Raw genomic sequence first — 53464 nt, 5'->3', positions numbered from 1 at the left:
GTGGAGGCTGATGACCTCGTCGAGGTCGGTGAGGTCCCCGGCGTGGTCGAAGCGCTGGATGAGCAGGTCACACAACTGCCCGACAGCCGCGGCCCCCCTCCGAGACCGGCGAGGGGCGACGGCCCGGGCGCTACGGCACCTATCGCCGCGGCGAGAACGTCACCACGTCCCCCGCCCGCTCACCGCCGGAGAGCTGCCCGTTGCGGTCGGTGCGGATGTACACCCGGTGCAGCCAGCGGTCCTTGCCGTCCCACCGCGGGACGAACGGCGTCCGGGCGTGCGTGGTGCGGAAGTTGTCGATGATCAGCACATCGCCCGGGGTGAGCTTCACGCCCACCGTCACGTCGTCGAGCGCCTTGGACAGCACCGCGACGGCCTCCTTGTCCGCCGGCTCCTCGGGCGCCAGCAGCTCCCGGTCGTACCCCAGGTACGGGTCCTGCGCGTTCCCGTACAGCGGTTTGACCTCGGCGATGGCACCGGGGTCCTCCACCCCGCCGCGGAAGGCCACGTCCACGCAGCAGGGCAGCTTGCGGTCGAACAGCCGCTCCCGCGTCTCCTCGTCGAGCAGCGGCAGCGCCTTGCGGATTGACCCCACGAGGGTCTCGGCCCGGCGCTCGTGGTCCGCGCGGGAGCAGGCGAGCATCACGTAGTTCGGCTGGAGGACGTGGTACGCCATCTCCGTGTGGAACTCCAGCAGGGTCTCCGAGGTCTCCGAGGAGAGGTGGTGCGCCCCCGGCGAGGGATACACGTCGTGGTAGACGGTGCCCGAGCGCAGCTCCCGGTACCCCGTGTGCAGCCCGAGCCGCCGCCCGGTCAGCGCCAGCATCGCCTCCATCACCAGCAGCCGGCGATCCACCGGGGCCGGCGTGGAGGTGGGCGTCGAGGGCAGTTCGTCCTCGTCGACGGGCAGGCCGCGCAGCAGCAGATAGCCGTCCTCGCTGCCGTCGGCGTCGAACGTGTCGAGGGCGTCGGCCAGTTGCTCCGGCAGCCGCTCGGAGAGTTCCTTCGCCTGCTGGAGGAAGCCGTACAGGTCCGCGCGGGGCACGTCCGGCAGTTCGGCGACGAGCGCGAGCAACTGCTCGCGGTACGGGGTGCAGTCAACGATCGGCGAAGCCATGACGCGAGGTCTCCTTCACATCTGGGATTGGTGGGCGCGGGCGTACTGGTAGAGCAGTTCCGCTCCGATCTCGGTGGCCAGGACCGAGGTGATCCCGCCGTGGTCGTAGAGGGGCGACACCTCCATCACGTCGAAGCCGACCGGCTTGAGGTCCCCGACGCAGCGCAGCAGGGCGAGGACCTCGCGCGAGCTGAGCCCACCGGGGGCGGGCGTGCCGGTGCCGGGGGCGAACGCGGGATCGACCACGTCGATGTCGACCGACACGTACACCGGCCGGCGGTCGATCCGCTCCCGGATGAGGTCGGCGGTTCCGCGGACGCCCAGTTCGCCGAACTCGTCGGCGGTCACCACCCGCACGCCGTGGCCGCGGGCGTAGTCGAGCGAGTCGGGCTTGGGGTTGTGGCCGCGGATGCCGATCTGGACCATGGCCGCGGGGTCGATGAGTTTCTCGTCGATCCCGTGCCTGAACGGCGTGCCGTGGTGGTAGCGGCCGCCGTAGAACGCCGGGTTGGTGTCCGAGTGCGCGTCCAGGTGCACCACGGCGACCGGGCCGTGCTGCTCCGCCACCGCGCGCAGGGCCGCCACGGTCAGCGAGTGGTCGCCGCCGAGCATCAGGAAGGCGGCGTTGGCCTTCAGCAGCCCGGACAGGTGCCGTTGCGCCGTCTCGATCGCGATGTTCATGTCGAACGGGGTGAGATCGATGTCCCCGGCGTCGACACAGTTGATCAGGTCGAAGGCGCCGGGACCGCGGTCGATGCCGACCCCGTGGATGAGGCCCGACTCGTTGCGGATCTCGCGCGGTCCGAACCGCGCGCCGGGCCGGTAGCTGGTGCCACCGTCGTACGGGGCCCCGATGACCACCACGTCGTAGCCGCGGGGATCCCGGTCGTGGGGCAGGCGCATGAACGTGGGGATCTGTGCGTAGCGGGGCGACACGTGCGAGTCGATGCGTTCCACGGTCTCAGCTCCCCTCCTGTAGGCCGGTGGGTTCGGCGAGTTCGGTGACGGCCGGGCGCGGGCCCCGGCGGGCGCGGACGGTCATGCCGCACCCCGTTGGAACCGGTCGGCCACGGACCGCACCACCTCCGCGGTGCTCACCCGCGCGGGATGCCGGCCGCCCGCCACGGTCAGGCCGAACAGCTCACGCATCACCCGCTGTTTGGCCTTGCCGAGCGCGTGCTCCTCGACCCCGTGCTCGATGAGCAGCCGGGAGAACGACGAGGTGGTGCCGGAGCCCTCGTGGACGCCGAGCTTGGGCCGCGCCACGGTCTCCTCGGGCAGCACGTCCGCCAGCGCGGCCCGCAGCACCCACTTGTCCCGGCCGTGCCGGCGCTTGAGCCCGGCCTCCAGCGGCACCAGCAGGTCGAGCACGTCCCGGTCCCAGTAGGGGTGGGTCGTCCAGTGGCCGACGAGAGTCGACAGGACCGGTGTCATCTCGTTCAGGCCGTCGAAGGTCGCCATGTCGTGGGCCACGGCGGTGTCCAGGTCCGGCAGCCGGTCCTCGCGGTGCATGCCCGCGAGCGGGATGTCCGCGCCGTACCCGGTGAGGATCCGGCGCGGCGGGCCGTCCAGCGCGCGGTAGAGCGCCACCAGCGGCAGCAGGTACTCGATGATGTCCGGGTCCACCGACTCCGACGCCCACACGGCGTACGGCAGCTGGGCCAGCAGGTCGGCGGTGGGCACCGTGATCTCCCGGTGCCGGCTGCGCAGATGGTCGGCGACCACCCGGGCCTGGGCGAACTCGTCGGAGACGTCGGTGCCCATCGACACCGTCTCCAGACCGCCCGCGGCCCGGTGCGCGCAGGCCGCGACACCGGAGGAGTCGATGCCGCCGGACAGCACCACCAGCGGTGTGGCGTCCGGTGCCACGCGGGCCGTGACCGCCCGCTCCAGGGCCGCGCGGACGGCCGCCACCGCCTCGCCCTCCGGCATGATCCGCCGGGCCAGTGGAGGGGTCCAGGTGCGGTGGGCCTCGGCGGTGCCGGACTCCAGGGCGATGTCCAGCACCGCGCCGGCCGGCACCTGGTAGACACCGGTCAGGCCCGGCACCCGGCGTGCGTCCGCGAGCGGGAAGCCCCGCGGGGCCTGGTCCCCGGCGAGCGCCTTGGCCTCGGTGGACGCCCTGACCTCGCCCGGGGTCATCCGGACGTACAGCGGTACCGAACCGGCGTGGTCGGTGGCCAGCAGTACCCGCGCCCCGGTGCCGACCACGGCCGCGAAGCGACCGTTGACCAGCCGGAAGGCGTGCGGGCCGTAGCGGTTCAGCAGCCGCAGCAGCAGCTCCGCGTCACTGTCCGCCGGGGTGTTCGCGGCCAGGACGGAGCGCAGTTCCCCGCGGTTGTAGAACTCGCCGGCGAGGACCACCGTCGTGTCGCCGTCCCGTGCCCGCGCGGCGTCGGGGTCGGCCTCGGGGGCGTGCACCAGGGTCGCGGCCAGGTGCTGGTGGCGACCGGACGCCTCGATGTCGGTGCGGCTGCCGCGGGCCGCGAAGACCGCTGCGGGGATCCCGCCCCCGTCCGTGCGGACGGAGGCCAGGAACCCGAAGGCAGCCGGGAGGTGAGCTGCCTCCATGATCAGATGCTCAGGGCGCCGAAGCCGCCCGGCTGGAAGTCGTAGCTGACGGGCACCTCGATCAGGAAGGGACGGCCGAGTTCGGCACCCTTGCGCAGCGCGGCCAGCAGTTCATGCCGGTCGGTCGCCCGGGTCGCGTCGACCCCGTTGGCCTCGGCGAGGGCGACGAAGTCGACGCCGGTGAACTTCACCGCGGGGTCGTGGCTGCGGTGGTGGCCGATGTTCTGGTACAGCTCGATCAGGCCGTTGGTGTCGTTGTTGACGACGACGGTGACGATCGGCAGGTTCAGCCGGGCGATGGTCTCCAGGTCGGCGCTGTTGGAGTGGAAGCCGCCGTCACCGGCGATCAGGAAGGTGGGCTGTCCGGGCCGGGCGAGCTGGGCGCCCATCGCGGCCGGGATGCCGTAGCCGAAGCTGGAGCAGCCGGCCGAGGTGAGGAAGCCGAACGGCTGGTCGGCGCGGGCGAACAGCACCCCGTAGTGCCGGAAGAAACCGATGTCGGAGACGATCGTGCCCTCGCCGCTGCCGGCCGTCTCCGCCATGACCGTGTTCATCGAGTCGATGACCTGGTGCACCCGCATGCCGTCCTCGTAGGCCTCCGGGTCGGCGAGGAACTCCGCGACGCGTGCGCGCAGCGGGGTGATGTCGTGCCGGTCCTTGGCCGCGAGGGAGGCGGTGGCCGCGTCCAGGTGCTCGACGAAGGCGAGCACGTCGGTGACGACGTCGACGGTGGGCCGGTACACCCGCGGGACCGGGTTCGGGGTCGGCGAGACGCGCACGGTCTGCTTGTCGGCACCCTTCTGCCACATGGACGGACGCAGGTCCTCGGCGTAGTCGTAGCCGAGGGTGAGCACCAGGTCCACGGGGGCGAACAGGGTGTCGAGCGCGGGGAAGCCGAGGATGCCGTCCATGTAGCCGGTGACGGCGCCGTAGTTCAGCTCGTGGCCGTGCGGCAGGACGCCCTTGGCGATGTACGTGGTGATGACCGGGATGTTCAGCCGCTCGGCCAGCGCGCGGATGGCGGGCACCGCTCCCGAGCGGATCGCGGCGGCACCGACCACCAGAACGGGGTGTTCGGCGCGGGCGAGCAGCTCCGAGGCCCGGTCCGCGGCGACCTGCCAGCCGTCGGCGACCGCACCGGTCGGCCTGGCCGGGGTGTGGGCCGGCGGGTTCGGCACCGAGGTGTCGATGCCCTCGCAGGAGCCGAGCAGGTCGACCGGCAGGGAGATGAAGGAGGGCCCCACGGGCTCCGTCATGGCCGCGCTCACGGCGGAGTCCACGAGGTCCGTGATCTCGTGGGGGCGCTGGAGCTCCACGGCGTACTTGGCCATCGGCGCGATGATCGACACCGAGTCCAGGCACTGGTGGGTGTCGTTGGGGAAGATGTCGTGGGACTCGGACTGCGCGGCCAGCGCGATGACCGGCGAGCGGTCCAGCATGGATGTGGCGATGCCCGTGGAGAGGTTGGTCATGCCGGGGCCGAGGGTGGCCCAGCAGGCCTGGGGGCGACCGCTGATGCGGGCGAGGACGTCGGCGGCGACGCCGGCGGTGAACTCGTGGCGGGTGAGGACGAAGTCGATTCCCTCGACCTCGTCGAAGAGGATCGACGCGGCTTCTCGGCCGACCACGCCGAACACCTTCTCCACACCGTGGTCGCGCAGCCGGGCCAACAGCGCGTGGGCGGCGGTGGGTTTGTTGCTGGGGCCGGTGGATACACGGGACATGGGTGTCTCCTGACTCGGGCAGCGTGGGACGTTTCCCGGCCACAGTGGCCGCACCCGCTCTTCGCTCCCTCTCCCGGGCATATCGGGGGACCGGGCGAAGAGCGAGCGGAGAGAGACGGCGGCCGAACCGCGTCTTTCACGCCAATGGCCCAAGCCTTCGAATCGGCAGGATCAAGCCAGTTAATTCGAAAGGGCTAAGCATGCCGGAACTCTTGACTCCATTGGTCTATGCCGCCTTGTTCACGGTGAGTGACGGATCTTGACGTTCCCGATGGCGCGTTTCCGAGGGGAAGGCTGCATTCCTCTTTCTTTGCTCCTGCTTTACCTATGAATCGGGGTGGTTCGCTCCGCTTGTCCGTTGAAGCGCTTCTTTCAGCACGGGCGCGTGTCCGGAATGTCACGGGTGAGGAGTGAGGAGAGAGGAGTCGCACATAACCTGTGGCTCATGACGCACTCCCTCAGCCATGGCGGGTATCCGCCGCCCCGCCGTCGCCGCTCCCGCGGTCGGACCGTCGTCGCGACGTGCGCGGTAGTGGCTGTGGTCGCGGGAGCGGGGTACTGGGGCTACACCAGTCTGGTCGGTGGTTCGGAGTCGGAAGATCCCCAGGTGGCGGGCGCCACCAAGGGGCTTGAGGACTTCTTCGCGGCCTGGAAGGCGGGTGACGCCGCGCGGGCCGGCCGGTTGACGGACACCCCGGACAACGCCGAGTCGCTGATCGGTTCCGTCATGACGAACCTGAAGCCCTCCAGGACCGAGATCACGGCCGGTGAGGGCAGCAAGAAGGCGGAAGGGAAAGTGGCGATCCCCTTCACCGTGAAGATGGCCCTCCCGGGCGCGGGCGAATACTCGTGGGACTCGAAGGCGACGGTCCTCGAGAAGTCGGGTAAGTGGAAGGTTGAATTCCACACCGAAATGATTCACCCGGATATGGTGCCGGGCCAGGCGCTCGCACTCGATTCCCGCGACCGGGCCGCAATCCTCGACGCGAACGGCGACGATCTCGAGTCGGCCTCCATCGTGGGCATGGTGGACGAGAAGACCGGCAAGGGTATGTCGGGCCTCCAGGCGCGCTACGACAAGCAGTTGACCGGCGGCTCGGGTGCACCGAAGTCCGTCGTGGTCCTGGACCGGGAGTCCGGTCAGGTGGTGAAGAAACTCACCGGCACCGAGGCCGCCAAGGGCAAGCCGGTGCGCACGACCATCGACCCCGAGGTCCAGCAGGCCGCCGCCGCGGCCCTGAAGGGCGTCAAGAAGAACGCGGCGATCGTCGCCGTCGATCCCACCAACGGCCACGTGCTGGCCGCCGCCAACATGCCCTCGGGCATGAACCGCGCACTGGAGGGCCGTTACCCGCCCGGCTCGACCTTCAAGGTGGTGACCGCGGCGGCCCTGCTGAAGCAGGGGATGTCACCCTCGGACCCCGCGAAGTGTCCGAAATTCGCCAAGGTGAACGGCCAGAGCTTCGAGAACCAGAACCAGTTCGTGCTCCCCGCCGGATCCACGTTCCGCGACAACTTCGCCCACTCCTGCAACACCTTCTTCGTCAACTCCCGCGGCAAGCTGACGGAATCCACCCTGCACGACACCGCGGGGGCCTTCGGTATCGGCGGCAACTGGGACGTGGGCGCGGTGACGTACGACGGCAGCGTCCCGGTCGCCGGCAGCGACAACGAGAAGGCCGCCTCGACCATCGGACAGGCCAAGGTGCAGGCGTCCCCGCTGGTGATGGCCTCGCTGGCGGCGACGGTGAAGGCGGGTTCCTTCAAGCAGCCCGTGCTGGTGCCGGCCGCGGTGAAGAAGAAGCACCAGGCCACCGCCACCCTGGACTCCAAGGTCTGGGAGTCCCTGCGCGGCATGATGCGCGCGACCGTCACCGACGGCGCCGGCCGGGCCCTGAAGGACGTCCCCGGCAATCCGCACGCCAAGACGGGCACCGCCGAGTTCGGCACCGAGACCCCGCCGCGCACCCACGCCTGGATGATCGGCTACCAGGAGGACCGCGACCTCGCGTGGTCGGTCCTGCTGGAGGACGGCGGATCGGGCGGTTCGGACGCCGGCCCCGTGGCGGCGAAGTTCCTGAAGAACCTGGCGGGGTGAGACCTGACGCACCCATACATCCTGGACTGATCAGTGCTATCGGGGGATCGCGGTAAGGACGGCGGACGGGCCGACGCGGCCAGGTGCCCGCCCCTTGCAGGCGGTGCCGGATCGTGGCCACAAGCCGACGACGGCGTTTCCCCCTCGCACGACGACACAGCCCTCGCACGACGACAGAGCCACAGCTGCCGTCCATCCGACTCCCTGACGAAGAGCCCGGCGCCGTCTCCTGGGCTCTCGGCGTGAAGTGACAGGCGCCACCGTGCACCGACAGTTGCCACCACGACCGCGCCCGAGCCGTCCACTCCTGCGGCGAAGCGCGGTCGGAGGACAAGGGGGATTCCGCCATGAGCACCTGGTACGACGTGACGATCCGGCTTCTCGGTCCATTGGCCCTGGTGAGAGGGGCCGAGGCGATACCCGTGCCCGGACAGCGGCAGAGACGTTTCTTCGCCTCCCTGGCCCTGCACGCGGGACAGGTCGTCTCCAAGGAGAGGATCAGCGAGGACTCCTGGGACGACGAGCCGCCACTGACGGTCTCGGGCCAGCTGCAGACCTCGGCCTGGATGATCCGCAGGGTCCTGGAACGGGCGGGACTTCCCCGCGAGACCCTCGGGTCGCACGAGAGCGGTTACGAGCTCCGGGCGCCGCAGGACGCCGTGGACCTGTTCGTCTTCCGGGACGCCGTACGGCAGGCAAGGAGCGATTACGCGCTGGGCCGGCACCGGGAGGCTTCCGAGCGGCTCAACACCGCGCTGGGTCTGTGGAAGGGGTCCGCCTTCCCCGACGTCACCTCCACCCGGCTGCGGCAGAAGGCCGAGATGCTGGAGGAGGAGCGCAAGGCCGCCTTCGAGCTGCGCGCCCTGATCGACATCGACCTCGGGCACTACGCCGAGGCGATCACCCGGCTCTCGGAGCTGGTCGACCACGACCCCTTCCGTGAGGACCTCTACGCCGGCCTCATGAGGGCCTACTACGCCGAGGGCCGCCAGGCCGACGCGATCCAGGTCTACCACCAGGCGAAGAAGATGCTGCGGGAGCACATCGGCATCAACCCCGGTACCCGGATGATGAACGTGATGCAGGCGATCCTGCGCCAGGACGAACGCCTGCTCCAGGTGGGCAACCCCGAGATGCGATGAGCGTGCGCGGCGGGGCGGGAGCTGCTCACGGCTGACTCGAAAGCACCGCCCGCCTCGTCGCCTACCGTAGTGTGCCCCTCGCTCAAAGTAGTCGTGACGAGGGTGAGCGGGTGGAACATTGACCGGGCGACGAACGGTCCTCAAGGGAGTCCTGGCAGCGTCGGGCGCCGCGGTCGAACCGGGGGTGATCGCCGCGAGACCGGCGCCGGGGCGCGGCAGCCCGTACACCACCCCCGTAGAGCTTCGCTGGCTCGGCGTCGCGGGCTGGGAGATCGTCATCGACGGCGGCCGCAGCATCCTGTTCGACCCGTACCTGAGCCGCATGCCGTGCCTGGACCGGACCGGGCGGCTCGACCCGCGGCTTCCGCTGCGGCCGGACCGGGACCTGGTGGAGCGCGTGGCGGCGGACCGGCTCGCAGGCCCTCCGGAGCTGGTGCTGCTCAGCCACGGCCACTTCGACCACGTGGCGGACGTACCGCAGCTCGTGGCCCGCCCCGCCTGGCAGAAGGCCCGGATCCGGACCGTGTGCGACGAGACGGTCCGCCATCTGCTCACGGCCATGGGAACACCGCCGACGCGTCTGGACGACGTCATCCAGGTCAAGGGCGGCGAGTACCTGCAGTTCGACGGGTACACCGTGGAGGTCTTCCGCAGCCTGCACAGCCAGCTGACCGGCCACGGCTGTTTCGCGCCGGGCCGGCGGCTCGCGGCGCCCCCTCGGCCGGCCGTGCTCGGTGACCTCGTCGAGGGCGACACCCTCGCCTACCAGGTGTCCGTCGAGGGCGGGCCGTCCGTTCTGCTGATGGGCGCGAGCAATTTCGTGGAACGCGAGCTGGCGGGGATCCGGCCGGACGTCGCGCTCGTGCCGATGAGTTCGCACTCGGCCCTGCACCGCTACGTCGAGCGGCTGCTGAGGGCCGTGGGGGACCCGCCGCTGCTCATCCCCACCCACCACGACGACATGGCCACCTCGCTCCTCGCGAGCCCAGCCCGCCTAACGGCCTCGGTCGAGCCCTCGGCGGCCGAGGAACTGTCCAGGGTGGCCGCGCCCGGCTCACACGTGCTCCGCCCCCGGCCGCTGCGGCCGGTGGCCCTCACCACGCAACTGTCCTGACGGGCCGTCATCCCGCGCCGGGGTGCAGAGCGTTCCGAGACACCCCGAAGAGCGCCGCCGATGAGCATGGGTGCGTCCTGAGACGACCGAAGGAGAGGGGTGTACCGGATGGCGAGGGTATGGCGTTCCGTGTTCGCGCTGGCGGTGGCCGGCGCGGCGGTGCTGGGCACGGCGGTCGGTGCGGGGGCGGCCGAGCAGTTCAGCTTCACGGCCGAGAAGTACAGCGCGGTCCCGTTCGGCACGTCGAGGGCCGAGGTCCGCGAGATGCTCGACGTCGGGCTGACCAAGCCCGGGTCGGCGGCTGGATGGTGCGAGGAGGACGCCGACGTCCACATCTTCTGTTTCACCGAGTCGGACGACTACGCGCCGTCCGGCAGCTTCACGTTCAATGCGGAAGACAAGCTGATCGGCAAACAGCAGGAGTTGCTGTTCACGCCGAAGACGCCCTCCATGACGCTGGCGAAGTACAACCAGGTGAAGCTGGGCATGACCGACACGCAGCTCTGGTCGATCGTGTCCCCGGACTCCTGTGTCCAGGCCGGTGAGCGCTACCTCAGCTGGCCCGCGGCGACCGGCCACCAGCTGAACTACTACTGCACCGCCACGACCGGCCTGTTCTCGCCGAACGGTCGCTTCTACCTGGTCGACGGCAAGGTGACGGAGAAGTACCAGCGGGCACTGACCTGAGGCACGGGGCGTGTTCTGCCCCTCTCTCCCCACGCGGGCCCGGCAGTCTGTGCCGGGCCCGCTTCGTCCGTCCAGGTCCCGACCGTTGACAGCGGGCGCGTGCGGTCGGAGACTCATGCCGCAAGGTGTGTGAAACAAATTTCACCACACGAACAGGGAGGCTGGTCGATGCGCACCACCGTCGGCATCATCGGAGCCGGCCCGGCCGGTCTCCTCCTGGCCCGGCTGCTCCACGACGCGGGCATCGACTCGGTCGTCCTGGAGAGCCGCGACCGCGCCTATGTCGAACACCGGCAGCGGGCCGGGATCCTGGAACAGGGCACGGTCGACGTGCTGCGCCAGGTCGGCGCCGGGGCGCGCATGGACCGCGAGGGCCTGCCCCACGACGGCATCGAACTGCGGTTCGCCACACAGCGCCACCGGGTCGACTTCCCCGCCCTCACCGGCGGCCGGTCCGTGATGGTCTACGCCCAGACCGAGGTCTGCAAGGACCTCATCGCCCTCCAGCTCGCCGAGGGCGGCCCCCTGCTGTTCGAGGCGGAGGCGCTGGCCGTGGAGGACGCCGACAGCCACCGGCCGCGCGTCCGCTTCCGGCACGAGGGCCGCGAGGACGTCCTCGAGTGCGACTACGTCGTCGGCTGCGACGGCTTCTGGGGGGTGGCGCGCAAGGCGATCCCCTCCCGGCTCACCCAGGTGTTCGAGCGGACGTACCCCTTCGCCTGGCTCGGCATCCTCGCCGACGTCCCGCCCTCGCACGACGAACTGGTCTACGCCCGCCACGACCGCGGTTTCGCGCTGCTGTCCATGCGCTCTCCCGCCGTCTCCCGTCTCTACCTCCAGGTCCCCGAGGGAACAAACGCCGACTCCTGGAGCGACGACGCCATCTGGGCGGAACTGGAGCGCCGCCTCGAGACCGCCGACGACTGGCGGCTGGCCCGCGGACCGATCACCCAGAAGTCGGTGACGCCGATGCGTTCCTACGTCCACGAGCCCATGCGGTACGGCCGGCTCTTCCTCGCCGGCGACGCGGCCCACATCGTGCCGCCCACCGGGGCCAAGGGGCTCAACCTGGCCGTCGGGGACGTCGTGACCTTCGCGCGGGCCCTGACGTACGAGCGGGACAAGGGATCCACCGAGCTGCTCGACGCGTACTCGGCGACCTGCCTGCGCCGGGTGTGGCAGGCCGAGCGCTTCAGCTACGACATGACGAGCCTCCTGCACCGCGCCCCGGACGCCACCGCCTTCGAGGACCGCCTCCAACTGGCCCGTCTGGAGCGGATCGCCTCCTCCCGAGCGGCCGAGACCGACCTGGCCGAGGCGTACACCGGGTTCCCATTCGGGTGAACCACCCCTCCAGTGCCGGGAATCACCCGTTCGCGTAGCGTGTTGCGCATCACGGCAAGGGAAAGATCCTCCCCAAGCACTAGGGGCATTCTTTTGCCTACCTATTACTCTTGAGCCAAGGCCCATACACAGCGGCCATGGAGGAGTGAAATGAGGAGCAGCAACCCGGTCTTCTCGCGACGGGGGTTCAGCCGCGACAACGGCTACGCGGGCTTCAACACCGCGCCGCAGGCCGGGGGCGCAGCCGTTGGCACGCAGGGCAACCCGTATGCGCAGCCGCAGGCCGGCAACCCGTACGCCCAGAACCCGTACGCACAGCAGGACCTGCAGCAGGGCGCACCGCCGCAGGCTCCGGCCACCACCGGCAGGATGACGATCGACGACGTCGTCCTGCGCACCGGCAGCACGCTCGGCGTCCTGATCGTCACGGCCGCGCTCGCCTGGGCGCTGCTGCCCATCGACGACGCGAACATCAACCGGTCGTACGGCATCGGGATCGGCGCCGCGCTCATCGGCATGGTGCTGGCCTTCGTCCAGTCCTTCAAGCGCAAGGCCTCGCCCGCGCTGATCCTGGCGTACGCGGCCTTCGAGGGCGTGTTCCTCGGCGTCCTGTCCAACATCGTCGACAACCGCATCGCCGACGGTGCGGCCATGCAGGCGGTGATCGGCACCATGGCGGTCTTCGCCGGTGTGCTGGTCGCGTACAAGGCCGGCTGGATCCGCGTCAACCGCCGGTTCTACGGCTTCGTGATGGCGGCCGCGCTCGGCTTCGTCCTGCTGATGATGGTGAACCTGCTGTTCGCCGTCTTCGGTGGCGGTGACGGCCTCGGCTTCCGCAGCGGCCCGCTCGGCGTGGTCTTCGGCGTCGTCGGCATCCTGCTCGGCGCCTGCTTCCTCGCCCTGGACTTCAAGCAGGTCGAGGACGGCGTCGCGTACGGCGCTCCGAAGGAGGAGGCGTGGCTGGCGGCCTTCGGGCTGACGCTGACGCTGGTGTGGATCTACATGGAGTTCCTGAGGATCATCGCGATCCTCAACAGCAGCGACTGACGAGCTGCCGCCGACGTCCGCCGCTCGCCGGCGGGCGCGACGTGAAAGGGCCCCGGGTTCTCCCCGGGGCCCTTGTCGTTGCGCGCCTAGAAGAATTTGCGCGCCGCCCTCCTCAGGTCGTACTCGTGGACGATCGCCTTCGCGTGGCCGTACGCGAGGTTGTGTTCGTGGCGGAGCCAGCTGACCTTTTCCTCGAAGCGGAAGAGAGCCGGGCCGTCTTCGACGGTGCGGAGCCAGTCGGACACTTCACGACCGGTGCAGTGGGGGATGCGGGCGAGCATGTTGCGGTGGGTCTCCTCGGAGAGGACGTGGGACATCGGCGCCTCCGGACGCAAAGGGGATGTAAGCCGGTCCTTCAGGTCACCGTGCCTGAGCGTTCGCCCGTTGGCAACAGTCTCGGTACGGCGCGTACGCTCACGGCGTGGTGGATACGACGCGTCTGACGCAAGCCGTGGATCACTTTGCCGACCGGTTGAGGGCGGCGCCGCAGAGCCGGCTGCAGCGCAGCGCAGCCGCCGAGGCCCTGGAGTTGGCCAGGGAGATGGCCCGCTGGGCCCAGGTCGTGGAGGCGCCCGGAGTGGAGCCCCGGGTGATGCCGGACGCCGGGATGTTCGCCGCCGCCGACCAGATCACCGTGGCCGTGCACGACTTGGCCCTCGTGCTGGAGGACGAGGGCCAGGTCGATGACGCTGTGCGGTTGGTGGAGGAGGCGCAGAAAAGGGCTGGGGTGTAGCGGCGGGGGCGTGTGATGCGCCCCGCGCGCTCCGCAGCCCCCGCAGGTTCTCCGTGCTCTTCGTGCTCTAGAGCGACGCTATGACCCGGTCCGCCAGGATGTAGACGTTCTCCTCGCCGCACGCGAAGGTCAGGGTGTACGCGCCCGAGATGCCCGAGCCGCCCAGCAGCACCGGCGTCACACCGGAGCGCAGGGCCGCGGCCAGCCGTTCCGCCGTGTCGCGGTGGCCCGGGGTCATGCAGAGGGTGGTGCCGTCGGCGAACACGTAGACGTCGAGGGTGCCGAGGGGGCCGGGGCGGACGTCGGTCAGCTCGGTGGCGGTGGCGGCCAACGCCTCCAGTGTGGCCACCGTGCGCTCGTGGTCGTTGACGACGGGGGACGCCACCGGAACGAAGTCCGGGTGGGAGGGGTGGCGGCGGCGGGCCGCGGCCAGCTCCGGAGATTCACCCCCGGAGGAGGAGCTCCCGGCGAACTCGTCGGTGTCGGCACCGGGCTCGGCGACCGGCTCCAGACCCACGAAATCGGTCTGCCGGGGCAGGAACAGCTCACTGTCGGGCAGGCCGAGGAGCGAGGGCTCGTCGGGGGTGTCACGCGCCTCCTGGGCGGCCCAGAAGGCGCGCGCCTCGGCCAGTTCGCGCTCGCGTTCCTCGGCGAGCGCCTCGGCCACGGCGGCCCGTATCTCGTCGACGTCGGCGGCGGGCCGGGCCGCGGGTACGAGGCCCCGGGTGGCCGTGGCGTTGCTCTTGGCGAGCTCCGTGTGCAGGGCGGCGACCTGCCGGCGCAGCACCATGAGGGTGCGCAGGACGGCGACGCCCACGGCGCCGGTCGCGACCGTGGTGACCAACAAGGCGATCGGCATGGCGCTCACTGACGTACTCCCGGTTCCAAAGTCGACCCCCGACTTCCTACATCAGCTTGAAGGGCGGACTAACCCACTGTCAGTGCATACGCCGTAAAACGGACAGAGCTTTGCGCTCGGGGAATGCTGCTGAAGTGTGGCTGACCTGCGTCGATCCCCGCCCCGAGCGAGATAGGTCACATCCTGAGGGAAATTGGATCACAAATCGGCCCAGAACCTTGGAGTTTCCCGGGTTCCGGACCGAAGTGTGACGCTGGGTTCCCTTGTGGATACGGGGGGTTGGGGCGGGGGCTGGTCAGCTGAGGCGCTCGATGACCATCGCCATGCCCTGCCCGCCGCCGACGCACATCGTCTCCAGGCCGAACTGCTTGTCGTGGAACTGGAGGGAGTTGATGAGCGTGCCGGTGATGCGGGCGCCCGTCATGCCGAAGGGGTGGCCCACGGCGATGGCGCCGCCGTTGACGTTCAGCTTGTCGGGGTCGATGCCGAGGTCGCGGTAGGAGGGGATCACCTGGGCGGCGAACGCCTCGTTGATCTCGACCAGGTCGATGTCGTCGATGCCGAGGCCGGCCCGGCGCAGTGCCTGCTGGGACGCCTCGACCGGGCCGAGGCCCATGATCTCGGGGGAGAGGCCGGAGACGCCGGTCGACACGATGCGGGCGAGCGGGGTCAGGCCGAGTTCGCGGGCCTTGGTGTCGCTCATGATGACGAGCGCGGCGGCGCCGTCGTTGAGCGGGCAGCAGTTGGCGGCGGTGACCATGCCGTCGGGGCGGAAGACCGGCTTGAGGCCCTGGACGCCCTCCATGGTGACGCCGGCGCGCGGGCCGTCGTCCTTGGAGACGACCGTGCCGTCGGGGAGGGTGACCGGGGTGATCTCGCGCTCCCAGAAGCCGTTCTTGATGGCTTCCTCGGCGAGGTTCTGGGAGCGGACGCCGAACTCGTCCATGTCCTGGCGGGTGATGCCCTTGGAGCGGGCGAGGTTCTCGGCGGTCTGGCCCATCGCGATGTACGCGTCCGGGACGAGGCCGTCCTCGCGCGGGTCGTGCCAGGTCGTGCCCTCCTGCTCCGCGACGGCCGCGGTGCGGGCCTCGGCCTCGGCGAAGAAGGGGTTGTGGGTGTCCGGGAGGCTGTCGGAGTTGCCCTTGGCGAAGCGGGAGACCATCTCGACACCGGCCGAGATGAAGACGTCGCCCTCACCGGCCTTGATGGCGTGCAGGGCCATGCGGCTCGTCTGGAGCGAGGAGGAACAGTAGCGGGTGATCGTGCAGCCGGGGAGGTGGTCCATCCCCATCTGCACGGCGACGATCCGGCCGAGGTTGTTGCCCTGCTCGCCGCCGGGCAGACCGCAGCCGAGCATCAGGTCGTCGATGTCCCGGGGGTCGAGCTCCGGGACCTTGGCGAGGGCGGCCTGGATGATCGTGGCGGTGATGTCGTCCGGGCGCAGGTCCTTGAGGGAGCCCTTGAAGGCGCGGCCGATGGGGGAGCGGGCGGTCGAGACGATCACGGCTTCGGGCATGACGGCTCCATTGGCGACGGGGGTGGGGCTGACTCGGAAGTTACCTGTACGTATGGGCTTGGTCACGGGTATCAAGGTGTGACCCTTGCCGCAGTTTCTAAGCGCTTGCTTTTGGGTGGGCCGTCGTCCGGGGTTGCTCGGACGGCCGCCGGGGGGCGGCGGCCCCCAGGGCCCCCGACGGTCCAAGCGTCCCCCCCTCGACGGCCCCAGCGCCCCCGGGCGCCCCCGGCGGCAGCTCAGGACGACGGCGTGACCGGCGCCGGTTCCGTCACCGGTACCCTCCGGCGCCTGCGCCTCTTCAGCAGGGCCCAGGGGCCCCGCGGACCGCTCGGCACCGCCGCCGCGACCTCCGTGCCCGCCTCGGAAGCGGCCTCCGCGGCCGCTCGTGCCACCGGGAGGAAGCCCTCGTGGCGGGAGACGTCCGGGCGCTCCTCCTCCGCCGGCCACAGGCCCAGCGCCGCGCAGACCGTCGGCAGGACCGCCATCGCCGCCGTGGCGTAACCCTCCGCGGAGGGATGGTAGTTGTCGGGGCCGAACAGCTCTCGCGGGTTCGCCGCGAACTCCGGCCCGAGCAGATCGCCCAGTGACACCGTACGGCCGCCCTGTTCGACCACCCCGATCGTCTGGGCCGCCGCCAGTTGCCGCGAGGCGCGGCGGGCCAGCCAGCGCAACGGCTGCTGCACCGGCTCGATCGTCCCCAGATCGGGACAGGTGCCGACGACCACCTCCGCACCTGCCGTACGCAGCCGTCGTACCGCTGTCGACAGATGACGCACCGACCGGGTCGCGGGCATCCGGTGGGTCACGTCGTTCGCGCCGATCATGATCACGCAGATGTCGGGCACCCGGCCCTGATCCGCGAGGACCAGGGCCACCTGACGGTCCAGGTCGTCGGAGCGCGCCCCGGGCAGGGCGACGTTACGGAACTCCACCGGGCGTTCCGCCACCGCCGCCAGTCCCGACGCGAGCAGCGCGCCCGGAGTCTGGGAGGCCCGGTGGACGCCCTGGCCCGCGGCGGTGGAGTCGCCCAGCATCACCAGGCGCAGGGCCGGTTCGTCGGGGGTGGCGTAGGCATGGCCGTAGCGGCCCTCCGCCTGCGGGACGTGCGGCGTCGTGCCGTTGCCCACCAGCCGCCTGGCCATCCGTACCTCCGCCAGCAGCAGGCCCACGGCCGCCGCGCCGGCCAGACCGATCCCGCCGCCTCCGTACGCGGCACCGGCCGCGATCCGCCGGGCCACCCTCGCCCTCGACATGCTCGTCATGCGTCGCCGCCACCTCCTCGAATCCGTACATCCACTCCTTGCCCCGTACGGACCGTCGCCCAATCTCAACGGGCAGTGAACGGCAGCCACGGATCGTGGCGAAGCCATAGGCTGGCCGCACAATCACGGCCACTCTTTGCAAGCATCCGGAGACAACGGTGCAATTCCACGACTCGATGATCAGCCTCGTCGGCAACACCCCGCTGGTGAGGCTCAACAACGTGACCAAGGGCATTCGGGCTACCGTCCTGGCCAAGGTGGAGTACTTCAACCCCGGCGGTTCCGTGAAGGACCGCATCGCCCTGCGCATGATCGAGGCCGCGGAGGAGAGCGGGGCGCTCAAGCCCGGCGGCACGATCGTCGAGCCGACCAGCGGCAACACCGGTGTCGGGCTCGCCATCGTGGCGCAGCAGAAGGGGTACAAGTGCATCTTCGTGTGCCCCGACAAGGTGAGCACCGACAAGATCAACGTGCTGCGGGCGTACGGGGCCGAGGTGGTCGTGTGCCCGACCGCGGTGGACCCGGAGCACCCCGACTCCTACTACAACGTCTCCGACCGACTGGTCCGCGAGACCCCCGGAGCCTGGAAGCCCGACCAGTACTCCAACCCCAACAACCCGCTCTCCCACTACCACTCGACCGGCCCCGAGCTGTGGGAGCAGACGGAGGGCAGGATCACCCACTTCGTCGCGGGCGTGGGGACCGGCGGCACCATCTCCGGTACCGGCCGCTACCTGAAGGACGTCAGCGACGGCAAGGTGAACGTCGTCGGCGCCGACCCCGAGGGCTCGGTGTACTCGGGCGGCTCCGGGCGGCCGTACCTCGTCGAGGGCGTCGGTGAGGACTTCTGGCCCACCGCCTACGACCGGACCGTCGCCGACGAGATCGTGCCGGTGTCCGACAAGGACTCCTTCCAGATGACCCGGCGGCTCGCGAAGGAGGAGGGCCTGCTGGTCGGCGGCTCCTGCGGAATGGCCGTGGTCGCGGCGCTGCGGGTGGCCGAGCGGCTCGGTCCCGACGACGTCGTGGTGGTGCTGCTGCCCGACAGCGGGCGCGGCTACCTCAGCAAGATCTTCAACGACGAGTGGATGGCCGACTACGGCTTCCTGGAGAACGAGGGCCCCAACGCCCGCGTCGCCGACGTCCTCAACGACAAGGTGCACGGCGCCATCCCGTCCCTCGTGCACATGCACCCGGACGAGACCGTCGGCGAGGCCATCGAGGTGCTGCGCGAGTACGGCGTCTCGCAGATGCCGATCGTCAAGCCCGGCGCCGGTCACCCGGACGTCATGGCCGCGGAGGTCGTCGGCTCGGTCGTGGAGCGGGAGCTGCTCAACGCCCTGTTCACGCAGCGCGCCTCGCTGGAGGACCCGCTGGAGAAGCACATGTCGCCGCCGCTGCCGCAGGTCGGCTCCGGCGAACCGGTCGGGGACCTGATGTCCGTGCTCGGCACGGCGGACGCGGCGATCGTCCTCGTCGAGGGCAAGCCGACCGGTGTGGTCAGCCGCCAGGACCTGCTGGCCTTCCTCGCCAAGGGCGGGAAGTGACGGCAAACCTGCGGTGAACTGCCGGTGACGCGGGCGGACTTGCGGTTCGCCCGCCGCATCGGTGGACTTCGCAGAAGTGGTACGAGCGCGTCACGTCCTCGCAGCACACGCTTAACACGGGTCCGGCACATTGGTGGGTGTCGGCAGGGAGGGAGCGGCTCCCCGTCCAGCCGGCACCGAAACGGCGTCACGGACCTCCGGAGCGGCTCCCGGACCTCCACAGACGCCCAGGACGCGTAAGCCAGGCCCTGACCCGGCCCGCGTCCCCCGCGGGGACCGCCGTCGTCCCGCCCCCCGAAACGGGGGTGCGGCGGTCCCCGCGAATACCTTTTCCGGGGTTCTTCCCGAGGCTCTGCTCTAGCCCACCGTGGCCCAACTCCCCAGCAGCGCCAGTCGCTCCGCTGTCTCCGAACCCGGTTCCGGGGTGTAGACCACGATCGTGTGCTCCGGTTCCGCCGGGACCGTCAGCGTCTCGTACGGCAGGGTCAGCAGGCCCGCCACCGGGTGCTGGACGCGTTTCATGCCGTACATGCATGCCTTGACCTCATGGTCGGCCCACAGCCGGCGGAAGTCCGCGCTCTCGTCGGAGAGTTCGCCGACGAGGGCGCACAGCTCCCGGTCGTCGGGGTGGGAGGCGGCGTTCAGGCGCAGATGGGCCGCGGTCTGGGCGGCCACCGCCGCCCAGTCGGGGTAGAGGTCGCGGGCGTTCGGGGCGAGGAAGACCTGGCGGGGGACGTTGCGCTCGTCGGCCGGCAGGCTGCTGAAGCCGCTCACCGCGTCCCCGAGCGCGTTCCAGGCCAGGACGTCCATGCGGCGGCCCAGGACGAACGCCGGGGTGCGGTCCATGCTGTCCAGCAGCAGTTGCACGCCGGGGCGGATCCGGGCCGGGGCCGGACGGCGGTCGGGCCTTCGGCCGGGTCGGGCGACCGTGCGCAGGTATGCGTGCTCTGTCTCGTCCAGTCGCAGCACCCGCGCGATCGCGTCCAGCACGGCGTCCGACACTCCCCCAGACTTCGTCCGGGAGGTGCCCCCAGAGCCGCGGCCCTGTTCCAGGCGGATGTAGTAGTCGACGCTCACCCCGGCCAGCTGCGCCACCTCCTCGCGGCGCAGTCCGGGCACGCGGCGCCGCCCGTATGACGGCAGCCCCACCTCGTCCGGCTGGATGCGTGCTCGGCGCGAGCGCAGAAAGTCTCCCAGTTCCCCGTCCATGGGTTCGATCGTAAGGGGGACGCGGAGCGCCGAGGGTGGTTCTGGCAGACCCAGGAAAAGCGCAGCCCTGGGTGGCGGGGGCGGGGCGGACGAGGGTGGTGGTCGTCGCCGGGAGGGCCGGCGGCGATCCGATCACTCAGGGAGCACTCCATGTCGTACCAGGACCTGGCCGGACGTACCGCCGTCGTCACCGGGGCCGCCAGCGGGATCGGCGAGGCCGTCGCCGTGCTGCTGGCCGCGCGGGGAGCGCGGGTGGCGCTGCTGGCCCGGCGCGAGGAGCGGCTGGCGGAGTTGGCCGCGAAGATCGAGGCCGACGGGGGGCAGGCCCTCGCCGTCGCCGCGGACGTCACGGACGAGGCGTCGGTGGATGCCGCGGTGACCCGGATCCATGAGGCCTACGGCGCCGTCGACCTGGTCGTCAACTCGGCCGGTGTCATGCTGCCCAATCCCGTGGACGACGGGCGGATCGACGAGTGGCGGCGGATGCTCGACACCAACGTCACCGGCGTGCTGCGGGTCATCCGGGCCTTCACCGGCGACCTGGTGTCGGTGGCCGCCGAGGGCCGGACCGCGGACCTGGTGAACATCTCGTCCGTCGGTGCCCACGTCGCCTTCCCGCACTACGCGGTGTACGGGGCGACCAAGGCCGCGGTCACCTATCTCTCCGAGTCCCTGCGCACCGAGTTCGGGCCGCGTGACGTCCGGGTCACCAACATCGAACCGGGTCTGACGGAGTCCGAGCTGAAGTCGCACATCGACAACCGTGACCTGTCCGGGCAGCTCGACGGGATGTTCGACGCGCTGGGCGGGCTGGCGTCCGAGGAGGTCGCCGATGTCGTGGCGTACGTGGCGAGCCGGCCCCGGCGGGTGAATCTGCGGCAGATCGTCGTACTGCCCACGCGACAGGCGTGAGGGCCGGTCGGGCGGGGACGCGGTCAGTCCTTCCAGTCGCCGCCCTCAGCGTCCCGGGTGTCCTTGCGGCGGCGGCCCCGGAAGAGGTCCGGGTTGACGCGGGCGGCGTGGAAGGCGTTGACGCCCACGATGCCCGCCCAGGCGGCCAGCAGGCCGGGGAGGCCGGAGGTGCCGGCGCCGATCGCGGACAGCGGGATCGCCAGGACCAGCGAGACGATGCCGAAGCCGTAGCGCTCGCCCCAGGAGTCCGTGGTCTGCGGTGACCGGGCACCCCGCGCCACCACCATCTGCTGCTCGGCCATCTGCCGGCGCACCCGGCGCTCCACGGCGCCGTCGATGCGCTGGTCGACCTTCTCCAGGAACGAGTCGACCAACGCGGACTCGTACTCCTCGCCCAGCTCCCTGCGGGCCTGCAGGGTGGCGTCGAGTTCCTTCTTCAGCTCGGTGTCCCGCGCGTCCATTCCGTTCATGTGACCCACGGTAAGGAGCCCGCGCGCCCGCCGCACTGGGGTTAGCCCCCCTGTTCGGCCGGGGGCGCGCCGGGACCGTCTACTTCGCCAGCCCGTGCTGCTTGGCGTAGTCGTTCGCCACGTCCTCCGGGTCCTTCTTGTCCTTGTCCACCTGGCGGTTGAGTTCGGTGAGCTGGGCGGTGGTGAGGACGTTGCCGAGGCGGGCGAGCGCCTTGCGGACCGTGGAGTCGGCCTTGCGGTCGGCGATGAGCGGGACGACGTGCTGGCCCGGGATCAGGTTCTTCGGGTCGGACAGCACCACCCAGTCGTTGGCCTGGATGTCGGTGTCGGTGGTGAACAGGTTCGCCACGTCCACGTCGCCCTTCTTCAGGGCGCCCTTGACCAGCGGGCCGGACGAGTCGAGGGACTTGAACTCCTTGAACTCCACCCCGTAGACGTCCTTCAGGCCGACCACGCCCACCTGGCGCTTCTTCACCTCGGGCGCTGCACCGATGACCAGCTTGCCGTTCTGCTTGCGCAGGTCGGCGAGGGAGGTCAGGCCGTACTTGCGGGCGGTCTCGCGGGTGACGACGAAGGCGTCCGAGTCCTCGGCCATGCCGTACGGCAGCACCTGGAGGCCGGCCGGGAGGGCGATGGCGAGGGCGTTCTGCATCGCGCCCTCCTCGGTCGCCGTCGCCTTCGGGTCGAGGTAGTGCAGGAGGGCGCCCTGGTACTCGGGGAGGAGGTCGATGTCGCCGCCCTTGAGGGCGGGGATCAGGATCTCGCGGGTGCCGAGGTTGGGGCGGACGGTGGTCTTCACGCCGGCTGCCTCCAGGACGGCCGCGTACAGGTAGCCCAGGACCTGGTTCTCGGTGAAGTTCGCGGTGCCGACGGTGACCCCGCCCTTGCTGGAGCCGCCGCCACCTGAGGTGGTGCCCTGGCTGTCGAGGGAGGTGATGCCGCTGGAGCACGCGGAGAGGGCGGGGACGGTGACGGCCGCTCCTGCGAGCGCGCCGAGGAGAGTGCGACGGTTCATTTCGGGGGTCCCTACGCGGTGCGGTGTCGGAAGAGGAAGCGCTGGAGGCCGCTGAGGGCCAGGTCCAGGACGACGGCGACCGCGGCCACCAGCACCGCGCCGCCGAGTACCTGGACGAGGTCGCGCTGGGCGAGGCCGTCGAAGACGTAGCGGCCCAGGCCGCCGAAGGAGACGTAGGCGGCGATCGTGGCGGTGGCCACCACCTGGATGAGGGCGAGCCGCAGGCCCGTCATGATCAACGGGAGGGCGAGGGGGAACTCCACCTGGAAGAGGACCTGGTGGGCGCGCATCCCCTGGCCGTGTGCGGCGTCCTTCACGTCCGGGTCGACGGCGGTCATCCCGGCGTAGGTGTTGGTGACGATCGCCGGGACCGCGAGGGCGACCAGCGCGATGTACACCGGCCACATCGACAGGCCGCTGGCCAGGAAGACCAGCACCACCAGTCCGACGGTCGGCAGGGCGCGGCCGAAGGACGCGAGGTTGATGGCGAGGAACGCGCCTCTGCCGGTGTGGCCGATCAACAGGCCGAGGGGCAGGCCGATGGCGGTCGCGATGAGCGTGGCCAGCAGCGAGTACTGGAGGTGTTCGGCGAGGCGGTGGGCGATGCCGTCCGAGCCGGACCACTGGGCGGCGTCGGTCAGCCAGGAGCCGAGGCTCTTGAAAAGTTCGTACATCAGGCTCGCCGCCTCTTCCACGGGGTGAGGACGTACTGGACCGCGACCAGGAGCGCGTCCGCGGCCACCGCCAGCAGCAGGGTCAGGACCACGCCCACGATCACCGGGGTCGGGTAGTTGCGCTGGAAGCCGTCGGTGAAGAGCTGGCCCAGGCCGCCGTCGCCGATGTAGGTGGCGACCGAGACCAGGGAGATCGACATGACCGTCGCGATCCGGACGCCCGCCATGATGACGGGGAGCGCGAGGGGGAGTTCGACGGTGAGCAGCGTGCGCAGCGGGCGGGTGCCCATCGCCTTCGCGGCTTCCTTCGTCCGCTCGGGCACCGAGTCGAGGCCCTCGACCGTGTTGCGGAGCAGGACGACCAGGGTGTAGATCGTCAGGCCGATGACGGTGGTGGTGCGGGTGAGGCCGCTGACTGGCAGCAACAGTACGAAGATGGCGATCGACGGGATCGTGAACAGGACGTTCGACAGTCCGAGCAGGAAGCCGCGCAGCGGGCGGACCCGGTGGGCCACCACGGCCAGCGGAAGGCTGATCAGCAGTCCGAGGAGCACGGCGGTCAGGGCCGCCTGGAGGTGGGAGACGGTGAGGGTGGTGAGGTCGTCGGTGTGGCCGGATATCCACGACCAGTCGACGGTCATGCGGCCACTCCCTTCTCGGCGTGGGCCTCGGTGCGGGCTTCGGTGTGGGCCCGGCCCGCGTGGGCGTGGATGTCGTCGCGGGACGAGACGCCGGTGAGGACTCCGGCCGCGTCGACCCGGGCGACCAGACCGGCGGGGGAGGCCACCGACTCGTTGAGCGCCGACAGCAGGGAGTCGTCGTCCTTGAGTGCTCGTACGGGGAGCTCGGCGTCCTTGGACGTCCAGTGCAGCGGCTTGCGGGCCTCGTCGAGGGCGAGCGTCCAGGTGCCGCCCTCGGGGGCCGGGCCCTGCGGGACGTCGGCGAGGGTCTTCAGCGAGAGCAGCTTCAGGCCGCGCTCGGCGCCCAGGAAGTCGGCGACGAACTCGTCGGCCGGGCGGGCGAGGAGTTCGGTGGGCGGGGCGCACTGGACGAGGTGGCCTCCGGTGCGGAAGATCGCGATGCGGTCGCCGAGCCGTACCGCCTCGTCGATGTCGTGCGTGACGAAGACGATGGTCTTGCTCAACTCCTTCTGCAGGCGCAGCAGTTCGTCCTGGAGCTGGGTGCGTACCACCGGGTCGACCGCGCCGAACGGCTCGTCCATGAGCAGCACCGGCGGGTCGGCGGCGAGCGCGCGGGCGACGCCGACGCGCTGCTGCTGGCCGCCGGAGAGCTGGTGCGGGTACCGCTTTCCGGCCTCCGCGGTGAGACCGACGGTCTCCAGCAGTTCGGCGGCGCGGGCCCGCGCCTTGCGGCGGCCGTGGCCCAGCAGCAGCGGCACGGTGGCGATGTTGTCGAGCACCGTGCGGTGCGGGAAGAGGCCCGACTGCTGGATGACGTACCCGATGGAGCGGCGCAGTTCGGCCGCGTCCTGCCGCTGGACGTCCTTGCCGCCGACCCGGATGGTGCCGGAGGTCGGTTCGACCATCCGGTTGACCATGCGCAGGGTGGTGGTCTTGCCGCAACCGGAGGATCCGACGAGGACCGTCACGCCGCCTTCCGGCATTTCCAGGGAGAGGTCGTGGACTGCTGTCGTGCCGTTGGGGAAGCGCTTGTGGACCGCGTCGAACTGGATCATGAGTTGTCCCTTGCCCGGCTGTATAACGTCATGCAGAGTTCTTGGTAGGTGAATAGGTTGTCAACGCCCCGGCGTTAATCCGTCGTAACAGATGACCAGGAAGCAAGATCGATTGTCCTGGTTGAGAAGGGTTTGGGGTTCAATGTCGTCTCAGATCGTGGACCCACCGCGAACCGCGGGCTCCGCTCTCGTCGTCCTCGACGGCGTCGGTCTCGGCGTCGTGGACGTCGTCCGGCTCGCCGACGGGTCCGCGCGACCGGTCCCCGGGAGCGAGGCGACGCGGCGCGTGGAGGGTGCCTGGGACGCCGCCCGGCAGATCGCCGCGACCGGGCGCGTCTACGGCCGCTCCACCGGCGTCGGAGCGAACCGGAACGAGGACGTGCCCACCGAGGCGGCCACCGAACACGGCCTCAGGCTGCTGCGCAGCCACGCCGGCGCCATCGGCGAGGAGCTGCCCGCGCGGCAGGTGCGCGCGATGCTCGCCGTGCGCGCCAACCAACTGCTGGCCGGCGGGGCGGGCCTCAGGCCCACCGTCGTCACCGCCCTGTGCGAGGCGCTGGAGAGCGGGGCCCACCCGGTGGTGAACGAGTTCGGGTCCGTCGGCACCGGCGACATCGCCGCCCTCGCCCAGGCCGGCCTGGCGCTGGCCGGCGAACACCCCTGGCGGGGGACGGGCGCCCCCGAACCGCAGCCGCTCGACAACAACGACGCCCTCGCCTTCATCAGCAGCAACGCCCTCACCCTCGGCCAGTCCGCGCTCGCCCTGCACGAACTGCGCGGACTCCTGGAGGCCACCCAGGTGGTCGGCGCCCTGTCCCTGCTGGCCGTCGACGGCTCGCACGAGGCCTACGCCGCCCCCGTGCACGCCGCCCGCCCGCACCGCGGCTCCAGCGAAGTCGCCCGCCGGATGCGGACGTTGATCGGCGCCGCCGACCGGCCCACCCCGCCGCTCGGCCGGATCCAGGACCCGTACGGCTTCCGCTGCCTGCCCCAGATACACGGCCCGGCACACGACGCGGCCGACGCCCTGGAGGAGGTCCTCGCGATAGAGATCAACGCGGCGTCCGAGAACCCGCTGATCTGCGCCGAGGACCTGGCCGCCTACCACCACGGCGGCTTCTACCAGGCCCAACTCACCCTCGCCCTGGACCACTTCCGGCTGGCCATGACCCAGGTGGCCCGCCTGTCCATGTCCCGGCTGTCCACCCTCAACGAGCCCGCCTACACCCGCCTCAAGCCCTTCCTCGCCGACCAGGAACCCGCCTCATCCGGCGTGATGATCCTGGAGTACGCGGCCGGCGCCGCCCTCGGCGACCTCGGGGCCTTCTCCGCGCCCGCTTCCCTCGGGCACGCTGTACTCTCCCGAGGCGTCGAGGAACAGGCCAGCTTCGCCTCGCTCGCCGCACGCCAGACACTGCGGGCGTGCGGTGCGTTCCGGCACGTCGTCGGCTGCGAACTCGTCGCCGCCGTACGGGCACTGCGCCAGCGCGGCATCGAGCCCGAGCCCGGGCTCGGCGTGGGCCACGCGCTGGAACTCGCCGAGTCGGTGCTCGACGAGGACCAGGCCGACCGGCCGCTCACGCACGACGTGACCGTCGCGGCCGCACTGCTCGACCGGTTCACGGACATCTGGAGGGGAAGCGACGCATGAGCGGGGACGGGAACGCCGAAGTGGTGGACGGGGGCGCGGGTGTGGGCGCGCCCGGTGACGGGGCGGCGGTGCCCGGCGGTGGCGCGGGCGTCTCCGGTGGTGGCGCGGCTGTCTCCGGTGGTGGCGCGGGCGTGCCGGACAGTCCGGCCGCGCGGCTGCAGGTCCTCTTCGAGGGACACCGGCTGACACCCACCCAGCGGCGTATCGCGCACAGCATGGTGCGGCGGGCCTCCGACGTGCCGTTCCTGTCCAGCGTGGAGCTGGCGGAGCTGGCCGGGGTCAGTCAGCCGTCCGTCACCCGCTTCGCGGTCGCCCTCGGTTTCGACGGCTACCCGGCGCTGCGCAAGCACCTGCGCGAGGTCGCGCCCGCCGAGCCGGCCGCGGACGCGGCCTCGTACAACGAGTACCAGCAGGCCGTCGAGGCCGAGATCGAGAACCTGCGGCTGCTGGCGGAGGTGCTGGCCGACCCGCGGCCGGTGCTGCGGGCGGGGCGGCTGCTCGCCGCCTCGCGCCCCCTGCCGGTGCTCGGGCTGCGGGCCGCGGCCTCGCAGGCGTACGGCTTCGCGTACTTCGCCGCCAAGGTCCACCCGGAGGTTCGGCTGCTCAACGAGGGCGGCACGATGATCCACGACCGGATCGACGCCGCCGTGCACGCGGGCGCCACCACGCTGCTGTGCTTCGCGCTGCCCCGCCACCCGCGCGAGGTCGTGGACACCCTCGCCTACGCCAAGGAGGCGGGACTGACCGTGGTGACCGTCGCCGACTCCGCCTTCGCGCCGGTCGCCAAGGTCTCCGACCTGCTGCTGCCGGCCGCGGTCGGCACCGGACTCGCCTTCGACACGGCCTGCGCGCCGATGCTGCTGGGCCGGGTCCTGCTGGAGGCGATGTGCGACGACCTGCCGGGCGCGCAGTCCCGGCTGGAGGAGTTCGACGCGAAGGCGGCGGCCCGGGGGCTGTTCGTCGAGTGAGCGCGGGCTGGGCGTGGGCCGCTCTCAGACTCGTCTCACCTTCGCCCGTTAATCTCCGCGACCAGAAAATCGTGCTGGGCGACGAGGAGGCGGAGCGTGTCACGCGGAGGTCAGGGTCTGGCTCGGGTGGCGGTCGTCGTACGGGCAGGAGCCGCGCCCATGTGGTGGCTCGGGGTGTTCGCGGCGGGGATCGGTGCGCTGGTGCCGGGCGTCACGGGCCGGCGGATCGGGGTGATGGCGGGGGCGGCGCTGTTCGTCGTCGCGGTCGCGGTGGTGGCGTTGCACCGCCGTAAGCGGTACCTGCAACTGGCCCGCTCGGCCGCCCGCGCGGGCAAGCACGACGTGCTCCAGGACCGTGCGGTGAGTGTGCGCAACTGGCGCCGGGGACACCGCTGGTGGCTGCTGCTCGGTTTCCTCGCCGCGCTGGGCAGCGCGTTCGCGGTGCCCGCCGCCGGGGGCATGCTGCTCGCCGGCTGCGGCACCGGACTGCGGCTCAAGGCCGCCTGGCTCGGTCGGCGCGAGCGGGACGAGGACGCGCTGCTGTGGGTGCGGGTCGACTGGCTCGCCACGAACGGCGGGCGCCCGGCCGGCAAGACGGTCCGGGCGTACCGCAGCACGGGCATCGCGGCGGGCGACGCGGCCCCGGGTGGAGCCCGCCGCCGCACCGCGGCGCTCGTCTAGCACCGGGCCGTTGGCCCTCGTCCAACGCGGGCCGTCCGCAGCACCGTCGCGGTACCGGGACCCGTCCCGTCAGACCTCCAGGTCCTCCTCGATCCTCTTCAGCTGGTGTCGGGCCATCGCCAGGTTGGCCCGCTTGGCGTCGAGGACCAGGTAGAGGAACAGGCCGTTGCCGCCCCGGCCGCTGATCAGCCGGATCAGGTGGTACTGGTCGGACAGGGTGATCAGGATGTCCTCGATCTGCGCCTTGAGCCCGAGGTGCTCCATGGTGCGCATCTTCGCGCGGACCACGTCGGTGTTGCCGGCGGCGGCGACATTGAGGTCGAAGCCCTTGCTGCCGCCCAGGGTGCCCAGCGCCATACCGCTGGTGTAGTCGACGAGCGCGACGCCGGTGGCGCCCTCGATGGAGGCCAGCGCCTCTTTGAGTGTGGTTTCGGTGTTGGCCATGACGGTTCCCTCAACTTTCGGTGGTGGTACGCGCCACCGTGGGTGCGGTGGGCGTTTCGGTGCCTGGCTCACGTGTGTCGGCGGGCTTGGACCGGGAGGTACGACTGGTCCTGGCCCGCGGCGCGGTGGTCCTGGCCGTGGTTTTCGTGGGGGGCTTGGGCCGGGGCGCCGGGATGGCGTCGACCAGCTCTCCGATGCGGGCCCCGGCCCGGCGGCCCTCCAGGTGGAGGCGGCCGACGTTGACGCGGTCCTGGGCGAGCAGGGTCAGCAGGGCGGTGCGGCCCGCCGCGTACGTGGCCACGTAGCCGTACACCCCGCGGACGAGCAGTTCGCGGAAGTCGCCCTGACCGGTCGCGTCGGTCAGCCGGCCGGCCAGGTCGTGGGCGGTGCCGGTGAGCGCGGCCACCGTCCCCGGGTCGACGCCGGGGGTGTCCTGAGCGAGGACGAGTCCGTCGGCCCCGGCGGCCAGGGCGCCGGTCAGCTGGGGCACGCGGGCCCTGAGCCGCTGCAACTCCTCCAGGATTTCGGCCTCCGCCGCCATCAGGTCTCTCCTCTCGGCGCGGGTCCGCTGCTGCTGCCGTTGCCACTCAAAGGGCCTCCAGCGCATCCCTGAGCCTCTTCAGCAATGTGATGTGGGGGTCGATGACTTCGGTGGGGGGCGCCGCGAGCGGGTCGGACAAGCCGGATGGGTCGAGCGGGTCGGGGCGACCGGACGGGCTGGGTGGGTTTGGTGGGCTGGGTGATATCGGTGGTCTGGCTGGTCTGGCTGGTCTGGCTGGTCTGGATCGGCCGGGGGCGTCGGGAGCTTTCGGTGCCTCAGGGGCTCCGGGTGCTCCGGGTGGTGCGGGTGCCTTCGGCGGTTCGGCGAGGACCGGTCGGCGGGGCGAGATCACACCGGCGGCCGCCAACCGCCGTAGGTCGACCAGGGTGTGGAACGCCGGGCGGCCGAGGCCCCTGGCGATGTCCGGTGCCGTACGGGCGTCGTCCGGGTGGGCGTCGTCCAGGTAGGCCAGGACCGCGCGCTGACGTGCGGTGGGCGCCGGGGGCGCGGGGCGGTGCGCGCGGACGAGGGGCGCCTCGTCCGTGGCCGGGTCGGGCCAGATGCGGTGCAGCAGGTCACGGCGGCGCAGGGTCTCGCGCTCCAGGGCTGCCACCGGCACCGGGCACGGGCAGCCGGGCCCGTCCTGGCCGGCGTAGCGGAAGCGGCCCGGGCTGCTGCTGGGCGCGAGGGCGAAGTACGCCGCGTCGTACAGCGCGACCAGCCGGCACAGGTCCAGCGTGCCAGGGGTGAGGTGTCCGTCGGCGACCAGGAGGTGACCGGCGCGGTGCCGGTCGCCGGTCTCGGTCAACGCCTGCCGCCAGGTACCGGCGTCGAGCGTGCCGCAGGCGGTGAGCAGGACCTCGAGGCCGGGCGCGGCAGGGCTCTCGGCGTGCACCACCCGGCCCCCGGCGAGATGGAGCGTGCCGCGCTCGCGGACCAGGACGCCGGTGGCCCGCTCGGCGGCGAGCCGGGTCAGCATCGGTGAGACGCCGCCCCAGCCCCGGTCCAGGGCCGCCGCCTTGTCCCGCACGGGCAGCCGGGGCGGGGGAGTGGTCCGCACGGCGGTCATCCCAGCACCAGCCGTCCGGCCATCTCGCCCAGCCGGATACGGGCCAGCGCGAGATTGCCCTCGGAGCGGGCCAGCCACAGGTGCAGGCACACGCTGCTGTCGAAGGACGTCGGCACGAACCGCAGCACGTGGTAGCTGTCCCGGTTGCTGATGATGAGGTCCTCGACCGGTGGGGCAGCGCCGTCACCGTCGCCTTCCTCACCGGCGCCCGCCGCGAACGCGTGCTGCTCGGCGGCGATCCGGGCGAGCTCCGCGGCCTCGACCGCGGCGGTCTCCGGGTCGCCGCCCGGGGACTCACCGACCGTGCCCAGGGCCAGTCCGCTCGTCCAGTCGACCAGTGCGGCGCCCCGGGCACCGGGCAGTCGCATGGCTTCCAGCAGGCACTCGTCGATTCCGGGCACCCTGGCTCCCCCTCCCCCTGGGATTCGGCTGAGTGACGCCGAAGCTACGCAACGTGTGCGCGAGGAGTGAGTGTTCTGGCATTTTCCAGTGGAACATGCGGCGGATGACTAAGGTGGGTCAACTGACCTCATTCACAGGCAAGTTGATCAGCAGCCCGCACCGGTGTGCGTCAACGGGAGCCAGGAGTGCGCAAGGTGGTGAGCGCGTCGGCGTGCGCCCCTCCAGATTCGGCCACGATCTCCTCGACGGTCTGCGCCTCCCGCACGGTCGAGAAGACAGCCCCTCCGGTCCCGTCGGGTGCGAAGCCGTAGATGCCGGGCCGGGCCAGGGAGTTGTACGCGTAGTGGTGCGCGAAGTAGTACGCGCCCGTGTCCAGAGCCGCCGCGTAGTCGCCCGGAGCCAGCAGCGGCAGCGCATAGCCCTGGGCGAGCAGGTCGCCCGCGAAGCACGCCGGCCCGGCGACGTCCTGCACCACCTCGGGCCCCGTCTTCGGCCGCCCCTCGCGGTCGTACCCGGCGATCCTCAGCGGCCACGCCCCCGGCGCGTACACCGTCCGCGTCGCCACCTGCACGCCCGCGTGCGTCACCGCCACCGGCCGGCCGCCGGCGCTCTTGGCGTACTCGACCCGCGCCACCAGCGTCCCGTGCTTGGCCAGCAACGACCGTCCGAACTCGGTCACCAGCCCGTAGCGCCCGTCGAACAGCCCCGGCACCGTCTCCTTCAGCACCCGCGCGTAGTCCGCGTACGTCGGTGTCGTCGCGTCCGACGCGAAGTTCACCGGCAGTCCGCCGCCGATGTCGATGGTGTCGATCTGCGGCCGGCCGATCCGCCGGTTGATCTCCTCCGCGAGCCGGTACGTCTCCGCCACGCCCTCGGCCATCAGGGCGAGCGGAACGCCCTGTGATCCGGTGTGCGCGTGCAGCCGGGACAACCAGGGGCGCTCGACGCAGGCCCGCACCACCCACTCGCGCGCCCCCTCGTCCCGCAGCGCCACCCCGAACTTGGAGGTCGCCGTGGCGGTGGACAGCGCCTCGATCGCACCCGCCCCGACCTGCGGGTTCACCCGGATACCGAGGGGTGAGCGACTGGGTGCCATGGGGGCACCTCCCACGCCTTTCGGGCTGTGGGGGAGCATCAGGCCGTCGATGCGCTCCAGCTCCTGAGGGTTGTCGGCGTTGATGGCGATCCCCAGCGCCAGTGCCTCGCGCAGTTCGGCCGGTGTCTTCGCCGGCGAGTCGAGGACGGTCCGGGCCGCCGGCATCCCCGCCGCCCGTGCCAGCGCCAGCTCGCCCGGGCTCGCCACCTCCGCGCCGATCCCCTCCGCCCGCAGCAGCCGCAGCACCGGCACCAGTGGGGCCGCCTTCACCGCGAAGGCGTGCAGTACGGGTGTGCCGGGCGCGGCGACCTCGTCGAAGGCGGCCCGCAACCGGGCCGCGGACTCCCGGATTCCGGCGACGTCGAGCAGTCCGATCAGGGGGTGGCCGGGCCCCAGCAACCCCTGCTCCACGGCCGCCCGGACCGCGTCGTCCCGGCGGACGACCCGCCCCTGGTCGCCCTCGCTCGCATGACTCTTGTCGGCATCGCTCACGACGTCCCCCGTCAGGTCGGCGTCTGCACCCATGCATCCAGCCAAACACCCCAACCGGGCCCACGCCGTCGCCCCCACGTATTGACTAGTTCTATTCAGAGGGTCAGGATGTGAATAACGGCAGCAACAGTCCGCTAGGAGGCAGACCATGTCAGGACCCCGCCCCGTACGAGCTCCGCGCGGTACGGAACTGAGCGCCCTGGGATGGCAGCAGGAAGCCGCCCTGCGGATGCTGCAGAACAACCTCGACCCGGAGGTCGCCGAGCACCCCGACAAGCTCGTCGTCTACGGCGGCACCGGCAAGGCGGCCCGCGACTGGCGTTCCTTCGACGCCATGGTCCGCACGCTCAGGACCCTGAAGCAGGACGAGACCATGCTGGTCCAGTCCGGCCGTCCGGTCGGCGTCATGCAGACCCACGAGTGGGCCCCGCGCGTCCTCATCGCCAACTCCAACCTGGTCGGCGACTGGGCCAACTGGGAGGAGTTCCGCCGCCTGGAGGCCCTCGGCCTGACCATGTACGGGCAGATGACCGCCGGCTCCTGGATCTACATCGGCACCCAGGGCATCCTCCAGGGCACCTACGAGACCTTCGCCGCCGTCGCAGCGAAGAAGTTCAACGGCACCCTCGCCGGGACGATCACCCTCACCGCCGGCCTCGGCGGCATGGGTGGCGCGCAGCCCCTCGCGGTGACCATGAACGACGGCGTCGCCATCTGCGTCGACTGCGACCCCCGGGCCATCGACCGGCGCATCGAGCACCGCTACCTCGACGTGAAGGCCGACAGCCTGGAGCACGCCCTCCAGCTCGCCGTCGAGGCCCGGGACGCCCGCCGCCCGCTCTCCATCGGCCTGCTCGGCAACGCCGCCGAACTGCTGCCGCGGATGCTCGCCGAGGGCGCCCCCGTCGACATCGTCACCGACCAGACCTCGGCGCACGACCCGCTCGCATACCTCCCGGTGGGCGTCGACTTCGACGACATGGCCTCCGCCGCGGCCAAGGACCCGGCCGGGTTCACCACCCGCGCCCGCGAGTCGATGGCCCGGCACGTCGAGGCGATGGTCGGCTTCATGGACGCCGGCGCGGAGGTCTTCGACTACGGCAACTCGATCCGCGGCGAGGCCCAACTCGCCGGGTACGACCGGGCGTTCGCCTTCCCCGGCTTCGTCCCCGCCTACATCCGCCCGCTGTTCTGCGAGGGCAAGGGCCCCTTCCGCTGGGCGGCCCTGTCCGGGGACCCCGCCGACATCGCGAAGACCGACAAGGCGATCCTCGACCTCTTCCCGGAGAACGAGTCCCTGCACCGCTGGATCAAGATGGCGGGGGAGCGCGTCCACTTCCAGGGCCTGCCCGCCCGGATCTGCTGGCTCGGCTACGGCGAGCGGGACAAGGCCGGTGAGCGGTTCAACGACATGGTGGCCTCCGGTGAGCTGGCCGCCCCGCTGGCCATCGGCCGCGACCACCTCGACTGCGGGTCGGTGGCCTCCCCGTACCGCGAGACCGAGGCCATGCTCGACGGCTCCGACGCGATCGCCGACTGGCCGCTGCTGAACGCCATGGTCAACGTGGCCTCGGGCGCGTCCTGGGTCTCCCTCCACCACGGCGGTGGCGTCGGCATGGGGCGCTCCATCCACGCCGGGCAGGTGTCGGTGGCCGACGGCACGAAGCTGGCCGGCGAGAAGATCCGGCGGGTGCTGACGAACGACCCCGGGATGGGTGTCATCCGGCACGTGGACGCGGGGTACGACATCGCGGAGTCGGTCGCCGACGAGCGGGGTGTGCGGGTGCCCATGCGCGAGGGTGACGACGCGTGACCCTTCCGGGAGGTGCAACGGGCGGCAACCGTCCGGCGGAGGCCGGGGCTTCGTCGCCGGGTGCGGGTGCGGGTGCAGCTGCGGGTTCGGCTGTGCCCACCCGTTCCGCCCTGCGGAACGACTGCCCACAGCCGGGCGGCCCACAGCCTGGCGGTGGTGACTCCTTCCACTCCATGTGGCGCGAGCTGCGGCCCATCGGGCGGCACCCCGACTCCGGGGGCTACCGGCGCTTCGCGTGGAGCGGTGCCGACGTCGACTGCCGGGCCTGGTTCAGGGAACAGGCCGAGGGCCGTGGCCTGGCCTACGAGCTGGACCGGAACGGGAACCAGTGGGCGTGGCTCGGGGATCCCGACGCCGGGGACGCCGTCGTCACCGGGTCCCATCTCGACTCCGTACCGGACGGCGGCGCCTTCGACGGCCCCCTCGGAGTCGTGTCCTCCTTCGCCGCGCTCGACGAACTGCGCACGCGTGGCGTCACCCTCGACAAGCCCCTCGCCATCGTCAACTTCGGTGACGAGGAGGGCGCCCGGTTCGGGCTCGCCTGTGTCGGGTCGCGGCTGACCGCCGGAGAACTCGGCGTCGAGCAGGCACACCGGCTGACCGACGGTGACGGGGTCACCCTGCCGCAGGCCATGGCGGCCGCCGGATACGACCCCGACGCCATCGGGCCGGACCCGGAGCGGCTCGCCCGCATCGGTGCCTTCGTGGAACTGCACGTGGAGCAGGGGCGGGCGCTGGACCTCAGCGGCGACCAGGTCGGCATCGCGAGTGCCATCTGGCCGCACGGACGGTGGCGGTTCGACTTCCGGGGCGAGGCCAACCACGCCGGCACCACCCGGCTGATTGACCGGCGTGACCCCATGCTGTCCTACGCCGAGACCGTCCTCGCCGCCCGCCGCGAGGCACGACTCGCGGGGGCCGTCGCCACCTTCGGCAAGATCGCCGTCGAGCCCAACGGCGTCAACGCGATCCCCTCCCTGGTTCGCGGCTGGCTCGACTCCCGCGCCGCCGACCAGGAGTCCCTGGACACCGTGGTCGAAGGGATCGAGAAGGCGGCCCGCGCGCACGCCCGGGAACACGGTGTCGACCTCGACATCGTCCGCGAGTCCTTCACGCCCGTCGTCGAGTTCGACCACGCCCTGCGCGACGAACTCGCCCGCATCCTGGGCACGGACACGGACCTCAACGTCCCCGTCCTCGGTACCGGCGCCGGACACGACGCCGGGATTCTCTCCGGACGCATCCCGACCGCCATGCTGTTCGTACGCAACCCCACCGGCGTCTCGCACTCCCCGGCCGAGTTCGCGACGGAGGACGACTGCGTGGCCGGGGTGACCGCACTCGCCGACGTACTGGAAGGGCTGGCCAGCAGGTGACCCACTCCCCCAAGCGGACGTACTGGCTGGAACACGCCTGGCTCGACACCCACGTCGAGCCGGGGGTCGCCGTCGAGGTCGAGGACGGCCGCATCACCGCCGTCCGCTCGGACACCGACTCCCCACCCCCCGGCGCCGAGATCCTGCGTGGCCTCACCCTCCCCGGCCTCGCCAACGCCCACTCGCACGCCTTCCACCGCGCCCTGCGCGGCACCGTCCAGGTCGGCTCGGGGACCTTCTGGACCTGGCGCGAGGTCATGTACTCGTTCGCCGACAGGCTGACCCCCGAGACCTACCTCGCGCTCGCCCGGGCCGTGTACGCCGAGATGGCCCTGGCCGGCATCACCGCCGTCGGCGAGTTCCACTACGTGCACCACGCCCCGGGCGGCACCCCCTACGCCGACCCGAACGCGATGGGTGAGGCACTGATCCAGGCCGCCGCAGACGCTGGTGTCCGCATCACCCTCCTCGACACCGCCTATCTCTCCTCCGGCTTCGGACAGCCGCCCAACACCCACCAGCTCCGCTTCTCCGACGGCAGCGCGGACGCCTGGGCCGAACGCTGTTCAGTTCTCAAGGAACGGGATCACGCGCGGATCGGGGCCGCCATCCACTCCGTACGGGCCGTACCCGCCCGGCAGTTGGCGACCGTGGCGCGGTGGGCGGAGGAGCGGCGGGCCCCGCTCCATGTGCACCTGTCCGAGCAGACCGCCGAGAACGACGCCTGCCGGACCGCCCACGGGTGCACGCCCACCCAGCTGCTCGCCGACCACGGAGTCCTCGGGCCGCGCACCACGGGCGTCCACAACACGCACCTCACCCCCGAGGACATCGCCCTGCTCGGCGACTCGACGACCGGCACCTGCATGTGCCCGACGACGGAGCGCGACCTCGCCGACGGCATCGGTCCCGCCGTCGCCCTGCAGAAGGCCGGCTCGTCCCTCTCCCTCGGCTCCGACAGCCACGCCGTCATCGACCTGCTCGAAGAGGCGCGCGCGATGGAGCTGAACGAGCGCCTGCGCACCCGCACCCGCGGCCACTGGACCGCCGCCGCCCTGCTGAGGGCCGCCTCCGCCGACGGTCACGCGGCCCTCGGCTGGGGCGAGGCCGGCACCATCGAGGCGGGCGCGCTCGCCGACCTCACGACGATCGCGCTCGACTCCGTCAGGACAGCGGGCCCACTGCCCAGGCTCGGAGCCGAGACGGCCGTATTCGCGGCGACGGCAGCGGATGTACGGCACACGATCGTGGGCGGACGGCACGTCGTACGCGACGGGGCGCACACGCTCGTCCCCGATGTGCCGCACGCTCTGTCGCGGGCCGTGGAAGCCCTGCGCGCGTAGCCCCCGCGCCCGTACCGTCCGCCGAACTCCGCCCCCGCGAGGACATGATGAGCAGCACCACCGGCACCACGACCGGCACGACCACCGTCATCACCAACATCGCCACGCTGGTCACCAACGACCCCTCCCTGGGTGACGGATCTCCCCTCGGACTGATCCAGGACGCGGCCGTCGTCATCGACGGTGACCGCATCGCGTGGACCGGTGAATCAAGCAAAGCACCCGCCACTGACAATCGGGTCGACGCCGGTGGCCGGGCGGTCCTGCCGGGCTTCGTCGACTCCCACTCCCACCTGCTCTTCGCGGGCGACCGGACGCAGGAGTTCAACGCCCGGATGTCGGGGCGCCCGTACAGCGCGGGCGGCATCCGTACGACGGTCGCGGCGACCCGCGCGGCGACGGACAGCGAACTGGAGACCAACCTCACCCACTACCTCGCCGAAGCCCTCCGCCAGGGCACGACCACCTTCGAGACCAAGTCCGGCTACGGCCTGACCGTCGCCGACGAGTCCCGCGCCCTGCGCATCGCCGCCGCCCACACCGACGAGGTCACCTACCTCGGCGCCCACATCGTCTCCCCGGACCACGCCGACGACCCCGCCGCCTACGTCGCCCTGGTCACCGGCGAGATGCTCGACGCGTGCGCCCCGTACGCCCGTTGGATCGACGTCTTCTGCGAGAAGGGTGCCTTCGACGGCGACCAGGCCCGCGCGATCCTCACGGCGGGCAAGGCGAAGGGGCTGCACCCCCGCATCCACGCCAACCAGTTGTCGTACGGCCCCGGTGTCCAGCTCGCTGTCGAACTCGACGCGGCCAGCGCCGACCACTGCACCCACCTGACGGACGCCGACATCGACGCGCTGGCCTCCGGCAACACGGTGGCGACGCTCCTCCCCGGCGCCGAGTTCTCCACCCGCGCCGAGTGGCCGAATGCCCGCCGCCTCCTGGACGCCGGCGTCACCGTCGCCCTGTCCACCGACTGCAACCCGGGCTCGTCCTTCACGTCCTCCGTGCCCTTCTGCATCGCGCTCGCGGTACGGGACATGGGGATGACGCCGGACGAAGCGGTGTGGTCGGCCACGGCGGGCGGGGCGCGCGCACTGCGCCGGGAGGACATCGGCCGCCTCACGCCGGGCGCGTACGCCGACCTGACCCTGCTCGACGCCCCGAGCCACGTCCACCTGGCCTACCGGCCGGGGGTTCCGCTGGTCAGCGGGGTGTGGCGGCGGGGAGTCCGTGCGGTCTGAAGAGTTCTTACGTCCCTTGTTCCTGTCCAGGAATCCGGCCAGCTCGACCAAGGCCATCCGACTTGACTTGATCTCGTCAGCACTCGCGCCCAAGCGATCGTGCAGCAGCTGATCACGTGGACGCGTACGACGCTGGTGTCCAGCAAGAACCAGTGACGCCTACCACTGACGGACACGGCTGGCACGTCGCGGACGGCCCGAACTCTCCTACGGGCGAGTGCGGGCCGTCGCTGTTGCGGCGCGGGTTCAGCAGCTGGAAGCGGAGCTGATGCGGACCTTGTCGACCACCCATGAGTTGAAGGTGGTGGTGCTGTCGGGCGGGGTGCAATACGTTTCGCCGTTGGTGAAGTGCGTGTACACGACGTCGTCGTGGCGGGTGTTCACCATGCTGGTGGCGCCCTTGCTGGCACCGAGGTTCTGCCAGCCGCTGGTGACGTCCTTGAACGAGCCCGTCTTCGTGGACCCCTTGTAGAAACAGACGTACGGGTAAGGGCAGTCGGCGGCAGCGGACTGTGGCGCCGCCGAGGCCAGCGGGGCGAAGGCCAGGCCGGAGCCCACTGCCACGGCGGCCACGGAGAGGGTGAGGCGCTTGCGTATTCTCATCGGGTCGGTTCCCTTCCCGGTCACGGGCCGGGTCCCCCTGTTGGATCCCCCGAGTTGGCCCGTGGTGCGAGTTGACGTGGCGCCGGCGGTCGCTCGGCGCCGCGGGGTTGCTGGGCCAAGAACCTAGGGGCGGCACCGGCGCCCGGGTAGACGGACACCGGTCAAAATTCAGCGGCAAGGCTCGGTCACGGAGATGCTCAACGCCGCCTCAACGTCCACGCCGCAGCGCGTCCATCCTGACTACCGCAGATGTGATCAGGCGGTCGCGTCGAACAGGCCCGACTTCACTCCTCGTATGAGGTGGGCCAACGGGGAGGCGGTGGTGGTGAGTTCGGTGTCGGGGGCGTCGCTCTCGCGGAGGCGGACGTGCTCTCCGGTGCCGGTCAGTTCGACGCAGGTGTTGCCGTCGCCGCCGTCGGAGAAGGTGGACTTCTGCCAGAGCAGGGTGTGGTTCATGGCGGGCCTCACATCTCCTTCGTCAGGCGGTGAATGAAATCCCGCGATGCCACGGGGTCCAACGTCGCCTTCTCCACCTTATGGAAGAGCGTTCGAAGTTGAGCCAGCTGGGCTTCCTCATCAATGAACGCGGTCCCGGTAGGCGCGTCTCGCAGGCCGGTGTCCAGCCGGGGGACTCTGCCGCCGGTGTACATCATCGAAGCCCCGGCGCCGGCGAATCCGTCCTGATCGGTGGGGATGATGCGGACGGTGACGTGGCCCTGCTCAATCTGGTCGAGGATCTGCCGGAGTTGAGCATGGGACGCCTGGCGGTCCGCCACGCGAATGCGCAGAGCGAACTCGTGGATCAGCGTTTCGTAGGGGGTTGGAGTCTCGCCTTCGATGACGGTGCGACGCCTCATCCGGTGCTCCACCCGAGGGGCAAGTTCGCTTTCAGGCAGGCCGGGGACCATGTATGTGTAGACCGCGCGTGCGTAGTCGGCCGTCTGTAGAAGTCCCGGCACATGCGTGATCACCACCTCGCGGAGGAATGCCGCATGGTGTTCGACCTCGGCGACGTCCAGGAACACCGGGGGCAGTACTCCCCGGTAGTCCTCCCACCAGCCACGGGTGCGATCGGTCGCCATCGTGGTGAGGGCCTCGATCAACGCCTCGTCCGTACAGGCGTAGTGGGCCGCCAGGCGTCGTACGCGTTCCGCGCTCACGCCTGCGACGCCGGACTCGATCTGGCTCATCTGGACCGCGTCAGCACCGAGCAATGCTGCGGCTTCCCGGGCCTTCATGCCCGTCGCCTCACGTAGTTTGCGCAGCTCAGCGCCAAGTCGCAGCCTGCGGGCCGTGAGATGCCTCTTCGGCGGCAACCGGCACCTCCTCGTTTCAACTGCCCTGCGTGCGTACCTCGTTCGGGGGTCAGAATACGACACTGGCTTGCAGCTTCCTAATGTTAGGAAATACCGTCAGTGACGCAACGCACACACTGCGGAAGCGCACCACTCCGTCCTGCCATGACGGCTGCGGCAATGCCACCGCCCGCCACTCACCACCCACCACATCCCCTGGAGCTGCCGCATGCCCGAAAACGAACCCGTGTCCGAGCCCTGGGAGTACTCCCTCTCCATCCCCAACGACCCCCGCGCCGTCACCATCTGCCGCCGCACCCTCCGCCTGATCCTCACCATGCACGGCCTGATCCGCCTCGCCGACACCGCCGAACTCCTCGCGACCGAGCTGATCGCCAACGCCGTACTCCATACCAAGGGCCCCGCGACCCTCCGTGTCCGCTGGTCGGCCGGCGTCCTGCGGATCGGGGCGTGGGACGCGGACCCCCGGCCTCCGGAGCCTCCCGGCGAATTGGCGAACCTCACGGACGCGGAGGGAGGCAGGGGCCTGGCCATGGTTCAAGCCTGCGCCGACGTCTGGGGCTGGCAGCCGCTCTCCAGATTCGGCAACCGGGGCAAGTACGTGTGGTGTGACCTGGTCGCCGCGTAGCTCGTTGATCGAGTCGGACAGAAAGGAGAGCCGATGGTCGGCTCGTCGCACGAGGCGCTGCACCGGATCTTCCAGAAGGATCCCGCTCTACTGACCCGTGCCTTGCAGCACGTCTTACGCGTCCCCTTCCCCGAGCCCCGCGACTTCGCCGCGATGAACGTGGACCTCACCGAGATCGAGCCGGTCGAGCGACGCGTGGACACGCTGTTGCGTGCGGAGACCGATGACGGCGTCTACCTCCTGGTCGTCGAGTCCCAGGGCAAGCCGGACGAGAGGAAGCGTGGCAGTTGGCCGTACTACCTCAGCTACCTGCACGAGAAGTACCGCTGTGAACCGGTGTTCATCGTCATCACCCAGAACAGCGCCACGGCCCGCTGGGCGGCGGAGCCCATTCATCTCGGGGTTCGGGGATGCCCGTCGCTGACGGTACGGCCGTTCGTGCTGGGGCCGGACAACGTGCCGGTGATCGTCGACGAGCGGGAGGCCCAACGGGACGTACCCCTTGCGGTGCTTTCGGCGATGACACACGGCAAGGGCCCGCGGGCCGCCGTCATACTGGAATCCCTGGCAGCCGCCCTGCGGACCATCGACGCGGACAGTGCCGCGGTCTTCGTGCAGTTCGTCGACTCATGCCTGGCAGACCCCCAGGCCCAGCAGATGTGGAGGGACTTGATGACGGCGATCCAGTACTTCTGGCGGCACCCGCTGGCGGAGCAGGTGCGCGAGGAAGGGCGTGAGCAAGGCCGTGAGGAAGGCCGTGAGCAAGGCCGTGAAGAAGGACGCGAGGAAGGGCGTGCCTCGGAGAGGGCGCAGATGATCCTTCGTAATCTCCGGCGCCGCCGGATCGACGTCCCCGATTCTGTCCGCGAGCGCATTCTCTCTTCCACCGACCTGGACGAGCTCGACGCCTGGATCGACCGCTCCTACGAGGTCACCGACGCCGTGGATCTGTTCGGCGAAGGTTTCTGAGGCCATGGCACGGGTCCAGTACTTCTGGCGGCACCCGCTGGCCGAGCAGGTGCGAGAAGAAGGCCGCGAGGAGGGCCGCAAGGAGGTCCGGGCTCAGGAGCGAGCCGCTTTCCTCCTGCGCACTCTCCAGTGGCGCCAGATCGACGTCCCCGACCAGGTCCGTGACCGCGTCCTCTCCTCCACCGACCTGGACGAGCTCGACGTCTGGATCGACCGCTCCTACCAGGTCACCGACGCGTCAGAGCTGTTCGCCGACGGCTCGTGAGCCGTAGGACTGCCGGGTGCGGGGAGCTCGCCCCGCGCCCGCCCGTGGCCGTCACCCGCGTCCCGGGACAATCCCGTCACCGCGCCCATGCAACCCCACACCCTCCCCACGCGTGACAAGGCAATGAGGGCACGACCCCTCGGACCAGTGATGCGGAGGGGCAATGCGTGACGCACGCGTCTTCGACGATTTCTACGCCGGCCATGTGCGTCGGCTGACCAGCCAGATGTACACCATGACCGGCAGCCTCGCCGAGGCCGAGGACCTGACGCAGGAGGCGTTCGCCCGGGCCTGGCAGAACTGGGAGAAGGTGTCCGGCTACGCGGACCCGGAGGCGTGGGTGCGGTCGGTGGCCTGCCGGCTCCGGGTGAGCGTCTGGCGGAAGGCGGCCAACCGGCTCACGGCCCACCGTCGGCACGGCATACCCGACGAGGTACCCGATGTCAGCCCCGACTACGTCGCGATCGTCGCGGCGTTGCGGCGCATCCCCTACGAACAGCGGCGGGCCATCGTGCTGCATCACCTGGTCGGGCTGTCCGTCGAGGACACCGCACGGGAGACCGAGGTCCCGGCGGGAACGGTCAAGGCCCGGCTGTCCCGTGGGCGCCAGTCGATGGCGCAGTATCTGTCCGAGGTCGGGGTCGGGGGCGACCGCCCGTCTCCAGGGACTCACGTACGTATCGAACGCCCCGGCTCCGCCGACCAGGAGGTGCACCACCATGACTGAGGACTTCGAGTCCGTCCTCCGGGGAGGGTCCGAGGAGCTCGCCGTGCGAACCAGCGGGCGGCCTGCCTCGGTGGTCCGGGCGCGCGGCGACAGGCTGCGGCGCCGTCACCGGATGGCCACCGCCGCCCTGGGCGTCGCCCTGATCGCGGCGGTCGGCGGCGGTGCCTTCGCCGTCACGGGTCATTCCCACCAGGCCGATCCACCCGAGGCGGTCCTGAGCCCGACCACACCGCCGGCGTCCACGGCCCCGCCGACCGTGGCCCCGAAGACCCACGGCGCGGCGCCGGACGACCCGGCGGTCACCTCACCGTCGGCGACTTCCCCGGCGTGCCGTTCCCTGGTGGTGCCGCAGGAGGTCAAGGACGCGGTGACTTCGGCGTACCGGCGATCGCAGCCGGGGTTGGTGCACATCGCCCCGGTCAAGGGCACCTTCTACTACGGCGAGTGCGACGGCGTTCTGTACGCGGGGACCGCCTTCACGCCGACGGCCGGCGCCACCGAGAACGAGCTGGTCCAGGTCCAGGACGAGGGGGCCGCGGAGAAGTACTTCAGCAAGGCCGGGGCCAAGGGCGGCGCGTGGACCTTCGTGGCCAGTGACGGGTTCCCGCGCGATCCCCGGGGCTGCGCCGCCATCCCGCAGATCCCCGCACAACTGGCCGCGCTCTGGGGCGACTGCCTCGCCCGGCCCTGATCCGAGGCCCCACCTCGAAGGACAGCAGGGACAACTGTGACCCGGCCCATACCGGGCCGGGTCGCTCAGTCATACTCGGCTGCGCTCGCCGTCACTCCTCGACGGTCAACCCCTTGCGCAGCTTCACCAGGGTGCGCGACAGCAGCCGCGACACGTGCATCTGCGAGATGCCGAGTTCGTCGCCGATCTCGGACTGCGTCATACCCGCGACGAAGCGGAGGGACAGGATCTTCCGGTCCCGGGAGGGAAGTTCGGCGATCAGCGGCTTCAACGACTCGACGTACTCGATGCCTTCGAGCCCGTGGTCCTCGTAGCCGATACGGTCCGCGAGGGCGCCCTCGGCGTCGTCCTCCTCGGGCTGGGCGTCCAGCGACGAGGCGGTGTACGCGTTCGACGCGGCCATGCCCTCGACGACCTCGTCCTTCGAGAGGCCGAGGCGCTCCGCGAGCTCCTGCACGGTCGGGGCGCGGTCGAGCTTCTGGGCCAGCTCGTCGCCGGCCTTGGCCAGGTCGAGCCGGAGCTCCTGAAGCCGGCGCGGGACGCGCACGGACCAGGAGGTGTCACGGAAGAAACGCTTGATCTCGCCCACGATGGTTGGCATCGCGAAAGTGGGGAACTCCACTCCACGGCTGAGTTCGAAGCGGTCGATCGCCTTGATCAGGCCGATCGTGCCGACCTGGATGATGTCCTCCATCGGCTCGCTGCGGGAGCGGAAGCGGGAGGCGGCGAACTTGACCAGGGCGAGGTTGAGTTCGACGAGCGTGTTGCGGACGTACGAGTACTCGTGCGTCCCCTCCTCCAGCGACTCGAGGCGCGCGAAGAGGGTCTTGGACAATGCCCGTGCGTCCACCGGGCCCACCTCGGTGTAAGGCGGGATCTCCGGAAGCCCGGCGAGTAGGTCGTCCTGCTCGATGGGATCCAGATGTTCCGGTAGGGATGTCGACGTCGCCTGCTGGGTATGCGATGCGTCGAGCCGGGGTGACATGATGTCCTCCATCGTTCTCGGCATATGGCTGCCGAAGCCGGTTTGTGCACTGCGGTGTGCGGCGCCTCCGAAGCCGACCGTGTCGAATACGTGTCTCTACTAGCCCTACCCGGTTTCCCGAGGCCACCGCAAGTGCATAATGTTCGGTTATGTCCGTTTGTGGGTGATTGTTCAGGTGTCGGAGACTGTGGAGAAGGCGTAGTGTTCGGGGGCGTCAGTCAGCAGCCACGACGTCGGGAGAGAAGACGGCATGGACCGCGGGACAGTCGGCAGCGCACAGTCGGGCCGGCTTCTGGTCGAGGTTCGGGAAGCGGGCCCTAGTGCCGTCGTGACCCCGGCGGGTGAGTTGGACCACCACACCGCCGATTTGTTGCGCGAGCCACTCGATGAGTGCCTCGCCAAGGGATTCAGTCGCCTGGTGGTGGACTGCTCACGCCTGGAGTTCTGCGACTCCACCGGGCTGAACGTGCTGCTGGGTGCGCGTCTGAAGGCGGAGGCAGCCGGGGGTGGAGTGCATCTGGCGGGGATGCTGCCCGTGGTGTCGCGCGTCTTCGAGATCACGGGGGCGGATGCGGTCTTCACTGTCCATGACACCCTGGAATCGGCCCTGGCCGGCGAATCGGGCGAGGCCGACGAGTCCGGCTGAGACGCCGCGCCGAGTCCGGGTGACGCCTCGTTCGTCCCCCTGGCGCCGGCGCTTTCCGGGCGTTACGCCTTACGTGCCGAAATACGGGGGTGTTCGCTCGGTCCGGTCGGGCAGGAGACATCCGTACCCGCTGTGCGGGGCCGGCCGGGCGTACCGACCGAGTAGTGACGTTTTGAATCGTGAACTGGTGAATCGGTGAGGTGAAGCGCTGATGAGCATCACCCGGCCTAACCCGCCGGGCGACCGCGGTCCGGAGCCCAGCGGCGCTTCCGGGGCGTCCGAGGGGGGCGTGCCGTCGACCGGGGTTTCCGACGGGGGCGCGGCCGTGTCGTCAGGGGGGCGTCAGGTGCGTGGGCTGAGCTTCGACGGGCAGAGTGGTGTCGTTCCCCTCGCCCGAGATTTCACCCGGCAGGCGTTGTACGAGTGGGGCTGGCTGCCCGCGGCCGGCGCCGATCAGCGGGCCGCAGCCGAGGATGTCCTCCTCGTCGTCTCGGAACTGGTCACCAACGCCTGCCTGCATGCCGAGGGGCCGGACGAACTGCGGATCACCTGCGACAACAAGGTGATCCGGCTGGAGGTCTCCGACAAGGGCGCCGGCCAGCCGTCCCCGCGCACCCCGCACCGCGCCGGACGACCCGGGGGCCACGGCATGTTCATCGTGCAGCGGCTGTGCCTGGACTGGGGTGTGGTGCGCAGTCCCGGGTCCGCGGGCAAGACGGTGTGGGCGGAGCTCGGGGCGCCCGCGTGAATCCCGTACGGGGCTCTGCGCATGGCTCTGTACGGAGCTCCGCGGCGAGTTCCGTCATGAGACCTGTCTAGGGTTACCCACGGTTCGCACGCTTCGTCACGCGTCACCTCACCCACGCCGGATCGCCACAGATCCGGCGTTCACTTTGTCTTCCTTCCTCTCGAGCCCCGGCGTACCTTGACGGCCGATCTGATGTGCCGTCAGAAACGCCTTCGGGAATGAGGGGACCGTGTCGAACCGGACGTACCAGAAACGAACCGTCGCGCTCGCGTCCGCCGCGGCCCTGGCCGGCTCGGCGGTGCTGATGGCAGCACCGGCCGCCCACGCCGAGGTCGTCGACGTCAACTACCGCTGCGAGACACCGATCGGCGTCAAGTCGGCGCTCTCGCCCATCGACATCAAGGGCGTCAAGAGCGGCGGCGCCTACCGGGTCACCATGTCGTGGCAGAAGGGCGTCTCCTCCAGCCCGGTCGAACTGGGCAAGGGGTCGATGAACCCGAGCGCCACCATCAAGCTGGGCGGCGCGGACAGCGGCACGCTGACCGTCAGCGGTCCCGCCAACCAGGCCGCGATCCCCGCCAACAGCCCGATCAAGATCAACGACCTGTCGGGCACGTACACCCCGAAGAAGTCCGGCAAGGTCACCTTCACGGCGGGCGTGCTCACCATCAAGGCGCTCGGTACGACGACGACCTGCACGCCGACCGGCAGCCCGCAGCCGTCGCTGTCCCTGGACGTGACGGCGGCGGGCGGGAGCTCTTCGGGCGGGAGCTCTTCGGGAGGCAGCTCCTCGGGAGGCAGCTCCTCGGGAGGCGCCCAGAGCGGCGGCGGCTCGGGCGGCGACTCCGGCACCGCACTCCCGCAGACCGGACCCGAGGACTCCGCGGTCGCCCTCGGCACGCTCGGCGGCACGGTGCTGCTCGCGGGCGCGGCGGGCGCGCTGTGGCTGACCCGGAGGAACCAGGCGGCCCGCCGCTGACCGTGCCCGCAGGCGACCGCCGTCGCCGTCAGCATCCGCCCCCGCTGGTCCCATCCGCATCCGCCCGCCCTGGTTCCCTCCGCACCAACCCGCCACTGGAGCCCATCCGCACCGCCCGCCGCTGGAGCCGCCCGATGCCGTCCACCGACCGTGCCCTCCTCAGCACCCTGCGCCGGTCCCTCCTGCCGCTGCTCGGCGCGGCTCGGGCCGCCACCGGAGCCGAGGATGCCAAGGCCGCCCAGGCCGCCCACGGCTGGTTCGACGGGCCCGATCCGGCCGCGATGGCCGGGACGCCGTGGGCGGGTGCCCGGATGACGGGAGCCGGAACGTGAGCGGAAAGGTGCGGATCTGGGCGTTGGTGATGGTGCTCGCGCTGCTCCTGCTGCCTCTGGAGGGCACCGCGACCGCGGCCGGCCGGCCGGGCGTGAAGCTGTCCACCGCGCAGGCGGGCACCGGGGGTTCGGTGACCGTCACCGGCAGCGGCTGGCGGGAGCGGGCGCTGCTGATGATCCTGATCTGCGGGCGGGCCGTACCGTCCCGGGGCGTGGTCGGCGGCACCAACTCCTGCGCCAACGCGGACGGCCGGGCCGTGACCACCGACGGGCGGGGCCGGTTCAGCCGGAAGCTGCCGGTCGCCGAGCCGCCGGTGCCCTGTCCCTGCGTGGTGCACGTGGCGACGGTGACCGGGGCGCAGGCCCAGGCCGACGCGATCTTCCAGGTGGCCGGGCACCCGGTCGAGCCGCTGCCCGAAGAGCCGGCCGGCGGCCGCCTGTCGGTGCTCACGGACACCCGGCTCGACGGCTCCAGCGGGCTGCTGACCTGGTTCGGGGCGCCGCCCGACCGCACCCTCGTCCTCACCGTCGGCAACGTCGGCACCTCCGCCGTCAAGGACCCCGTCTTCCAGGTCGGCACCACCCACGGAGTGTTCGCCCCGCAGTGGGAGGAACAGCAGTGGCGCGGCACCCTCCGGCCCGGCGGGAAGGCACGGATCAAGCTGCCCGTCGAGCTGTCGGCGGGCGCGCACGGCGACTACACGGTCTCGCTGAAGTACGGCGGGAAGGTCCTCGCCGAGCAGCCCTGGGAGGTGGGGCGACCCTGGGGCGTGACCCTGTTCTGGATCCTGGCCTGCCTGGTCGTACCGGCCGCGCTGTTCCGCGCCGGGATGGCGGTGGTGGACCGGGTACGGCCGCGCCGGGCGGGCGGCGTCCGGCACCGTGGCCTCAGGCTGCCCCGACTCCCGCTGCGCCCGCCCTGGTCGGGGACCGCCGGCGCTGCGGGACCGGACACCCGCGGTGCTCGCCGTACGAAGACCGGCGAGGTCTTCGGACCGAAGGCCCCCGCGCAGTCGCCCCCCTCCGCTTCGACCCTGCCGTGGTTCGTTCCGGACGCCGGTCCGGGCACGGCTGGCCGGCTCTCCGCACCGCACGACGACAGTCCGACGAGTCCTACGACTCCCACCACGAAGGGACCAACGTGAGCGAGCGAAGGAGAGTCATACCGGCCCACCGGCCGAGAAGAGCGGGCGCGGCGGGCCTCGCGCTGGTGCTCGGCGGGGCGGGCGTGCTGCTCGGGGCGACCGCGGGGCCCGCGCAGGCCGCCGAGGTGTCGTACGCGACCCGCTGCGTGCCGCCCGCCGCGGCGAACCTGCCTCCCGTCGACGGCACCACCAAGGCGGAGATCACCGCACCGGCCACCGCGAAGGTCGGCGACGAGGTCGAGGTGGTGTGGAAGTTCGTGCAGGCCGCCTCGAAGAACCCGGACCTGATCGACCTGCCCGCGAACTCCGTCCAGCCGTCCGGAACGCTGAAGGCGGCCGGCGCGCAGACCACCGCCGTCGCCATGGAGGGGCCGCGTGAGAACCCGGCGATCCCCAAGGGCGGGGACATGGTGCTGTCCGACATGAAGGGCAAGCTGAAGCTGACGGCGCCGGGCGAGGTCACCCTGACGCCGGACGCGTACGCCATCAACGTCATGACGACGGACACCAAGTGCGCGCCCACGGCGGCGGTGCAGCCGGCCGCGACCATCAAGGTGACCGCGGGGGAGGGCACTCCGACCCCGACCCCGACCTCCACCCCGACTCCGACTCCGACTCCGACTCCGACCCCCACTGGCTCCCCGACCGCCACCGAGAGCGAGGACGACGGGACCGGGCAGACCGACTTCACCGGCAAGGAGGTCCAGGTGCCGTACGCCTGCAAGACGCCCATCGGCGACAAGAACGCGACCTCGCCGGTGCAGATCAACGCGAAGAAGAACGGCGGGAGTTACGACCTCACCGTCCGCTTCAAGGGGTCGGTGATGGACAGCCCGGCCGCCATTCCCAAGGACTCGGTCAAGCCGTCGATGGAGGTGGTCCTCGGCGGTGCCGACAAGGGCACGGTGCACGTGGAGGGCCCGACCAACGCGGAGCCCATCAACGCCGGTGACCCGATGACGATCCCGGACCTGAAGGGCACCTACAAGCCGGGCGCGAGCGGCGAGTCCACGCTGTCGCCGGGCGTCCTGACGGTCAAGGCCCTCGGCACCACCACGACCTGCACACCGACCAAGTCGGAGGTCTCGCTCACCCTGGACACCACCCAGCAGGCGAGCGGTGCGTCCGGCGGCGGCTCGGCCGGCTCCTCGGGCTCGGGCGGCACCTCCGGTACGACGTCCGGTGGTGGCCTGGCCGAGACCGGCGCCGAGTCGGACGGCGCCCTCAAGGCACTCGGCCTGGTGGCCGGGACGGCGGTACTGCTGGGCGGCGCGGTGTTCACGTTCATGCCGGGACGGCGGAGGTCGCGCTGACCCCGGCCGGGGCCACGATGCGTTGAGGGCCACCGCACCGGGCAGGTGCGGTGGCCCTCAGCACATCAGACGGGGTCGGCAGGCCTCAGCGGACGTCGCCCATCAGGGACTTCACCTTGCGGCGGTACATCCACACCGCCACGCCCGCGAGGGCGGCGAGGACCGCCTCTCCGAGGACGGCGGGGGTGCCGCTGAGGTCCACACCGGCGATCGCCGGGTTGGACAGCAGGCTGGTGACCGAGTCGCCCGCGGTGACCGCGAGGAACCAGACGCCCATCATCTGGCTGGCGTACTTGGCCGGTGCCATCTTCGTGGTCACCGACAGGCCGACCGGGGAGAGGCACAGCTCGCCGACGGTCTGGATGAAGTAGATGCCCACCAGCCACATCGGGCTGACCTCGGTGCCGTTGGACGCCATGCCCAGCGGGATCAGGAAGAAGAAGAACGAGACGCCGACCAGGACCAGACCCATCGAGAACTTCACGATGGTGCTCGGCTCCCTGCCCTGGCGGTTGAGCCAGACCCACACGAAGGCGAAGACCGGGGCCAGCGCCATGATGAACAGCGGGTTCAGCGACTGGTACCAGGAGGACGGGAAGTCGAACCCGAGCAGCGAGCCAGCCGCCTTGCCCTCACCGAACGCCTGGACGGTGGACGCGCCCTGGTCGTAGATCATCCAGAACACGGCGGCCGCGACGAAGAACCAGATGTAGGCGGTCATCTTCGACTGCTCGGTGCCCGAGAGGTCCTTGTCCCGCTTGATGCGCAGCAGCACGCCCGCCGGCACGATCAGGCCGATGACGGTGAGCGGGATCATCGCCCAGTTCAGGGTGAAGTGGCCGGTGAAGCCGACGACGCCGTAGAAGACGGCCGCCGCGATCAGCCAGAGCAGGCCCTTGCGCAGCCAGGCCGCGCGCTCCTCGGCCGCCAGCGGCTTGGGCACGACACTGCTGGTCGGGCTCAGGTGGCGGGTGCCGAGCAGGAACGCGGCGAGACCGATCGCCATACCGACCGCGGCCATTCCGAAGCCGAGATGCCAGTTGACCTCCTGGCCGACGGTGCCGATGGCCAGCGGGGCGAAGAACGCGCCCGCGTTGATGCCCATGTAGAAGATCGTGAAGCCGCCGTCGCGGCGCGGGTCCTCGGGGCCGTCGTACAGGTGGCCCACCATCGTGGAGATGTTGGCCTTGAGCAGACCGGAACCGGCCGCGACCAGCGCCAGACCCGCGAAGAACGGTGCCTGACCGCCGGGCAGCGCCAGCACGAGGTGGCCGGACATGATGGTGACGGCGGCGATGGCGACCGTCTTGCGCGGCCCCCAGACCCGGTCACCGAGCCAGCCGCCGGGCATGGCGAGCAGGTACACCATCGCCGAGTACACGGAGACGATCACCGTGGTGGTGGCCACGTCCATGGCCAGGCCGCCACCCATGCTGCCCTTGCCGGCGCCGGGGCCGCCGGAGAGCAGATAGACGGTGAGCAGGGCCTTCATGCCGTAGTAGGAGAATCGCTCCCACATCTCGGTCATGAAGAGAGTGGCCAGTCCGCGGGGGTGGCCGAAGAAGGTCTTTTCGGATCCGGGGGTGACCGAGTCCTTCGTCAGGCTGGACGCCATGGTCGATCCTTGCTGGGGTGCTTTCCTTTCAAGGCCGGTGGGTGACCGGCCCGCACACAAAAGAGACCTTCAGCGTCAAATCCTCGCCAAAGGTCCCCACGGTGCTGCAGGCGTTCATTCACCATACGGCAGCACAGCGCCGGAAAAAAAAGGACTTGAGACCCGAATCACAGGTAAGACGGGAACCTCACACGCCCCTTCCAAGGTCTTTACGACAATCGCACCTCATAGACGGAGGTTCGCATCACAGTGCCTCGCCGGTCGGGCCCCGTACGTCCAAAGGTAAGAACAACGGGCGTCGATCACACCCCAGCTCCTGGCCTGCGCGGTTTACCATCGGCTCATGACCCGTGTACTGCTCGCCGAGGACGACGCGTCCATCTCGGAGCCGCTGGCCCGCGCACTGCGCCGGGAAGGGTACGAGGTCGAGGTGCGTGAGGACGGCCCCACCGCGCTCGACGCCGGAACGCAGGGCGGTGTCGACCTGGTCGTCCTCGACCTGGGTCTGCCCGGCATGGACGGTCTCGAAGTGGCCCGCCGGCTGCGCGCCGAGGGCCTCACGGTCCCGATCCTCATCCTGACCGCGCGCGCCGACGAGGTGGACACCGTCGTCGGCCTCGACGCGGGCGCCGACGACTACGTCACCAAGCCGTTCCGGCTCGCCGAACTGCTCGCCCGGGTGCGGGCCCTGCTGCGGCGCGGCGCCGCCGAACCGGCCCAGCCGCCCGCCACCCACGGGGTGCGCATCGACGTCGAGTCGCACCGCGCCTGGATGGGCGACGAGGAGCTCCAGCTCACCGCCAAGGAGTTCGACCTGCTGCGGGTGCTGGTACGGGACGCCGGCCGGGTCGTCACCCGCGACCAGCTGATGCGGGAGGTCTGGGACACCACCTGGTGGTCGTCGACCAAGACCCTCGACATGCACATCTCCTGGCTGCGCAAGAAACTCGGTGACGACGCGGCGAACCCCCGGTACATCGCGACGGTGCGCGGTGTGGGGTTCCGGTTCGAGAAGAGTTAGGCGCAGCCGTTCGTCGTCGAGGCGCACCCGTTCGCCGTCACGGCGCACCCGTCGTCGTCAAGGCGCACCGTTCGTCGTAAAGCTGCCCGGAGGGCCCCGTGCGTCGCCGTCTGATCCAGTCCACCCTCGCCGTGGTGCTCGTCGTGATCGCCGTGTTCGGGGTGTCCCTCGTCATCGTCGAGACCCGCACCATCAGCACCAGTGCGCAGGAGCGGGTGGACTCCGAGGCGCAGCGGCTGGCCAGCATCGTGGACAGCAGACTGCTCACCTCGGCGACCGTGGACGCGCGGATCCTGCGGGACCAGGTGGCGCAGGATCGATACGCCATGATCCGGATTCCGGGGGAGCGCACCATCGAGGTGGGCACCCGGCTGCCCGGTGACGTGATCCGGGGCAAGGCCGACGGCGAGGAGGGCGAGACCGTCGTCGTCGAGGAGCCGCGCTCCTCGGTGACCCGCGAGGTCGGCCGGACCCTGCTGATCATCGGGCTGGTCGCACTGCTCGCGGTGATCGCCGCGGTCCTGCTGGCGATCCGCCAGGCCAACCGGCTCGCCTCCCCGCTCACCGACCTCGCGGAGACCGCCGAACGCCTCGGCTCCGGCGACCCACGCCCCCGGCACAAGCGGTACGGCGTCCCCGAGCTGGACCGGGTCGCCGATGTCCTCGACTCCTCCGCCGAGCGCATCGCCCGCATGCTCACCGCGGAACGCCGGCTCGCCGCCGACGCCTCCCACCAGCTGCGTACGCCGTTGACGGCCCTGTCGATGCGCCTGGAGGAGATCACCCTCACCGACGACCCGGACACGGTGAAGGAGGAGGCGAACGTGGCGCTGACGCAGGTGGAGCGCCTCACCGACGTGGTCGACCGGCTGCTCACCAACAACCGCGACCCGCGCACCGGCTCCGCCGTCACCTTCGACCTCGACGAGGTCATCCAGCAGCAGCTCGCCGAGTGGCGCCCCGCCTACCGCAGCGCGGGCCGGGCCATCGTCAGCTCCGGGAAGCGGCACCTGACGGCGGTCGGCACCCCGGGGGCGGTGGCGCAGGTGCTGGCCGCGCTGATCGAGAACTCCCTCATGCACGGCGGCGGCACGGTGGCGCTGCGCACCCGGGTCACCGGCAACCAGGCGGTGATCGAGGTCACGGACGAGGGGCCCGGGGTGCCCACCGACCTCGGGGCGCGGATCTTCGAGCGGGCGATCAGCGGCCGCAACTCCACCGGCATCGGCCTGGCGGTGGCCCGGGACCTGGCGGAGGCCGACGGGGGCCGCCTGGAGATGCTGCAGACCCAGCCCCCGGTGTTCGGCCTGTTCCTGTCGCGTACGCCACTGCGGAAGGCGGCCGCCGAGCAGGACGACGAACCGACGGTCCGCTGAGCGCGGGCCGGACGCTCAGGCGCGCTGCCTCGCCGGACGCTTCTTCTCGTCCGTCGTCAGGAACGATTCCGCGCTGGCCACCGCTTCCTTGGCCGGAAGTGTGCGGAAGACCCAGGTGCGGTACGACCAGAAACGGAACAGGGTCGCGACGCCGATGCCGACGAACTTGAAGATGTTGCTCTGCAGCGAGCTGTCCCAGCCGAACCCGTAGGTCGCCGCGTAGAGCACGCCGTTCTCGATCACCA

The 53464-nt window shown here is 70.9% G+C and carries 54 protein-coding genes (1 of these 54 running past the window's edge); 29 read left to right on the top strand and 25 right to left on the bottom strand.

Annotated elements, in window-relative coordinates:
* Positions 1 to 139: 139 nt before the first annotated feature.
* From cs1 to ABZ027_RS26760, 4 genes are all read right to left on the bottom strand, one after another.
* Positions 140 to 1117: a clavaminate synthase Cs1 gene (cs1, locus tag ABZ027_RS26775; RefSeq protein ID WP_356772632.1), complete on the bottom strand. Its 978-nt coding sequence runs from the start codon at positions 1115 to 1117 to the stop codon at positions 140 to 142.
* Between the two features lie 15 nt (positions 1118 to 1132).
* A complete protein-coding gene (gene speB, locus ABZ027_RS26770) occupies positions 1133 to 2074 on the bottom strand; it encodes an agmatinase (RefSeq protein ID WP_356772630.1) in 942 nt (313 codons plus the stop codon).
* Positions 2075 to 2155: 81 nt separating this feature from the next.
* Complete coding sequence (locus tag ABZ027_RS26765) at positions 2156 to 3688, bottom strand: asparagine synthase-related protein (RefSeq protein ID WP_356772629.1); 1533 nt, start codon at positions 3686 to 3688, stop codon at positions 2156 to 2158.
* 2 nt (positions 3689 to 3690) lie between these two features.
* A complete protein-coding gene (locus tag ABZ027_RS26760) occupies positions 3691 to 5412 on the bottom strand; it encodes a thiamine pyrophosphate-binding protein (RefSeq protein ID WP_356772627.1) in 1722 nt (573 codons plus the stop codon).
* Between the two features lie 445 nt (positions 5413 to 5857).
* Here ABZ027_RS26760 and ABZ027_RS26755 point away from each other — a divergent pair, with 445 nt between their 5' ends.
* From ABZ027_RS26755 to ABZ027_RS26730, 6 genes are all read left to right on the top strand, one after another.
* Positions 5858 to 7510 (top strand): penicillin-binding transpeptidase domain-containing protein, encoded by a 1653-nt coding sequence (locus ABZ027_RS26755; RefSeq protein ID WP_356772625.1) that lies wholly within the window; start codon positions 5858 to 5860, stop codon positions 7508 to 7510.
* A 347-nt stretch (positions 7511 to 7857) separates the two neighbouring features.
* Positions 7858 to 8652 (top strand): BTAD domain-containing putative transcriptional regulator, encoded by a 795-nt coding sequence (locus tag ABZ027_RS26750; protein WP_356772623.1) that lies wholly within the window; start codon positions 7858 to 7860, stop codon positions 8650 to 8652.
* A 118-nt stretch (positions 8653 to 8770) separates the two neighbouring features.
* Complete coding sequence (locus ABZ027_RS26745) at positions 8771 to 9766, top strand: MBL fold metallo-hydrolase (RefSeq protein WP_356772621.1); 996 nt, start codon at positions 8771 to 8773, stop codon at positions 9764 to 9766.
* A gap of 108 nt (positions 9767 to 9874) precedes the next feature.
* Positions 9875 to 10453 carry a BLIP family protein gene (locus tag ABZ027_RS26740; RefSeq protein ID WP_356772619.1) on the top strand — a complete coding sequence of 193 codons (579 nt, stop codon included), beginning with the start codon at positions 9875 to 9877 and terminating at the stop codon, positions 10451 to 10453.
* Positions 10454 to 10621: 168 nt separating this feature from the next.
* Positions 10622 to 11797: a 4-hydroxybenzoate 3-monooxygenase gene (locus ABZ027_RS26735; protein WP_356772617.1), complete on the top strand. Its 1176-nt coding sequence runs from the start codon at positions 10622 to 10624 to the stop codon at positions 11795 to 11797.
* Between the two features lie 150 nt (positions 11798 to 11947).
* Positions 11948 to 12844 carry a Bax inhibitor-1/YccA family protein gene (locus tag ABZ027_RS26730; protein ID WP_356772615.1) on the top strand — a complete coding sequence of 299 codons (897 nt, stop codon included), beginning with the start codon at positions 11948 to 11950 and terminating at the stop codon, positions 12842 to 12844.
* 86 nt (positions 12845 to 12930) lie between these two features.
* Here the strand turns inward: ABZ027_RS26730 and ABZ027_RS26725 are convergent, their stop codons facing one another.
* On the bottom strand, positions 12931 to 13161 hold the full coding sequence (locus tag ABZ027_RS26725; RefSeq protein WP_356772613.1) for a DUF4287 domain-containing protein: 231 nt from the start codon (positions 13159 to 13161) through the stop codon (positions 12931 to 12933).
* A gap of 104 nt (positions 13162 to 13265) precedes the next feature.
* Between ABZ027_RS26725 and ABZ027_RS26720 the strand changes: the two genes are divergently transcribed.
* Positions 13266 to 13577 (top strand): hypothetical protein, encoded by a 312-nt coding sequence (locus tag ABZ027_RS26720; RefSeq protein ID WP_356772611.1) that lies wholly within the window; start codon positions 13266 to 13268, stop codon positions 13575 to 13577.
* 67 nt (positions 13578 to 13644) lie between these two features.
* On the opposite strand, the gene ABZ027_RS26715 is transcribed toward ABZ027_RS26720, so the two are convergent.
* The 3 genes from ABZ027_RS26715 to ABZ027_RS26705 form a co-directional block, all read right to left on the bottom strand.
* Positions 13645 to 14445: a hypothetical protein gene (locus ABZ027_RS26715; protein ID WP_356772609.1), complete on the bottom strand. Its 801-nt coding sequence runs from the start codon at positions 14443 to 14445 to the stop codon at positions 13645 to 13647.
* Between the two features lie 286 nt (positions 14446 to 14731).
* Entirely contained in the window at positions 14732 to 15952 is a 1221-nt protein-coding gene (locus ABZ027_RS26710) for an acetyl-CoA C-acetyltransferase (protein WP_356772607.1), read from the bottom strand.
* Between the two features lie 236 nt (positions 15953 to 16188).
* Complete coding sequence (locus tag ABZ027_RS26705; protein WP_356772605.1) at positions 16189 to 17214, bottom strand: SGNH/GDSL hydrolase family protein; 1026 nt, start codon at positions 17212 to 17214, stop codon at positions 16189 to 16191.
* A gap of 158 nt (positions 17215 to 17372) precedes the next feature.
* Between ABZ027_RS26705 and ABZ027_RS26700 the strand changes: the two genes are divergently transcribed.
* Positions 17373 to 18761, top strand: a complete 1389-nt coding sequence (locus ABZ027_RS26700; RefSeq protein WP_356772604.1) for a cystathionine beta-synthase — start codon at positions 17373 to 17375, stop codon at positions 18759 to 18761.
* A gap of 357 nt (positions 18762 to 19118) precedes the next feature.
* Here ABZ027_RS26700 and ABZ027_RS26695 read toward each other — a convergent pair whose 3' ends face one another.
* Positions 19119 to 19970: a helix-turn-helix transcriptional regulator gene (locus tag ABZ027_RS26695; protein WP_356772602.1), complete on the bottom strand. Its 852-nt coding sequence runs from the start codon at positions 19968 to 19970 to the stop codon at positions 19119 to 19121.
* A gap of 150 nt (positions 19971 to 20120) precedes the next feature.
* On the opposite strand from ABZ027_RS26695, the gene ABZ027_RS26690 reads away from it, so the two are divergent.
* Positions 20121 to 20882 (top strand): SDR family oxidoreductase, encoded by a 762-nt coding sequence (locus ABZ027_RS26690; RefSeq protein WP_356772600.1) that lies wholly within the window; start codon positions 20121 to 20123, stop codon positions 20880 to 20882.
* A gap of 23 nt (positions 20883 to 20905) precedes the next feature.
* Here ABZ027_RS26690 and ABZ027_RS26685 read toward each other — a convergent pair whose 3' ends face one another.
* The 5 genes from ABZ027_RS26685 to ABZ027_RS26665 all read right to left on the bottom strand — a co-directional run bounded on the left by ABZ027_RS26685 (position 20906) and on the right by ABZ027_RS26665 (position 24737).
* Positions 20906 to 21343 carry a hypothetical protein gene (locus tag ABZ027_RS26685; RefSeq protein ID WP_356772644.1) on the bottom strand — a complete coding sequence of 146 codons (438 nt, stop codon included), beginning with the start codon at positions 21341 to 21343 and terminating at the stop codon, positions 20906 to 20908.
* A gap of 88 nt (positions 21344 to 21431) precedes the next feature.
* On the bottom strand, positions 21432 to 22367 hold the full coding sequence (locus ABZ027_RS26680) for an ABC transporter substrate-binding protein (protein WP_356772598.1): 936 nt from the start codon (positions 22365 to 22367) through the stop codon (positions 21432 to 21434).
* A gap of 11 nt (positions 22368 to 22378) precedes the next feature.
* Positions 22379 to 23041, bottom strand: a complete 663-nt coding sequence (locus tag ABZ027_RS26675; RefSeq protein ID WP_356772596.1) for an ABC transporter permease — start codon at positions 23039 to 23041, stop codon at positions 22379 to 22381.
* A complete protein-coding gene (locus ABZ027_RS26670; RefSeq protein WP_356772595.1) occupies positions 23041 to 23682 on the bottom strand; it encodes an ABC transporter permease in 642 nt (213 codons plus the stop codon). Before ABZ027_RS26670 ends, ABZ027_RS26675 begins: the two co-directional genes overlap by 1 nt.
* Positions 23679 to 24737 (bottom strand): ABC transporter ATP-binding protein, encoded by a 1059-nt coding sequence (locus ABZ027_RS26665; RefSeq protein ID WP_356772593.1) that lies wholly within the window; start codon positions 24735 to 24737, stop codon positions 23679 to 23681. The genes ABZ027_RS26670 and ABZ027_RS26665 overlap by 4 nt, the downstream gene beginning before the upstream one ends.
* 142 nt (positions 24738 to 24879) lie before the next feature.
* Here ABZ027_RS26665 and ABZ027_RS26660 point away from each other — a divergent pair, with 142 nt between their 5' ends.
* The 3 genes from ABZ027_RS26660 to ABZ027_RS26650 all read left to right on the top strand — a co-directional run bounded on the left by ABZ027_RS26660 (position 24880) and on the right by ABZ027_RS26650 (position 28037).
* The gene (locus ABZ027_RS26660) at positions 24880 to 26388 is read left to right on the top strand and encodes an aromatic amino acid ammonia-lyase (protein ID WP_356772591.1); all 1509 of its coding nucleotides are present in this window, start codon (positions 24880 to 24882) and stop codon (positions 26386 to 26388) included.
* Positions 26385 to 27356, top strand: a complete 972-nt coding sequence (locus ABZ027_RS26655) for a MurR/RpiR family transcriptional regulator (protein ID WP_356772590.1) — start codon at positions 26385 to 26387, stop codon at positions 27354 to 27356. Before ABZ027_RS26660 ends, ABZ027_RS26655 begins: the two co-directional genes overlap by 4 nt.
* A gap of 96 nt (positions 27357 to 27452) precedes the next feature.
* A complete protein-coding gene (locus ABZ027_RS26650; RefSeq protein WP_356772588.1) occupies positions 27453 to 28037 on the top strand; it encodes a hypothetical protein in 585 nt (194 codons plus the stop codon).
* Positions 28038 to 28106: 69 nt separating this feature from the next.
* Here the strand turns inward: ABZ027_RS26650 and ABZ027_RS26645 are convergent, their stop codons facing one another.
* From ABZ027_RS26645 to ABZ027_RS26625, 5 genes are all read right to left on the bottom strand, one after another.
* Positions 28107 to 28481 carry a hypothetical protein gene (locus ABZ027_RS26645; protein ID WP_356772586.1) on the bottom strand — a complete coding sequence of 125 codons (375 nt, stop codon included), beginning with the start codon at positions 28479 to 28481 and terminating at the stop codon, positions 28107 to 28109.
* A 10-nt stretch (positions 28482 to 28491) separates the two neighbouring features.
* Positions 28492 to 29022: a roadblock/LC7 domain-containing protein gene (locus ABZ027_RS26640; protein ID WP_356772584.1), complete on the bottom strand. Its 531-nt coding sequence runs from the start codon at positions 29020 to 29022 to the stop codon at positions 28492 to 28494.
* 46 nt (positions 29023 to 29068) lie between these two features.
* Positions 29069 to 30091, bottom strand: a complete 1023-nt coding sequence (locus tag ABZ027_RS26635) for a hypothetical protein (RefSeq protein WP_356772582.1) — start codon at positions 30089 to 30091, stop codon at positions 29069 to 29071.
* Entirely contained in the window at positions 30088 to 30492 is a 405-nt protein-coding gene (locus ABZ027_RS26630; RefSeq protein ID WP_356772580.1) for a hypothetical protein, read from the bottom strand. Before ABZ027_RS26630 ends, ABZ027_RS26635 begins: the two co-directional genes overlap by 4 nt.
* 170 nt (positions 30493 to 30662) lie before the next feature.
* On the bottom strand, positions 30663 to 32114 hold the full coding sequence (locus tag ABZ027_RS26625; RefSeq protein WP_356772578.1) for a diaminopimelate decarboxylase: 1452 nt from the start codon (positions 32112 to 32114) through the stop codon (positions 30663 to 30665).
* A gap of 115 nt (positions 32115 to 32229) precedes the next feature.
* On the opposite strand from ABZ027_RS26625, the gene hutU reads away from it, so the two are divergent.
* The 4 genes from hutU (at position 32230) to hutI (ending at position 37860) form a co-directional block, all read left to right on the top strand.
* Positions 32230 to 33894 (top strand): urocanate hydratase, encoded by a 1665-nt coding sequence (gene hutU, locus ABZ027_RS26620; RefSeq protein ID WP_356772577.1) that lies wholly within the window; start codon positions 32230 to 32232, stop codon positions 33892 to 33894.
* A 173-nt stretch (positions 33895 to 34067) separates the two neighbouring features.
* Positions 34068 to 35270, top strand: coding sequence for an allantoate amidohydrolase (locus ABZ027_RS26615; protein WP_356772642.1), 1203 nt, complete (start codon positions 34068 to 34070; stop codon positions 35268 to 35270).
* Positions 35267 to 36613 (top strand): formimidoylglutamate deiminase, encoded by a 1347-nt coding sequence (locus tag ABZ027_RS26610; RefSeq protein ID WP_356772575.1) that lies wholly within the window; start codon positions 35267 to 35269, stop codon positions 36611 to 36613. Before ABZ027_RS26615 ends, ABZ027_RS26610 begins: the two co-directional genes overlap by 4 nt.
* A gap of 47 nt (positions 36614 to 36660) precedes the next feature.
* The gene (gene hutI, locus ABZ027_RS26605; RefSeq protein WP_356772573.1) at positions 36661 to 37860 is read left to right on the top strand and encodes an imidazolonepropionase; all 1200 of its coding nucleotides are present in this window, start codon (positions 36661 to 36663) and stop codon (positions 37858 to 37860) included.
* 246 nt (positions 37861 to 38106) lie between these two features.
* Here hutI and ABZ027_RS26600 read toward each other — a convergent pair whose 3' ends face one another.
* The 3 genes from ABZ027_RS26600 to ABZ027_RS26590 form a co-directional block, all read right to left on the bottom strand.
* Positions 38107 to 38463, bottom strand: coding sequence for a hypothetical protein (locus ABZ027_RS26600; RefSeq protein ID WP_356772571.1), 357 nt, complete (start codon positions 38461 to 38463; stop codon positions 38107 to 38109).
* A 255-nt stretch (positions 38464 to 38718) separates the two neighbouring features.
* Positions 38719 to 38919 carry a DUF397 domain-containing protein gene (locus ABZ027_RS26595; protein ID WP_356772569.1) on the bottom strand — a complete coding sequence of 67 codons (201 nt, stop codon included), beginning with the start codon at positions 38917 to 38919 and terminating at the stop codon, positions 38719 to 38721.
* Positions 38920 to 38927: 8 nt separating this feature from the next.
* On the bottom strand, positions 38928 to 39779 hold the full coding sequence (locus tag ABZ027_RS26590; RefSeq protein ID WP_356772567.1) for a helix-turn-helix transcriptional regulator: 852 nt from the start codon (positions 39777 to 39779) through the stop codon (positions 38928 to 38930).
* A gap of 208 nt (positions 39780 to 39987) precedes the next feature.
* On the opposite strand from ABZ027_RS26590, the gene ABZ027_RS26585 reads away from it, so the two are divergent.
* The 5 genes from ABZ027_RS26585 (at position 39988) to ABZ027_RS26565 (ending at position 43059) form a co-directional block, all read left to right on the top strand.
* The gene (locus ABZ027_RS26585; RefSeq protein WP_356772565.1) at positions 39988 to 40407 is read left to right on the top strand and encodes an ATP-binding protein; all 420 of its coding nucleotides are present in this window, start codon (positions 39988 to 39990) and stop codon (positions 40405 to 40407) included.
* A gap of 33 nt (positions 40408 to 40440) precedes the next feature.
* A complete protein-coding gene (locus ABZ027_RS26580) occupies positions 40441 to 41376 on the top strand; it encodes a hypothetical protein (protein WP_356772563.1) in 936 nt (311 codons plus the stop codon).
* Between the two features lie 4 nt (positions 41377 to 41380).
* The gene (locus tag ABZ027_RS26575; RefSeq protein ID WP_356772561.1) at positions 41381 to 41641 is read left to right on the top strand and encodes a hypothetical protein; all 261 of its coding nucleotides are present in this window, start codon (positions 41381 to 41383) and stop codon (positions 41639 to 41641) included.
* A gap of 163 nt (positions 41642 to 41804) precedes the next feature.
* Positions 41805 to 42368, top strand: coding sequence for a SigE family RNA polymerase sigma factor (locus tag ABZ027_RS26570; RefSeq protein ID WP_356772559.1), 564 nt, complete (start codon positions 41805 to 41807; stop codon positions 42366 to 42368).
* Positions 42361 to 43059, top strand: a complete 699-nt coding sequence (locus ABZ027_RS26565; RefSeq protein WP_356772557.1) for a hypothetical protein — start codon at positions 42361 to 42363, stop codon at positions 43057 to 43059. Before ABZ027_RS26570 ends, ABZ027_RS26565 begins: the two co-directional genes overlap by 8 nt.
* A gap of 91 nt (positions 43060 to 43150) precedes the next feature.
* On the opposite strand, the gene ABZ027_RS26560 is transcribed toward ABZ027_RS26565, so the two are convergent.
* Positions 43151 to 44044: an RNA polymerase sigma factor SigF gene (locus ABZ027_RS26560; RefSeq protein ID WP_356772555.1), complete on the bottom strand. Its 894-nt coding sequence runs from the start codon at positions 44042 to 44044 to the stop codon at positions 43151 to 43153.
* A gap of 250 nt (positions 44045 to 44294) precedes the next feature.
* Between ABZ027_RS26560 and ABZ027_RS26555 the strand changes: the two genes are divergently transcribed.
* The 6 genes from ABZ027_RS26555 (at position 44295) to ABZ027_RS26530 (ending at position 49207) form a co-directional block, all read left to right on the top strand.
* Entirely contained in the window at positions 44295 to 44690 is a 396-nt protein-coding gene (locus ABZ027_RS26555; protein WP_356772553.1) for an STAS domain-containing protein, read from the top strand.
* A gap of 211 nt (positions 44691 to 44901) precedes the next feature.
* On the top strand, positions 44902 to 45438 hold the full coding sequence (locus ABZ027_RS26550) for an ATP-binding protein (protein WP_356772551.1): 537 nt from the start codon (positions 44902 to 44904) through the stop codon (positions 45436 to 45438).
* A gap of 229 nt (positions 45439 to 45667) precedes the next feature.
* Positions 45668 to 46417 carry an LPXTG cell wall anchor domain-containing protein gene (locus ABZ027_RS26545; RefSeq protein ID WP_356772549.1) on the top strand — a complete coding sequence of 250 codons (750 nt, stop codon included), beginning with the start codon at positions 45668 to 45670 and terminating at the stop codon, positions 46415 to 46417.
* Positions 46418 to 46551: 134 nt separating this feature from the next.
* Complete coding sequence (locus tag ABZ027_RS26540; RefSeq protein ID WP_356772547.1) at positions 46552 to 46749, top strand: hypothetical protein; 198 nt, start codon at positions 46552 to 46554, stop codon at positions 46747 to 46749.
* On the top strand, positions 46746 to 47894 hold the full coding sequence (locus ABZ027_RS26535) for a hypothetical protein (protein ID WP_356772545.1): 1149 nt from the start codon (positions 46746 to 46748) through the stop codon (positions 47892 to 47894). The genes ABZ027_RS26540 and ABZ027_RS26535 overlap by 4 nt, the downstream gene beginning before the upstream one ends.
* A 65-nt stretch (positions 47895 to 47959) precedes the next feature.
* The gene (locus tag ABZ027_RS26530) at positions 47960 to 49207 is read left to right on the top strand and encodes a hypothetical protein (protein ID WP_356772640.1); all 1248 of its coding nucleotides are present in this window, start codon (positions 47960 to 47962) and stop codon (positions 49205 to 49207) included.
* A gap of 85 nt (positions 49208 to 49292) precedes the next feature.
* Here the strand turns inward: ABZ027_RS26530 and ABZ027_RS26525 are convergent, their stop codons facing one another.
* Entirely contained in the window at positions 49293 to 50822 is a 1530-nt protein-coding gene (locus tag ABZ027_RS26525) for an oligopeptide:H+ symporter (protein WP_356772543.1), read from the bottom strand.
* A gap of 343 nt (positions 50823 to 51165) precedes the next feature.
* Between ABZ027_RS26525 and ABZ027_RS26520 the strand changes: the two genes are divergently transcribed.
* Both ABZ027_RS26520 and ABZ027_RS26515 read left to right on the top strand, forming a co-directional pair.
* Positions 51166 to 51843, top strand: coding sequence for a response regulator transcription factor (locus tag ABZ027_RS26520; RefSeq protein WP_356772541.1), 678 nt, complete (start codon positions 51166 to 51168; stop codon positions 51841 to 51843).
* Positions 51844 to 51941: 98 nt separating this feature from the next.
* Positions 51942 to 53219, top strand: a complete 1278-nt coding sequence (locus ABZ027_RS26515; protein WP_356772539.1) for an ATP-binding protein — start codon at positions 51942 to 51944, stop codon at positions 53217 to 53219.
* A gap of 15 nt (positions 53220 to 53234) precedes the next feature.
* Here ABZ027_RS26515 and ABZ027_RS26510 read toward each other — a convergent pair whose 3' ends face one another.
* A protein-coding gene (locus ABZ027_RS26510; protein ID WP_356772638.1) for a GtrA family protein crosses the window boundary here: on the bottom strand, positions 53235 to 53464 show its end. 316 nt of this gene lie beyond the right edge of the window; the window shows 230 of its 546 coding nt (coding positions 317-546); its start codon lies off the right edge, out of view; it ends in the stop codon at positions 53235 to 53237.

This window comes from Streptomyces sp. NPDC006332, from assembly GCF_040612855.1.
Taxonomy (GTDB): Bacteria; Actinomycetota; Actinomycetes; order Streptomycetales; family Streptomycetaceae; genus Streptomyces.
Note: the sequence above shows the minus strand (reverse complement) of the source record. Positions and strands in the feature narration are given on the sequence as shown.

What these genes read in the sequence shown, in the direction of transcription:
- cs1 (WP_356772632.1), bottom strand. Translation starts at nt 1,117, where the DNA reads ATGGCTTCGCCGATCGTTGACTGCACCCCGTACCGCGAGCAGTTGCTC.
- ABZ027_RS26765 (WP_356772629.1), bottom strand. Translation starts at nt 3,688, where the DNA reads ATGGAGGCAGCTCACCTCCCGGCTGCCTTCGGGTTCCTGGCCTCCGTC.
- ABZ027_RS26760 (WP_356772627.1), bottom strand. Translation starts at nt 5,412, where the DNA reads ATGTCCCGTGTATCCACCGGCCCCAGCAACAAACCCACCGCCGCCCAC.
- ABZ027_RS26755 (WP_356772625.1), top strand. Translation starts at nt 5,858, where the DNA reads ATGACGCACTCCCTCAGCCATGGCGGGTATCCGCCGCCCCGCCGTCGC.
- ABZ027_RS26750 (WP_356772623.1), top strand. Translation starts at nt 7,858, where the DNA reads ATGAGCACCTGGTACGACGTGACGATCCGGCTTCTCGGTCCATTGGCC.
- ABZ027_RS26740 (WP_356772619.1), top strand. Translation starts at nt 9,875, where the DNA reads ATGGCGAGGGTATGGCGTTCCGTGTTCGCGCTGGCGGTGGCCGGCGCG.
- ABZ027_RS26735 (WP_356772617.1), top strand. Translation starts at nt 10,622, where the DNA reads ATGCGCACCACCGTCGGCATCATCGGAGCCGGCCCGGCCGGTCTCCTC.
- ABZ027_RS26730 (WP_356772615.1), top strand. Translation starts at nt 11,948, where the DNA reads ATGAGGAGCAGCAACCCGGTCTTCTCGCGACGGGGGTTCAGCCGCGAC.
- ABZ027_RS26725 (WP_356772613.1), bottom strand. Translation starts at nt 13,161, where the DNA reads ATGTCCCACGTCCTCTCCGAGGAGACCCACCGCAACATGCTCGCCCGC.
- ABZ027_RS26710 (WP_356772607.1), bottom strand. Translation starts at nt 15,952, where the DNA reads ATGCCCGAAGCCGTGATCGTCTCGACCGCCCGCTCCCCCATCGGCCGC.
- ABZ027_RS26705 (WP_356772605.1), bottom strand. Translation starts at nt 17,214, where the DNA reads ATGACGAGCATGTCGAGGGCGAGGGTGGCCCGGCGGATCGCGGCCGGT.
- ABZ027_RS26695 (WP_356772602.1), bottom strand. Translation starts at nt 19,970, where the DNA reads ATGGACGGGGAACTGGGAGACTTTCTGCGCTCGCGCCGAGCACGCATC.
- ABZ027_RS26690 (WP_356772600.1), top strand. Translation starts at nt 20,121, where the DNA reads ATGTCGTACCAGGACCTGGCCGGACGTACCGCCGTCGTCACCGGGGCC.
- ABZ027_RS26685 (WP_356772644.1), bottom strand. Translation starts at nt 21,343, where the DNA reads ATGGACGCGCGGGACACCGAGCTGAAGAAGGAACTCGACGCCACCCTG.
- ABZ027_RS26680 (WP_356772598.1), bottom strand. Translation starts at nt 22,367, where the DNA reads ATGAACCGTCGCACTCTCCTCGGCGCGCTCGCAGGAGCGGCCGTCACC.
- ABZ027_RS26675 (WP_356772596.1), bottom strand. Translation starts at nt 23,041, where the DNA reads ATGTACGAACTTTTCAAGAGCCTCGGCTCCTGGCTGACCGACGCCGCC.
- ABZ027_RS26670 (WP_356772595.1), bottom strand. Translation starts at nt 23,682, where the DNA reads ATGACCGTCGACTGGTCGTGGATATCCGGCCACACCGACGACCTCACC.
- ABZ027_RS26665 (WP_356772593.1), bottom strand. Translation starts at nt 24,737, where the DNA reads ATGATCCAGTTCGACGCGGTCCACAAGCGCTTCCCCAACGGCACGACA.
- ABZ027_RS26660 (WP_356772591.1), top strand. Translation starts at nt 24,880, where the DNA reads ATGTCGTCTCAGATCGTGGACCCACCGCGAACCGCGGGCTCCGCTCTC.
- ABZ027_RS26655 (WP_356772590.1), top strand. Translation starts at nt 26,385, where the DNA reads ATGAGCGGGGACGGGAACGCCGAAGTGGTGGACGGGGGCGCGGGTGTG.
- ABZ027_RS26645 (WP_356772586.1), bottom strand. Translation starts at nt 28,481, where the DNA reads ATGGCCAACACCGAAACCACACTCAAAGAGGCGCTGGCCTCCATCGAG.
- ABZ027_RS26640 (WP_356772584.1), bottom strand. Translation starts at nt 29,022, where the DNA reads ATGGCGGCGGAGGCCGAAATCCTGGAGGAGTTGCAGCGGCTCAGGGCC.
- ABZ027_RS26635 (WP_356772582.1), bottom strand. Translation starts at nt 30,091, where the DNA reads ATGACCGCCGTGCGGACCACTCCCCCGCCCCGGCTGCCCGTGCGGGAC.
- ABZ027_RS26625 (WP_356772578.1), bottom strand. Translation starts at nt 32,114, where the DNA reads ATGGGTGCAGACGCCGACCTGACGGGGGACGTCGTGAGCGATGCCGAC.
- hutU (WP_356772577.1), top strand. Translation starts at nt 32,230, where the DNA reads ATGTCAGGACCCCGCCCCGTACGAGCTCCGCGCGGTACGGAACTGAGC.
- ABZ027_RS26615 (WP_356772642.1), top strand. Translation starts at nt 34,068, where the DNA reads ATGTGGCGCGAGCTGCGGCCCATCGGGCGGCACCCCGACTCCGGGGGC.
- hutI (WP_356772573.1), top strand. Translation starts at nt 36,661, where the DNA reads ATGAGCAGCACCACCGGCACCACGACCGGCACGACCACCGTCATCACC.
- ABZ027_RS26600 (WP_356772571.1), bottom strand. Translation starts at nt 38,463, where the DNA reads ATGAGAATACGCAAGCGCCTCACCCTCTCCGTGGCCGCCGTGGCAGTG.
- ABZ027_RS26595 (WP_356772569.1), bottom strand. Translation starts at nt 38,919, where the DNA reads ATGAACCACACCCTGCTCTGGCAGAAGTCCACCTTCTCCGACGGCGGC.
- ABZ027_RS26585 (WP_356772565.1), top strand. Translation starts at nt 39,988, where the DNA reads ATGCCCGAAAACGAACCCGTGTCCGAGCCCTGGGAGTACTCCCTCTCC.
- ABZ027_RS26580 (WP_356772563.1), top strand. Translation starts at nt 40,441, where the DNA reads ATGGTCGGCTCGTCGCACGAGGCGCTGCACCGGATCTTCCAGAAGGAT.
- ABZ027_RS26575 (WP_356772561.1), top strand. Translation starts at nt 41,381, where the DNA reads ATGGCACGGGTCCAGTACTTCTGGCGGCACCCGCTGGCCGAGCAGGTG.
- ABZ027_RS26570 (WP_356772559.1), top strand. Translation starts at nt 41,805, where the DNA reads ATGCGTGACGCACGCGTCTTCGACGATTTCTACGCCGGCCATGTGCGT.
- ABZ027_RS26565 (WP_356772557.1), top strand. Translation starts at nt 42,361, where the DNA reads ATGACTGAGGACTTCGAGTCCGTCCTCCGGGGAGGGTCCGAGGAGCTC.
- ABZ027_RS26560 (WP_356772555.1), bottom strand. Translation starts at nt 44,044, where the DNA reads ATGTCACCCCGGCTCGACGCATCGCATACCCAGCAGGCGACGTCGACA.
- ABZ027_RS26555 (WP_356772553.1), top strand. Translation starts at nt 44,295, where the DNA reads ATGGACCGCGGGACAGTCGGCAGCGCACAGTCGGGCCGGCTTCTGGTC.
- ABZ027_RS26550 (WP_356772551.1), top strand. Translation starts at nt 44,902, where the DNA reads ATGAGCATCACCCGGCCTAACCCGCCGGGCGACCGCGGTCCGGAGCCC.
- ABZ027_RS26540 (WP_356772547.1), top strand. Translation starts at nt 46,552, where the DNA reads ATGCCGTCCACCGACCGTGCCCTCCTCAGCACCCTGCGCCGGTCCCTC.
- ABZ027_RS26525 (WP_356772543.1), bottom strand. Translation starts at nt 50,822, where the DNA reads ATGGCGTCCAGCCTGACGAAGGACTCGGTCACCCCCGGATCCGAAAAG.
- ABZ027_RS26520 (WP_356772541.1), top strand. Translation starts at nt 51,166, where the DNA reads ATGACCCGTGTACTGCTCGCCGAGGACGACGCGTCCATCTCGGAGCCG.